This is a genomic window from Bradyrhizobium sp. USDA 4449, assembly GCF_054056275.1.
Map to the genome: position 1 here is coordinate 112,781 of NZ_JBSRYD010000001.1, position 55,652 is coordinate 168,432.

Below are 55,652 nucleotides of genomic sequence, written 5' to 3' on the forward strand. Positions count from 1 at the left end.
GCGCCAGCGGCGTCGTCTGCGCACGATATTTGGCGCTGCCGGGATCGCAGCGCTGGTTGCGGCGACGCTGGTGCCGGCGATGGGACGTTCATCGTCCGGCTATGTCGTCGGCGCAAAAACCTTTGCCGAGCAATATGTGCTCTCGGCCCTGCTCAGGGACCGCCTCCAGGCGGCGGGTCTTTCCGCCACCGCGCGATCGGGGCTCGGCTCCAGCGTGATCTTCGGGGCACTGAAGGCCGGCGATATCGATCTCTATGTCGACTATTCCGGCACGCTCTGGGCCAACCAGCTGCACCGCACCGACATCAAGCCGCGCGCGGAGCTGGTCGCAGATCTGAAGACGGCGCTCGCGAAAGACAACATCACGCTGCTCGGCGAGCTCGGTTTCGAGAATGCCTACGCGTTGGTGATGCCGAAAAAGCGCGCCGACGCGCTCGGCATCCATACCATTGCCGACCTCGCCGCGCACACCTCGACGATGTCGATCGCCGGCGACTACGAGTTCTTCTCGCGGCCCGAATGGGCGGCGCTACAGAAGGCCTACGGTCTTCAGTTCAGCGCACAGCGCCAGATGCAGCCGGACTTCATGTATGCGGCGGCCGCCAGCGGCGAGGTCGACGTGATCGCCGGCTACACCAGCGACGGCCTGATCGCGAAATACGATCTGGTGGCGCTCGATGATCCCAAGCAGGCGATCCCGCCCTATGACGCCATCCTGCTGCTGGCACCGAAGCGCGCCGGCGACGAGCGGCTCAAGGCGGCGCTGAGCCCGCTGCTCGGCAAGATCGACATCACCACCATGCGCGAGGCCAATTTGCGCGCCAGCGGCAACGACGCGAACTCGTCCCCCGATGCGGTGGCGAAGTGGCTGTGGGAGAAGGTCGGCCGACCGTAGATCGGATTGAGGGGGTGGCCGCAGGGGACTCCAGCCACCCCCTCCTGCCCATCTCTGGAGGATGAGACGGGCAAAGCATGATCAATTCACGCCCTCACCTCCTGCCGCTGGAACAGCACATAGCTGAACGCGAACAAAATGATGGTGCCGGCTATGAGGCCTACGGTCTGCGGCCATGCAATCATGATGCTCTCGCCGAAGGGCAGCGGCGCGCCCATCACGGCCCCACGGAGCTGATCGAGGAATACCGGCCCCAGCGTGCGGGTCGTCGGCGACAGCACAGCCAGCATCGCTTCCCCGAACAGGTCGTTCGGCGACAGCCGGAGCAGCTCCTGCATCCAGACCGCGGTGGCCGGATCGTTCAGGCCGAGCAGCGCGTAGCGCGGATCGACCGGCGCGATCGCTTGCGCCAGGGCTGGGGCCAACATCGGCCAGAGCACCGTCAGGAACAGCCAGATGCCCAGCGCGACCAGCGCCGCAGTGGCAGCCGACCGGAACACGGTGGACAGCAGCATCGCCAGCGACAACCATACGCCGGCGTAGAAGATCGCCACGATCAGGAACACCGCAGACCGCGCGATCTCCTCGCCTCCCGGCGGCACGCCGAGGAAGATCAGTCCGAGCCCGATCACCAGCAGCCACAAGGCGGCCAGACTGATCCCGATCGTGGCGAGTGCGGCCAGGAATTTACCCGTCAGCAGCGCGTCGCGATAGATCGGCTGTGCCAAGATACGCGACATCGTTCGCCTGTTGTGCTCGCTATTGACGGCGTCAAAACCGAGCCCGATCGCCATCAATGGAATGAGAAAGCCGAGGATCGCGACAAAGGACGGCAAGGGCGCCTGGTCGATCGTGAACAATCGCAGCAGGAGGAACGGATCTTCGGCCGTGTTCTGCCGGAGGCTGCTGATCGCTTCGTAGAGCGCGGCGAGCGCCGTGGAGAGGATCAGCAGTTCCAGCACCAGCATTCGGCTGCTGGCGACGTGATCGGAGAGCTCCTTGATGAAGACCGTCGACAATCCCCGAAACGGTGATCCTTCACGCCGCATGACGAACGTCTCCCGCGGACTGGTCCTGGAAATAGCGTGCGTAGATCGTTTCGAGGCTCGGTTCGTCGACCGACAATCGTCGCAACGCCCCGTCGCCCGCAACCACGGCGCGGGCCGCATCCGGACGCACGTCACGCTCGGCCGTCATGCGGTAACGGTCGGCAGCAAGGGTCTCTACCTGGGTCACGCCCGGGATCATCGCCAGCCGCCGGGCGATGCCCGGTCCCTCGGCCTCGACTTCCACGACGAAACCGGCTCCGAGCACCTTGACGGCGAGTTCCGGCACCGTCCCCATCAGCACGATGCGGCCGTTCCGGAATAGCGCAACGCGGTCACAGACGCGCTGGACCTGGTCGAGCATGTGAGATGACAGCAGCACGGTGACGCCCTCGGCTTTCAGCTCGCCGATCAATCCGAGGAATTCCTGCGTCGCTTGCGGATCAAGCCCGGACGTCGGCTCGTCGAGGATTGCGATCTCGGCGCGCTTCATGATGATCTCGGCCAGCCCCAGCCGCTGCCGCATGCCGCGCGAGTACGTTGCCACGCGTCTCTCGGCGACCTCGGCCAGACCAACGCGGGCAAGCGCGGCCTCAATCCGCGCTGCCCGCTCGGCGCGGGCAAGGCCCATGAGCTTTGCCGTGTAGGCCAGGTTTTCGACAGCGGTAAGCTGATCGTAGAAGCCGACGGCATCGGGCAGATAGCCGACCCGCTGCTTGACCTTCAGCGGCTCGCGCGCCGGATTGAAGCCGAGCACGCTGACCTCGCCCGACGATATCTCGGTGAGGCCCAGCATCATCAGGATGGTGGTGGTCTTGCCGGCGCCGTTCGGGCCGAGCAGGCCGAACACCTCACCGCGGGCGATGCCGAAGTCGATGGAATCGACGGCGACCGATTTTCCATAACGCCTGATGAGGCCACGTGCCCTGATGACGGGGTCGTGGGGCCGGCTGTCGGGTTCGGTTTGTAGCTCGCTCATCGCCGTCCGAACCTCGCAACTGCACCAAGCATCAACAACAGCGCGACGCCGATGACGCCGGCGCCGGCCACGCCCCACACCGTCGACGTGGCGACGGTGATGCGGAACTGGCTCGAGGCGCTTTCGCCACGCGTGGTGGCGCGGATGGTGGTCTGGTAGTCACCGGCCAGCGACTTGTCGCTGGGCGTAACCAGCGCCTGCACCTCACTGTCTTTCCCGGGCACGAGACGCTCGATCGTGGCCGGCTCGAACGTCACCTTCCATCCGTTCGGCGCAGTGCCCGCCAGCGCGATGTTCTCGGCCGGTGCCGTACCGGTGTTGGTCACGACGACCGGGATCGAGCTTTGCTTGCCCGCAACGGCGCGTGCGCTCAAGAGGCCGTCGCGGCCGGATATCTGCAGCTGCGGCTCGCCGACGACGTCGAGCGCGAGCTCGGTCGAGGCGGAAGCATCCTCCGCCTTGACGGTGACCTTCACCGGAAAATGGCCGGCATCCAGCGTGGTTGGCGGACGCACCTTCAGCTTGACGTCCTTGGACTGGCCGGCGTCGATCGGGATCGAGGACAGCTCCTGCGTGCCATAGGCTTCCGTGAACGAGGTCTCGAAATTGGCCGGCGCTTCGGCGGCGAAGCTGGCGACGAGATTTCGGCCCGAGTCGTTCTTGATCGAGAGCGTGTAGTCGAAATTGGATTTGGGGCTGCCACGCAGGGACGGCAGGTTCGCCTTCACGGTGAGCTTCGCCGGCAGTTCCTTGGCGAGCGACACGGCGATGGGAAGCTCTGCGCTGCTGCCCTGTCCCTCGGCCTTCACCGTGAGCGTATGCGTGCTAAGATCGCTGCCGGCAGGAACATCGAGCCTGAGCTGGAGCGCGACGCTGCCGTCCGGCGCCGGCATCGCTGCGCCGACGGGCTGGCCACCGCCAAGCAGCGTTGCAGTCCAGCCGCTTGGCACGTTCGCGACCGAAAGCTGGTAGCGCTGCGGCGACAGATCGTAGTTTTGCAGACGCAGGGAGATGTTGCTGGTGGTGCCGGGACGCACGGTGACCGCCGGATAGTCGGTCATGAGATAGAGGCCCTTGATGTCATGCGTCGGTTCGGCCGCATGGGCGACCGGGCTGAACAGCATGAGGGCAAATGCAAGACGCGCGACGTCAAGCGCTCGCATGGACGATACTCCTGCAAGGAAAGGGTGACCCAGAGATTGCAACACGCCGACTGAAAAGATCGTGGCGGCGGCGTTTCGGATGATGGGCGCAATCGTGACAAAGTTTGGGACGCGAGGCACCGCACCAATTACAAGTCGGTGATCTCAAGCCTTTTCAGCTCAGACTTTAGTTTTAAAACACGATCCCGCGTCAGAAGATTAATACATCGTAATGCGATATGTTGTCGTCGCTCCTGGACGACGCGAAGGCGGATGCTAGAGCCCGTGGATCATCCCGGCATCGATCAGCAGCCGGTTCAGCCGGCGCGCCTCGGCCCCGTCCTTGCAGCCGTAGAAGATGCCTTTGCAGCGGAGCATGATCCGTTTCTGCTCGGCGAAGGACGGGTCGAGCGGGATGCCAGCGGCTTCCTGGATGACCAGCGGCAGATAAGCACCGTCGATCGTCTCCATCACGGTGTCGCTTTTCACCGGCTCGAAATTGATGGCGTCGATCGCGTAATAGGTCGCGTAGAGGCGTGGATCGTAAGCGTCGAGCATCTTGCCGATCGCGCCTTCGTCGAGCCCGGGCTCGAGGATGCCGGGCGCGAACTCGGGCTGGTGATCGCCATAGCGAACGATCAGGAAGGGCTCGCCGGGAAACGTTTTCTTCAGGCCCGCGAGGAAGGCCTTGTATTGCTCGGCGCTCATGGCCTGACGGCGCAGATATTCGTCGATGGACGGCTCGTTGCCCGGTGCCCGCCAACCCGGCAGCAGATCGGGGCGGAAGCGCGTCTCCCATGGAAAATGATTGGCGCCAAGATAGACGAAGGCGAACAGCGGCTTGTTCGGCGTCCGCTCGCCCATCAGCCGCAGCGCCTTGTCGTAGAAGAAGCTGTCGGGCTCGACGTCCTTGGCACCGAGATCCTTTGCGTCGAAGACACGCTCGACGCCGGTTGTCATCTGAAAGCTGCGCGCGCCCATGAAGCCACCATAGGCAGGATAGAGCGACATGGTCTCGTAGCCGCAGCGGCGTAGGCTGAGCGGCAGGCCGCGCTCGACGCGGCCGGACGCAATGCGGGTGACGAAATAGGCGAAGCGGCCGAACGAACGCGAGGAGAGGCCGGCGAGCACGTTGTATTCGGTGAACCAGCTCGGGCCGCCATTGCTCTCGGCCAGGAAGGTGCGCGCCTTGCCGTCCCAGGATTTGAAATGGCTGCCGTAACCCGGCGGCGCCTTGATGCCATCAGCGGCGCGGATGTCGAAACTCGATTCATCATGGATCATGATGATGTTGGGCCGGCGACCGGCCGGATGGCAGGCGTCGACCAGAGGAATGTTGAGCCGCTCGTCGGTCGACGCAGCCGACTCCATAAAGCCGTACTGAACGAAATCGGAAACCGCGGTGACGCCCGAGCGGAAGAACTTCGAGAGATAGCCGTCGTCGTAATAGCCGCGCCAGGCTTCATCGGGATGATAGACGGAATAGAATACCAGTCCGGCGAGGCAGGCGAGCATGGATGCGAGCGCCGGCAGGCGGCGTATACGGAACGGATCGAGCCACCACAGCGCATACATCAGCGGCAGCGTGACGAAGCCGGCACCGATCACCGACCAGCGCAGGTTCGGGAAAATCGTGAACAGGAACGCGACCGTGTCGCGGTCGATCATCATCAGATCGATGAAGTTCACCGTCATCTGGACGACGTCGTGCTTGAGCCGCGACAGCAGCACCAGCACCACGACCATGGTCAGCGACAGCGCGCCCGACGGCGCCGGCCGGCGCAACAGCGTGATCCAGGAGAAGTTGAGGATGCCCCAGGCAAGCAGGAAGGAGAGACGCGAGCCGAAATCGGTCTCGGTCTCGTACATCAGCGCGAGCGCAGCGAAATGCGGCGCAGCCACCGCAAGCAGCCGCCAGAGGCCGAGCGCGGCAACGCTCGCCAGGACGTCAGTGGTGGCGGAAGGACCTGGATTGGGCGCGGACGCCATCGACGGCACGCTGAACTTTAAGTCCGGCGCGGTGATGCAGAGCCGCCTGGCCGGTCTCAATACGGCCCGGACGTCCGGCGCAGCCGGCTGCACCGTGTCATAAAACTGTAATGGAACGGGCACGGGCAGGCAACGCGATCCAGCATCCGACCTTCGCTTAGTGTTAGCGGGCGGCGAAGAGCCGCGCCCGGCTGCCCTCTAGGACTTCGCGATCCCGGCAATGAACAGGTCGATCACCCCTTCCGCCATCCGCTCGATCTCGCCCTCCCCCACGCCCCAGCGCGGAAAATGGCCGTCGAGATTCATGCGGGCGAACCCATAGATCAGGGCGCGACCGGCGATCAGGATGCGCTTGAGGTCGGTCGATCGCAGCAGGCCCTGCGCGGCCGCCTCAGCCAGCATCCGCTCGGTCAGCACGACGAGCTCGGCATTGTCCCGGGTCAGCTCGGCCGAGCTGCCATGGGCAAAATATCGGCCGGTGGAGATGATCTCGAAATGCGCCGGGTTGCGCATGGCCCATCGCACATAGGCGAGGCCAAAGGCGCGGAAACGCGCCAGCGGGCCGGCGGGGCGAGCATCAGCCAGCGTGGCCTCGATCTCGGCGCGAAAGCGCCGCTGCGCCTCCTCGGCCACCGCAGCCATCAAGGCATCGCGATTGGGAAAGTGCCGGAACGGTGCACCGGGCGACACCGCGGCCCGACGCGCGGCCTCGCGCACCGACACCTCGGCGCCTTCGGCCGCCAGTTGCAACGCAGCATCGATCAGCACACGGCGGAGGTCGCCGTGATGATAGGGCCGAGCTTCGGACGCCCGGTGGCGGGCGCGGGGTTTTGGGGTCTGACGGGCGGGCATAACGCCTTCTAGCATCACCCGAACGTGAGTATAAGCAGCGATTACATCATTGACGGGGGCTTGTCCGGGAATGTAATCACCGATTACATGCTGAAGGAGACGACCATGTCCCGACGTCAAAGCTGGTTCGAAGGCTGGCGGGTGCTCGCCGCGCTCGCGCTGACCTTGATCGCCTTGAGCGTCTGGATTGCCTCGATGCGTCGGTTCGAGGTCGACGGCGTTCGCATGGTGATCCGCTTCACGGCGCGGAGCTCGCTGCTGCTCTTTTGCCTCGCCTTCAGTGCCTCGGCGCTGGCGAGGCTCTGGCCCAACGCCTGGACGCGCTGGCAGCGCCGCAACCGCCGCTATCTCGGCTTGAGCTTTGCGGCCTCCCACGCCATTCATGCCGTCGCCATCGTCGTATTCGCGAAGATGGATCCGGCGGGTTTTGTGGCGGCGACCTCACCGGCCTCCTACGTCTTTGGCGGAATCGGCTATGCCGCGATCATCGCGATGAGCATGACTTCGTTCGACCGCACCGCCGCGATGATCGGACCGCGCACCTGGCGCACGCTGCACCTCGTGGGCGGTTACTATCTCTGGTTCCAGTTCATGGTGTCGTTCGGCAAGCGCGTGCCGGCGATGCCCGCTTACGCGGCGTTCCTCATTCCGCTGCTCGCGGTGATGACGTTGCGGATGATCGCAATGGCCGCCCACCCACGCGGACGGACGGCCGAAGCGGGTTGAACGTCGATCAGCCCTGCGGCAACAGGCCGAGCCGCTTGGCGAAAATGCGGTCGACCGTTCGGCCACGGGTCCGCGCCGAGCAGCGGCCCGAAGAATGTAGGGGGAGGCCGCGCCACGGCAATGGCACGCGTTTCTCAAGCCGCGCGCAACGATAGGCGCTGCAAGAAGGCGCATCCGGTGTCCGTTCTTAAGATGAAGGGGTGCGCGAACGTCGCGACAGGCGATTGACTGCGCGATGAGAGCGCGGATGAAGAGCCGAGTCCTAGACTCTGAGGACACAGTACTTTTGGCGATCGCCAATTTTGAAAAAAGCCTGAGAAACGACGCGAACCCAAGAATGTGGTTTAAGCGTCAGTTCTTGGTGCTCAATGAGCACTTCAACTTCACGAAGAATTTGAATGAAGCAGCAATGCTTCGCGCAAGATGAAAAGAGCGAGACCGCGATCAGCGATCTCGCCCAGATATAATCGCGAAGATTTAAGATTTGGTTCGGCGAGCGAAGCTTTGTGTTTTTCGCTCCCGCGTCCCGAACGTAGCGCGTCGCTGACGCTACGCCCAGAGATTGCCACTTAGTTCTTCGACTTGTCGACCAGCGCGCCCTTCTTGATCCAGGGCATCATGTCGCGAAGTTTCGCGCCGACTTCCTCGATCGGGTGTGCGGCGAGCTTGGCGCGGGTCGCCTTGAACGAGGTCTGGTTGACCTTGTTCTCGAGCATCCAGTCGCGGGCGAACTTGCCGCCCTGGATGTCGGCGAGAACGCGCTTCATCTCGGCCTTGGTTTCCGCGGTGACGATGCGCGGGCCGGTGACGTACTCGCCATACTCGGCGGTGTTGGAGATCGAGTAGTTCATGTTGGCGATGCCGCCTTCATAGATCAGGTCGACGATCAGCTTCACTTCGTGCAGGCACTCGAAATACGCCATTTCCGGCGCGTAGCCGGCTTCGACCAGGGTCTCGTAGCCGGCCTTGATCAGTTCGACCAGGCCGCCGCAGAGAACGACCTGCTCGCCGAACAGATCGGTCTCGCACTCTTCCTTGAAGGTGGTCTCGATGATGCCGGCGCGGCCACCGCCGACAGCGGAGGCGTAGGACAGGCCGAGGTCATGGGCATTGCCCGAGACATCCTTGGCGATCGCGATCAGGCAGGGCACGCCGCCGCCGCGCTGATATTCTGAACGCACGGTGTGGCCGGGGCCTTTCGGCGCGATCATCAGCACGTCGAGGTCGGGGCGCGGATCGAGCAGGTTGAAGTGGACGTTGAGGCCGTGCGCGAACACCAGCGCAGCGCCCTTCTTCATGTTGTCGTGCAGGTGGTCGCGGTAGATGTCGCCCTGGAGCTCGTCCGGGGTGAGCATCATGACGAGGTCGGCCCATTTGGCGGCTTCGGCGACTTCCATCACCTTGAAGCCTGCGGCTTCCGCCTTCTTCACCGAGCTCGAGTCCTTGCGCAGCGCGATCGCCACTTCCTTGACGCCGGAGTCCTTCAGGTTGAGCGCATGGGCGTGGCCCTGGCTGCCATAGCCGACGATGGCGACCTTCTTCCCCTTGATCAGGTTCAGGTCCGCGTCGCGATCGTAATAAACACGCATAGTCGTTTCCTCGTTGAGGGCCGGAAATCGGCCGATGGTCAGTGTCCGAAGGGTGAAATTTGCGGATTTCGGGGGCTGTCTAGAGCATTTCGGCCCCTGAGGGAAACCCGTTTCTGCATGGAAATCCGCGACATCATGCATCCATGAAAACGGGGTAGAGGGAGGCGAGCAGCAGGAGCGCCATAAGGATATTGAAGGCGCGGACCAGCCGCTCCGAGGTCAGCACCGGCCGTAGCGCGGTGCCGAAGCACGCCCAGACCACGGTCGAGACCGTGCCGACCAGGAGACTGATCAGGGTCTGGATCGCGATGTTGACTGGAAACCGGGCAATGGCCGCATAGGCGGTGATGGTGCCGATCACGATCACCCAGCCCTTGGCATTGATCCACTGGAACATGGCCGCGCCCCAGAAGGTCATCGGGCCGCGGCCGTCAACCTCGCCGGGCTTGGTCGGGCCGGAGAAGGCGATCACCGCAGCGAGGTAAATCAGGTAAGCGGCGCCGGCATATTTCAGGATGGTCTGCAGGACCGGGTAGGCCAGAAACACGGTGCCGAGCCCGAGCCCCACCGCGGCGATCATGAAGGCAAAGCCGAGGACGATGCCGACGATATGCGGAATGGTGCGCCGGAAGCCATAGGTCAGCCCGGAGGACAACAGCATGATGTTGTTCGGCCCGGGGGTGAAATACATCACCACCATGAAGGCGAGGAACGCATAGAAGAGCGAGTTGGCCATATTCACCTCACGCCGTCTTCAGGATTTGCGGACGCTTTTCGCCAGCACCATCAGCGCAATGCCGCCGATGACGGTCAGCATGCCGGCGAGACGCAACGGCCCGAACCGCTCGCCAAACACGATGCTGGACGCCGCAGAACCGACGAACGGCACGAGCAGTGCAAACGGCACGACCTGCGCAGCAGGATAGTCACGCAATAGCCGCCCCCACAGCCAATAGGCGATGCTGGTCGAGACCGCGCCGATCGCCAGCAGGCAGATGAGGCCGGTCAGCGACATGTGGATCAGCGACTGGAAAGTCGGCGCTGGTCCGTCGACCACGAGCGCGAGCACGGACAGCGGCATGGCGGTCGCCAGGCAAAGCCAGGCGAAAAGGTCGAACATCGGCACACCGCGGGCACCGCGCAGCAGGATGTTGCCGATCGCAAAACTGACCGGTGAGATCATCAGCACGGCGAAGGCGCTGACGCTGAAGTCATAACCAACGGTGCCGCAAATCATCAGAAGGCCGGCCGCGGCAATGGCGATGCCCAGCGTCTGCACCGGCGTCGGCCGCTCGCCGAACGCAATCGCGGCAAGACCGATCGTGAACAAGGCCTGGCTCTGCACGACGACCGAGGTCAAGCCGACCGGTACGCCGTGGGCGATGCCATGGGCTTGGCTCAGGAACTGGCCGAGGAACAGCGTAGAGCTGATCGCGATCAGGCGCGGCCAGGCGATCTTCGGCTTGGGAACGAACAGGCACGGCAGTGCGGCAATCGAGAAGCGCATCGCCGTCATCAGCTCCGGCGAAAACTCGTAGAGCGCGATCCGGCTCGCCACGAAGGCAAGCCCCCAGATGATCGCCACCGAGAGGGCGATGAGGATGTCAGCCGGCTTCATTGTTGTTTTCCGGTTCTGCCCTGTCGTGCAGCCCTGCTTGTTCTTCTCGTCTAGCCTTGCTCGCCGGCTTTCGGTTTGCGCAAGAGATATGTGCCGTGCATCGGTGCGTGGTAATCGGCCGAGACCAGCGTGAAGCCGACATCGGTCAGCATCCGCTCCATCACCCAGCCGAAAGTGGAATATTCGTCGCGCATATGCGTCACCACGCTGGCGCGCGAGAAATCGTGGTTCTTGATCTGGTAGTCGGCCCATTGCTCGACGTCACGCTCGATCGCGTCGGGCATCGAGGCATAAACGATGTCGCGCAGGTAGAAGCTCGCACCCGGCTTCAGCGCACGCAAGATCCGCGACATCGCCACGACCTTCCAGAAGTCGGGCAGATGATGCAGCGTGAACTCGCTGACGATCAAATCGTAGGATTCCGGGCGGTAGGCAAAGCTGAGCAGGCCGGCGGACTGCGTGCGCACGGGCGCCTTGCGGTCGCGCGCATAGATCTCGGCAAGCGCGAGCATCGCCGGTGAAATGTCGATCGCGTCGACCTCGGCCCCCATCAGCGCGGCTTCAGCGGCGAGCACGCCATTCCCGCAGCCGATATCGGCGACACGCCAGCCGCGCTGGACTCCCAACATTTTCAGTGCGGCGCGCGCCCGCAGATCGGCATCGTCGTGGGCGTCGTAGATCGACGCCACCGCGGGCTCGATGCCCATCCGGTTCCGCTCGTTATAGTACCAGTCGCGCGCCAGCATGATTCACATCCCTTCAGGCCCGCGACCGATCGCGGCGACGCCGGTGCGCGACACCTCGACAAGGCCGAGCGGGCGCATCAGGTCGATAAACTGGTTGATCTTGTCCGTATTGCCTGTGATTTCGAACACAAAGCTCTCAGTGGTGGCATCGATCACCCGCGCACGGAAGGCGTCCGCCAGCCGCAGCGCCTCGACGCGATGCTCGCCCTGTCCGCGCACCTTCACCATCGCTAGTTCGCGCTCGATCGAGCGGCGGGTCTGCGTCATGTCGACGACCTGGTAGACCGGGATCATGCGGTCGAGTTGATGCTTGATCTGCGCGATCACCATCGGCGTTCCGGTGGTGACGATGGTGATGCGCGACAGATGCTTCTGCGCTTCGGTCTCGGAGACCGTGAGGCTCTCGATGTTGTAGCCGCGCCCCGAGAACAGGCCGATGACGCGCGCGAGCACGCCCGGCTCGTTCTGCACGAGCACCGCAAGGGTGTGCGTCTCGTTCGGATCGTGGCGCTCTTCGATGAAATAGGCGGATGCCGGCTGGTTCATGATCGTCCCCTCAAAATCCTATCGTACTCACACCAGCGCCTTGCCGCCGGCGAACGCCTTTGCGGTCGCCTCGTCGTTGGCCTGCTCGGGCAGCAGCATCTCGTTGTGCGCCTTGCCGGAGGGGATCATGGGGAAGCAGTTTTCCAGGGCAGCGACACGGCAGTCGAACAGCACCGGACGCTTGACCGAGATCATCTCCTTGATCGCGCCATCGAGATCAGAGGGCCTGGAGACCTGGAGACCGACGCCGCCATAGGCTTCCGCGAGCTTGACGAAATCAGGCAGGGCCTCGGAGTAAGAATGCGACAGCCGGTTGCCGTGGAGCAATTGCTGCCACTGCCGCACCATGCCCATGTACTGGTTGTTCAGGATGAAGATCTTGATCGGCAGCTCGTACTGAACCGCCGTCGACATCTCCTGCATCGTCATCTGCACCGAGGCATCGCCCGCGATGTCGATGACGAGACTATCCGGATGCGCGACCTGCACGCCGATCGCAGCGGGCAGGCCGTAGCCCATGGTGCCGAGTCCGCCCGAGGTCATCCAGCGGTGCGGCTCCTCGAAGCCGTAGAACTGCGCCGCCCACATCTGGTGCTGCCCGACCTCGGTCGTGATGTAGGTGTCCTTGCCACGCGTGGCCTCGAACAGGCTCTGGATCGCGTGCTGCGGCAGGATGACGTCGTTGCTCTTCTTGTAATAGAGCGAGTTGCGGGCGCGCCACTGCGCGATCTGCTGCCACCAGCTCTTGATGTCGGGCTTCTTCGCCTCGGCCTTGAACACCTGGAGGATGTCGCCAAGGATGTTGCCGCAATCACCGATGATCGGCACATCGACACGGATGTTCTTGTTGATCGAGGACGGGTCGATGTCGATGTGGATCTTCTTCGAGTTCGGCGAGAACGCATCGACCCGGCCGGTGATGCGATCGTCGAAGCGCGCGCCGACGCACAGCATGACGTCGCAATCATGCATGGTCATGTTGGCTTCGTAGGTGCCGTGCATGCCGAGCATGCCGAGCCAGTTCTTGCCCGACGCAGGGTAGGCACCCAGGCCCATCAGGGTTGACGTGATCGGGAAACCGGTGACCTCGACCAGCTCGCGCAGCAGCTTGGTGGCTTCGGGACCGGAATTGATGACGCCGCCGCCGCTGTAGATCACCGGGCGCTTGGCGCCGGCCAGCAGCGCCACGGCCTTGCGTATCTGCGTCGCATCGCCCTTCACGCGCGGCGCGTAGGAGCGGTGCACATCGGACTTGCGCGGCGGATGGTAGGTGCCGGTGGCGAACTGCACGTCCTTGGGAACGTCGACCAGCACCGGGCCCGGACGGCCCGTGGTCGCCACATAGAACGCCTCGTGCAGCACCTTCGCGAGGTCGTTGACGTCGCGGACCAGCCAATTGTGCTTGGTGCAGGGACGTGTGATGCCGACGGTGTCGCATTCCTGGAAGGCGTCATTGCCGATCAGATGCGTCGGCACCTGGCCGGAGATGCAGACCAGAGGGATCGAATCCATCAGCGCATCGGTCAGCGGCGTCACCATATTGGTGGCGCCGGGGCCCGAGGTCACCAGCGCAACACCGGGCTTGCCGGTCGAGCGGGCATAGCCTTCCGCAGCATGCCCGGCGCCCTGCTCGTGACGGACCAGGATGTGCTGGACTTCGCTCTGCTGGAAGATCTCGTCATAGATCGGAAGCACCGCGCCGCCGGGATAGCCGAAAATGTCGGTCACGCCGTGATCGATGAGCGCGCGGACGATCATCGCGGCGCCCGTCATCTGGTTCGGATCGTGGCTCTTGTCGCTCATTGGCTTGCTCCGGATGCGCTGACGTCAGCGGCTTCGTTCGTGTCGGTTTCGGGAAATAAAAAAGGCCCCGAAGAGGGACCCTGCACACCGCCTGTCGTGTGGATGGCAGCTAGCCACCCCCGGCGGTGTGCCTGGGTACGACGGCAATAAGGAGTTTGGTAATAATGTTACGCATGGCGGCCGCTCAGCTTCGCAAAGGTTGCGCGAAACATAACGACCAAAGCCTCGATGTCAAGGCAAACCGGCCGCTTCCGCGCGATTTTGGCAGTGTAGCGGCGTTCCCAGGGTTCGGCGAGAGGTAAAATCGGGAACCCAAGGCACAAAAGTGTGTCACGGGCCGCCGGCCCCGCCGGCGGCGGCCGCCAGCCAGCCCCCCGCCTTCACCGGCTTCACCCACTCGAATTCCGGCAGCTGATGCCTGAACCAGGTGAATTGGCGCTTGGCGTAGTGGCGGGTGTCGGCCCGGCCCATCGCAGCGGCTTCCTCGAGGCCAAGCTCACCGCGCAGATATCGGAGCAGGGCCGGCACGCCGTGGGCCTTCATCGCCGGCAGCAGCGGGTCGAGCCCGCGGGCGCCCAACTGCTCGACCTCTTCAAGAGCACCGGCGCCCAGCATGGCGCCGAAGCGGGCGTCGATGCGGGCATAGAGCTCGTCGCGTTCGGGCGCGAGGAATACGGCGCGAAAGCTGTCCTTCGGCAACAGCGGCGGCTGGCCCTCGTGGTGCCAGTCGAGCAAGGAGCGGCCGGTTGCCTCGACCACTTCGAGCGCGCGCGCGATCCTGGCGCGATCGCGCAGATTCAATCGCTCGGCTGCGCGCGGATCGCGGCGCGCAAGTTCCGCGTGCAAGGCCTCGACGCCGTTCCGCTCCAGCCGCGCGCGCACGTTCTCGCGCACCTCGCCAGGGATCGGCGGAACGACCGAGAGCCCTGCGGTCAGTGCCTTGAAATAGAGCCCGGTGCCGCCAACGAAGATCGGCAGGCAGCCCTCCGCCCTTGCCCGTTCCAGAACAGTCGCGGCATCAGCCACCCAGGCGCCGGCCGAGAAATTCACGGCTGCATCGACATGGCCGTAAAGGCAATGCGGAACGCGCGCCTGCTCGTCCTCAGTGGGGCGCGCAGTGATGATGCGGAGGTCGCGATAGACCTGCATGGAATCGGCATTGATCACGACCCCGCCCACGTTCAGCGCAAGCTCCAGCGCCAGCGCCGACTTGCCGCTGGCGGTCGGGCCTGCGATAAGCACGGCCTTGCTCGAATGCCTCTCGCTCACGAAAACCTCAAATGTCGCTCGTCGCCACGCTGATCTGCAACCCCGCCAATCCCGCCCTCGACTCCACCATCGTCGACGGTGTCCGCGCCGTGCTGCCCAACGCCGTGCCGGCCCATTGGCTGTTCGACGGCGTTGCGGTCGACATTCCCTTCGGCGCCGACAGTAACCTCGAAGGCGATCGCCATGCCATCGAAGAACGGCTGCGCGAGCTTCGCGGCGATTTGCCCATCGACATCGTGGTGCAGCCTGTCGGCTTCCGGCGCAAGAAGCTTTTTCTCGCCGACATGGATTCCACCATGATCGGGCAGGAATGCATCGACGAGCTCGCCGATCTCGTCGGCATGAAGGCCCATGTCGCCGCCATCACCGAACGCGCAATGAAGGGAGAGATCGAGTTCGAGCCGGCGCTGCGCGAGCGCGTCGCGCTGCTGAAGGGTCTCCCCGCCGATGTCGTCGACCAGGTTCTGGCCAAGCGTATCACGCTGACCCCCGGCGGCCGCGAGCTGGTCGCCACCATGCGCGCCAACGGCGCCTATACCTGCCTCGTCTCCGGCGGCTTCACCTTGTTCACGAGCGCAGTCGCCGCCAAGATCGGCTTCCAGGAGAACCGCGCCAACGAGCTCGTCGTGCGCGACGGCAAGTTCACCGGCGAATTGAAGGAGCCGATCCTGGGTCGCGCGGCCAAGCTCGCGACGCTGGTTGATCTGATGGAATCGTTCGATCTCGACGACATCGACTCGGTCGTGGTCGGCGATGGCGCCAATGATCTGGCGATGATCCAGGCAGCGGGACTGGGCGTGGCGTATCATGCGAAGCCAGCCGTTGCAGCGGCAGCCGCGGCACGGATCGATCACGGCGATCTCACCGCGCTGCTCTATGCGCAGGGGTATCGGCGGGACGAGTTCGTGGAAAGCTGATGCCGAACCACCGGCATGCCCGGGCTTGTCCCGGGCATGCACGATTGGGGCTATCCACGCGACAAAGACGTGGATGGCCGGGACAAGGCCGGCCATGACGCGACGTTAAGACGAGAGTCCCTTACTGCACGCTCAGCGCCACGAAGCGCAGCTCGCCATCGCCGTTCGACACCAGCAGCAGCACGGACTTCTTGCCGTCCTTCTTGAGCTGGTCGACCCGCTTCTGGATGTCGTCGCCGCTCGCGACCGCTTCCTGTGCGACTTCGACGATGACGTCGCCGGCGGAGAGCCGCTTCTCGGCAGCGTCGGAATTGGCGTCGACATTGGTCACCACCACGCCCTTGACGCTGTCCTTGATCTTATAACGGGTCCGCAGGTCCTTGTTCAGCACGGCGAGATCGAGGCCGAGCGCCTTCTGCGTCACGGGCTTCTCGGGCGGCGGCTCGTCGGTCTTCACCGAGGCCTGCACCTTCTCCGGATCCTGCAGACGGCCGAGCGTAACCTTCTTGGTCTGCTCCTCGCCCTTGCGGATGACGACGACGTCGACCTCCTTGCCGACTGCGGTGTCGGCGACGACACGGGACAGATCCTTCGGATCCTTGACGTCCTTACCGTCGAACTTGACGACGACGTCACCCGGCTCGATGCCGGCAGGCTTGGCCGGGCCCTTGTCGTCCACACCGGCGACCAGCGCGCCGCGCGCCGGCTTGATGTTGAGACTCTCGGCGATCTCGTCGGTGACGGTCTGGATGCGCACACCGAGCCAGCCGCGCCGCAGTTCGCCGAACTGCCGGAGCTGGTCGACGACACCAGCGACCGTCTTCGACGGCACGGCGAAGCCGATGCCGATCGAGCCGCCGGAGGGCGAGATGATCAGCGTGTTGACGCCGATGACGTCGCCTTCGAGGTTGAACAGCGGGCCACCCGAATTGCCGCGATTGATCGCGGCGTCGGTCTGAATGTAGCTGTCATAGGGCCCCGAGGAGATGTCGCGGTTCTTGGCCGAGACGATGCCGGCCGTCACCGTGCCGCCGAGGCTGAAGGGGTTGCCGATCGCGACCACCCAGTCGCCCAAACGCAATTTGTCGGAGTCGCCAAACTTCACCGAGACGAGCGGCTTCGGCGGCTTGAACTTCAACACGGCGAGATCGGTCTTCTTGTCGACACCGACGAGCTCGGCCTTGATCTTGGTGCCGTCGTTGAGAATGACGTTGATCTCGTCGGCATCGGCGATGACGTGGTTGTTCGTCACGACCACACCCGACGTGTCGATGATGAAGCCTGACCCGAGCGAGTTGGTCTTGTGCGGCAGGCCGCCGCCGTTGTCGCCGCCCTTGCCGCCACCGCCGGGGCCTTTGCGGTTCTTGAAGAAGTCGTCGAAGAATTCCTCGAACGGCGAGCCGGGCGGGAGTTGCGGCATGGTGTTGCTGCCGCCCTTGGCCTCGACCGTCTGCGAGGTCGAGATATTCACGACCGCGTCGATCACCTTCTCGGCGACGTCGGCGATGCCCTCCGGCCCGCGCGCCTGCGCCGGCGAGCCGAACAGGCTGAAAGCACTGAACGCGAGCGCGGCCAGCCCAAATCGCGCATGTTGGCGCAAGCGGGTCGGGACAATGGTGGCAGCGGTCATGGTGGTCTCCAGAGAAAAGAATTCGACGTCAAGACTGCGCTCGAACGGGGGCACGGCGCAAGCACGAGCTTAGCGGGCCTCAAGAGCCGGATAATACGGCGAAAACCCGCCGTTCGCCTTCACTTTGACGTTGGCTCGGCGGCTACATCGGACGTCGCATCACCCAGATCAGGATGAGGCCGGCTACGGCCGAACCGATCCCGACCGCCCGCAGGATATTGTCCGGCGTTGCGATGGCGCTTTTCATGGCCTTGCGCATCCAGTTCGGACTTGCCGCGAACATCAAGCCTTCGAGCACAAACAGGATGCCTAAGCCGATGAGGAAGTCGGCGAACGCAATGGACCTCATCGGATTGGAACCTCCCGTTGTGACGTTATTGTCCGAGGAAGGGCGGCCAAACCTGCCGCCCTCGTCTAGCTTACGGTTTTGCCGGCGTTTCGGCCGCTGTCTTGCCGGACGGGTTACCAAAATACCGGAAGAAATCCGAGTCCGGCCGCAGCAAATAGCGGGTATCGCTGGACTTCAGCCCGCTTTCATAGGCTGTCATCGACCGGTAGAAGGCAAAGAAGTCAGCATCCTTGCCATAGGCTTCGGCAAAGAGACGGTTGCGCTCTGCGTCACCCACGCCGCGCGTCTGCTCGGCCTGGGAGTTCGCGTCGGCAATGATCACCGTCACATCGCGGTCGGCCTTGGAGCGGATTTCCTGCGCTTTCTGGCCGCCCTGCGCGCGGAATTCTGCGGCTTCGCGCTGCCGCTCGGACTTCATCCGGTCGTACACCGCCTGGCTGTTCTGCTCCGGCAGATCGGCGCGGCGAATACGGACGTCGACGACCTCGATGCCGTAACCGCCCGCCTCGCGGTCGAGCTGCTCGCGGATGCGTCCCATCAGCTTCTCGCGTTCATCACGCACCACGGTGATGAAACTGACTTCGCCCAGCACACGGCGCAGCGCCGCATTCAAGAGCGAGGTGAGCTGGAGGTTTGCGGCCTGGATCGAGCCGACACTCTGATAGAAACGCAACGCATCCTTGATGCGATAGCGCGCAAAGGCGTCGACCACGAGCCGCTTCTGATCGGAGGCAATGACCTCCTGCGAGGGGTTCTCCAGGTCGAGGATCCGCTTGTCGATGTTGATCACGGAGTTCCAGGGCGCCTTGAAGTGCAGCCCGGGGTCGGTGACGACGTCCACCGGCGCGCCGAATTGCAGCACGATGGTCTGCTCGGTCTGCTGCACGGTAAACAACGACATGTAGCCGACGATCACGACCAGGAGCGCCGCAAGCAGCGCGACGATGCCTGTAACGGGAGACCTCATCTTGCGCCTCCGCTCGGCAGCTGGCCTGCCGTCGTGGGCTTCTTGGTCGACAATTCGCTGAGCGGCAGATAAGGCACGACGCCCTGGCCCGAGGAGCCGCCGTCGTAGATCAGCTTGTCCGAGCCGCCGAGCACGCGCTCCATCGTCTCCAGATAGATCCGTTCACGCGTCACGTCCGGCGCCTTCTTGTATTCCTCGTACACTTTCAGGAAGCGCGCGCTCTGGCCCTTGGCCTCGGCGACCGCCTGCTCCTTGTAGCCCTCGGCCGCCTGCAGGATGCGCGCCGCGTTGCCGCGCGCTTCAGGCACGACCTTGTTGGCATAGGTCTGCGCTTCGTTTTGCAACTGCTCGAGATTGGCACGAGCCGCCTGCACGTCACGGAACGCATCGATCACCTGCGCCGGCGGATCGACCTTCTGCATCTGCACCTGGGTGATCTGGATGCCGGCGCCATAGCCGTCGAGCGTCTTCTGCATCAAATCCTGCACGGTGGTCTCGGTCTGCGTCCGCGCGCCGGTCAGGATCGGCTGGATGTCGGAGCGGCCGATCACCTCGCGCATCGCGCTCTCGGCGACCGCCTTCACGGTGCCCTCGGGGTTCTGGATGTTGAACAGGAAATTGCCGACGCCGTTGGGCTTGATGCGCCAGAGCACGGTGAAGTCGACGTCGACGATGTTCTCGTCGCCGGTCAGCATCAGACTCTCTTCCGGCACGTCACGGATCGACCGGCCGCGGCGGGCGGGATCGTCGATCAGCGTCATGCCGATGGAAATGGTGGATACGCGCAGCGCCTTCGGCAGCAACACGGTCTCGATCGGATAGGGCAAATGATAATTGAGGCCCGGATCGACGGTGCGGACGTGCTTGCCGAAACGCAGCACGACACCCTGCTCCTCCGACTGCACGCGGAAGAAGCCCGACAGCAGCCAGAGTGCGACGATGATGAGCAGGATCAGCGTGATGCCGATGCCCGAGAAATAGCCACCTGGCATGATCTGCTGGAGCCGGTCCTGGCCGCGCCGCAGAAGGTCCTCCAGATCCGGCGGCCTCGGCCCGACCGGTTGCGGGCCTGAGCCCCACGGTCCTTTCGGACCCGAGCCCCATGGGCCACCGCCCTGATTCTTCCACGGCATTCGACGCTCTCCTCGGCAGACCGGGACTAGAACTTGCCCGGCCGGCATTGTCCGGACCGGCTTTATAGGGGACCGAAAGGACCCTTACAACGCAAGCCTGACCGTCCCACGAGCTATGCTCGGGGGCGGAAAAGTCAATGTAAACATTGGCGAATGGAGTTAATGAGACGGCCGCCGACGATATGTCACATAGGAGAAGGCGGCACTATCCTGGGGACCGGCCGGGTGGCGGAGGCGCTCTGTTTCCTCCCACTGCGCCTTGTCGACGTCGAAATGCGTGTCGCCGTCCGGCCTCGCATGCACCTCTGTGATCTCGAGGCGGTCGGCACGATCGAGCCATTGCCGGAAGATTTCGGCACCGCCAATCACGGCGATTTCAGCGGCTGAACGCCGCAGGGCGTCACCAAGCGCAACTGAAGCAGCGGCCGCAGCCGACGTCACGACGATGGCGCCGGCGGCGCGATAGTCCGCATCGCGCGTGATCACGATGTTGGTGCGGTTCGCAAGCGGCCGACGCCCGGGCAAGGATTCGAAGGTCTTGCGGCCCATGATCACGGGTTTGCCGATGGTGAGCGCCTTGAAGCGCGCCATATCGGATTTCAACCGCCACGGCAGCGCGTTGCCGGCGCCGATGATGCCGTTCTCCGCAATCGCGACGACGAAGACGATCTCCATCAGAGGGCGCTCCCCGCAAGACGCGTGAGCGCTGAACCAGAGACGCGGCACAGCGTCCAGTCATCCAGCATCACGGCGCCAAGCGACCTGTAGAATGCGATCGACGGCCCATTCCAGTCGAGCACCGCCCATTGCAGGCGCGACCAGCCGTTGTCGATGCATTCCTTCGCGAGATAGATCAGCAGCGCCTTGCCGAGGCCCTTGGCGCGATGCGACGGCCGCACATACAAATCTTCGAGATAGATGCCGTGGCGGCCGCTGAAGGTGGAGAAATTCAGGAACCACACCGCAAAGCCGACCGGCTCGCCGTTCCAGCAGGCAATCGCACAAAACAGCCTGGGATCGCTGCCGAACAAGGCGGCCGCAATGTCAGCCTCGGTCGCCTCGAGTTCATGCGAGAGCTTTTCGTATTCGGCAAGCTCACGGACGAAATCAAGAACGAGCCCGGCTTCGCCAGGGCGCGCGCGGCGGATGCTGAGCGACATCGGCGCTAGACCGCGACTTCCGCCTTGATGTGCGGATGCGGGTCGTAGCCGACGAGTTCGAAATCCTCGTAACGGAAGGAGAAGATGTCCTTCACATCAGGATTGATCCGCATCACCGGCAGCGCGCGCGGCGCGCGGGTGAGCTGGAGCCGCGCCTGCTCCAGATGATTGGAGTAGAGATGGGTGTCGCCGAACGAATGCACGAAGTCGCCGGGCTTCAGGCCCGTGACCTGCGCAACCATCATGGTGAGCAGCGCATAGGAGGCGATGTTGAAGGGCACGCCGAGGAACACGTCGGCCGAACGCTGATAGAGCTGGCACGAGAGCTTGCCGTTGGCGACGTAGAACTGGAACAGGCAGTGACACGGCGGCAGCGCCATCTTGTCGACTTCGGCCGGATTCCAGGCCGAGACGATCAGGCGGCGCGAGTCCGGGTTGCGCTTGATCATGTCGACGACATTGGAGATCTGGTCGATGCTGCGTCCGTCCGGCGCGGGCCAGGAGCGCCATTGATGGCCGTAGACCGGGCCGAGATCGCCATTGGCGTCCGCCCACTCGTCCCAGATGGTGACGCCGTTGTCCTTGAGATACTTGATGTTGGTGTCGCCCTTCAGGAACCACAACAGCTCATGCACGATCGCCTTCAGCGGCAGCCGCTTGGTGGTGAGCATGGGGAAGCCGGCGGACAGATTGAAGCGCATCTGATGGCCGAACACCGACAACGTGCCGGTGCCGGTCCGGTCGGTCTTCTCGGCGCCGTCTGAAAGAATCCGCTCGAGCAGGTCCTGATACTGGTGCATGTGCCAATGAGCCTTTGGGGAGGCGGCGAACTTAACGGCCACCCCCGCGCTGTGACAGCGGCGATTCGCTGGTCGCGCCGATTATACCCCGAAAAGTGAGAGCTCCCGGCGCCAATGACAAGGGGCGGAACTCACCTCTCGCCCCTCGCCTATCGGCTTGATCTAGCTGGTTAAGTCGCTTGTTGCGACGCGCTCAATTCTCGGATTCGGTAAACACCTCGTCGCGCTTGGCACGCAGCATGGGCAGCAACGTCAGCACGAGCAGGAATGTCGCGATCGCGAGCAGCGCGGCGGAGAGCGGTCGGGTCAGGAACACGCTCCAGTCACCACGCGAGATCAGCAGCGCGCGGCGCAGGTTCTCTTCCATCAACGGTCCGAGCACCATGCCGAGCAGCAGCGGCGCCGGTTCGAAATCGTGCTTGATCAGCCAGTAGCCGACGAGACCGAAGACGCCTGCGAGGATGACGTCGACCGGCGCGTTGTTCACCGAGTAGATGCCGATCGCGCAGAAGATCACGATCGAGGGAAACATCAGCCGGTAGGGCACACGCAGCAGGCGGACCCAGATGCCGACCAGCGGCAGGTTGATGATGATCAGCATCAGGTTGCCGATCCACATCGAGGCGATCATGCCCCAGACCAGATCAGGCTGCTTCTGCATCACCTGCGGGCCCGGCACGATGCCATGAATTGTCATCGCGCCCACCATCAGCGCCATCACCGCGTTGGGCGGGATGCCGAGCGTCAGCAGCGGGATGAAGGAGGTCTGAGCGGCCGCGTTGTTGGCGCTTTCCGGCGCAGCCACGCCCTCGATCGCACCGCGGCCGAACCGCGATGGGTTCTTGGCAAGCTTCTTCTCGAGCGTGTAGGCGGCGAACGAGGCGATGACGGCGCCGCCGCCCGGAAGAATGCCGAGGATCGAGCCGAGCACGGTGCCGCGCAGGACCGCAGGCGTCGAGTCGATCAGGTCCTTCCTGGTCGGCATCAGGCCGGTGATCTTCTGCTGCACGAGATCGCGGTTCATCTCCGCGCCGGCGTCGAGGTTGCGGATGATCTCGGCAAAGCCGAACACGCCCATTGCCACCGTTGCGAAGCCAAGACCATCGGCGAGTTCTGGAATGTTGAAGGCCATGCGCGAGGCGCCGGTCTCGATGTCCGAGCCGACCATCGACAGCAGAAGGCCGAACACGATCATCGCGATCGCCTTCAGCACCGAGCCCTTGGCGAGCACGACGGCGAAGATCAGGCCAAGCACCATCAGCGAGAAATATTCAGCGGGACCGAACGCGAGCGCGAGCTTGGTCAGCGGCGCACCAAGCACGGCGATGAGCACGGTTGCGACGCAGCCGGCGAAGAACGAGCCGATCGCGGCGATCGCCAGCGCCGGACCGGCGCGGCCCTGCTTGGCCATCTGGTGCCCGTCGATCGCGGTGACCACCGATGTCGCCTCACCCGGGATGTTGACCAGGATCGAGGTGGTCGAGCCGCCATACTGGGCGCCGTAATAGATGCCGGCGAGCATGATCAGTGCACCGACCGGCGGCAGTCCGAAGGTGATCGGCAGCAGCATCGCGACGGTCGCAATGGTGCCGATGCCCGGCAGCACACCGACCAGCGTGCCCACGAGCGCGCCGATCAGGCACATCAGGAGATTGATCGGAGAGAATGCGACGACAAACCCGTGAGCGAGGTTGGCGAAGAGATCCATAACACCCTCACTGGGCCAGGAAACGCGGGAACATCGGCATCGGCAGGCCGAGCACGTAGGGGAAGAGAAGCGCGCAGCCGAGTGTCAGGCAGGCGCCGACGATGATGGTCTCGATCCAGCGCGTCTCATGCGTGCCCATCGCCGCAATCAGGAAGCTCACGAACGCCGCCACCACGACGCCAAGCGGACGGATCGCGAGGGCGAAGAAGACGATCGAGGCCATCACGAACAGCGGCCCACGCCAGGAATAATGCGCCATCGCAGGTCCATCGGACAACAGCCCCGTCAACGCGATGCCGGCACCAAGCGCGACGAGAAGCCCACCGAACATCCGGGGCGCCGTGCCGGCGCCAAAGGAGAAGCCTCGCATCCCCTGCAAATCGCTGGAGGCCCACAACGCGAACAGCGCGAGCGCCATCAGGACGATCCCGCCCACATAATCCTGTGCCGACCGGATCGTCATGAACAGCGTGAGGATCGCCACCGCGAACAGCGGATAGGAGTAGATCAGAGCCAACAGCACATCCGATGACGCCTTTTTGGCGTCGCCGCCGGCCGCGCCGAGCAACGCAGCCGGGGCGCCAGCGACCAGCGCCCCCGCATGTGCAGCCACGACTTGTAGCGGACCGCGGCCGGCACCCCAGCCGAAGATCGTCCCGAACGACCAGATCAGTTCAAAAATCTGCGGCGCTATGGCCAGCACACAGAATCCGATGGCCACAGATGTGCTTCTTGTGGCTGTTGCCGAGTGGCCCATTGCATCGGCCATGCATGTCTCCTCCGCGACCCGCAAGTCACGAGCACTGTTGTTCTAATCGGCTGGAAATGGATCCCGGCCCCCGGTTCATTGCCTAGCGATTTTCATCACACAATACCAGCAAAACCCAACATGCCTCCCGCGAGCAGAAGCCATAGCGGATTGACGCGCGAGACGGAGGCGATCAATGCAACCGTCGCAGTCAGAAGCGCTGCGGCAATGGTGCGATCAGTCGACTGCGTGAGGATCAGGGCACTCGCTGCCATCAATCCGATCGACAGCGGAACCAGAGCAGCCTGGATCAGCGCGGGCCAGCGCGACTGGCTCGGCCGGTTGAGGAGCCGGCTGACATGGTAGGCAAGCAGCGCCGTCGGCAGGCACATCGCCAGCGTCGCCGCCAGCGCGCCGGGAATGCCGGCAACGGCATAGCCGATCAACGTGACGATAAGGACGTTCGGACCTGGCGAGAGTTGCGCAATCGCATAGGCATCGGCGAACTGCTTGTCGGTCATCCAGTGATGCACCTCGACCGCGATGCGGTGCATCTCGGGCACCGCCGCCGCAGCACCGCCGACCGCGAACAGCGACATGAGTCCAAAGGTGGAGATCAGCGCCCAGATCGGGTTCTCGCTGCTCATGCTGCTACCTTCCGTCGCATCAAATAGGTGGCGCCGATGCTGAGCGGGACCGCGACCAGCAGCACCCCCTGCAGCGGCCAGTGAAGAACGCCGATGGCCGTGAACACGCCGAGCATCAGGACGAGCACGACCACGTCCATCCGCTTGAGCAGCGGCGTCATCATCCGGAAGACCAGGGCGATCAAGAGGCCAACCGCCGCACAGGAAATGCCTGCGAGAATACGACGCAGCACCTCCACATCGCCGAACCGGGCATAGATGATCGCGAGCACGGTCATGATCAGCGTCGGCGGCAGCAACAGCCCCGTGAAGGCTGCAACGCCGCCGGCGATGCCGCGCAGCCGCGACCCGAACACCATCGATAGATTGACGATGTTGGGCCCGGGCAGGAAATGGCAGAGCGCAAACGTCTCGTTGAACTCCTCCGCGGTCATCCAGCGGTGCTGGTCGACGATGGCATGCCGGGCAAACACCAGGACGCCGCCGAAACCGGCTAGCGACATCCGGGCAAAGGCCAGGAACAGTGCCGCCAGGCCCGGCTGCGCGGCCTGGGTGGTGAGACGGTCCGGCTCTTGGGCGGCCGGCGCTGAATCCGTGGACATGTCAGGAGCTTAGAACGCCTCCCGCAGGGCGGCCAAGAGCAGTCCTGGGATCATCCCGGACCTATCCAAAGGGAACCGCGTCCTCTTCGCTCGAAACCCCTGTTTTTTGAAACCTTTGCCCCCTATATTGGGGGAGCCGGTTCGCCGGCTATGGAAATAAACGGTCGTCGCAATAAACCATTCGGACCCGGGGGCGGTACCCGGCGCCTCCACCAAAGCTCATTGGGCTCCGGCCCGTCCGGTGTGAGCTTCGGCGGGGGCGAAATAGGATCGACGAGGGCGTAAAGGGCGTGCTTTTTCCCGGTATTGTTCCGCCGTTATCGGGCTACTGCAATAGTTGCCAACGACAACTTTGCTCCGGTTGCTCAGGCTGCGTAACGCAGTTTGAAAGACCATCTTAAAGTCCTAACGGGTTAAGCTCCGTTAGGCGGGGTTCGGAGGCACCTGGCAACAGAAGCCTCCACTTACCTCTGATTTCCTTCGCGGCGGGGACTCCTGCCGGCCCGTCAGGCGCGGTACTATTGCCTGGCGAGTCGGGCCTGCAGAGCCCGCCTCCAGGAATGCAACAGGACCACCATGGCGACCGATCATATACGATACGATGTGCTGACACGCGACGCGCTGCGCGGCGTGCTGCGCAAGGTGCTGACTGATGCCGCGGCCCATGGACTGCCGGGCGAGCATCATTTCTTCATCACCTTCGTGTCGAAGGCCGACGGCGTGAAGATCTCGCCGCGGCTGCTGGCGCAATATCCCGAAGAGATGACGATCATCCTCCAGCACCAGTTCTGGGACCTGACCGTGCTCGAGGACCGCTTCGAGGTCGGTCTGTCCTTTGGCGGAATCCCGGAGCGGCTCGTGGTGCCGTTCAGCGCCATCAAGAGCTTCCTTGACCCGTCGGTGAAGTTTGGCGCCGAGTTCGATGTTTCCGATGTCGGCGCGATCGCGGACGAGACTTTGCCGACCGCTCCTGCCCCGTCCGCCGTCACGGTGCCTGCGCCTGCCGCTGAGCCGACGGCGACCTCCGAAGAGCCGTCGCCGCCGAACCAGGGCGGCGCCGAAGTCGTGCGGCTCGATCGTTTCCGCAAGAAATGATCTAGGTTGGCCGCGAGGCCATCGCGCCCGGCCAAACTCCCTATATAGATGAGCATATCAAGAGGCCGCGCGGCGTTTCGGGCGGCAGAATGGATGTGCTCATGGCCAAAGCTGCGAAGACTGCCCGCCCTGTGACCCGCATCGAGACCGACAGTTTTGGTCCGATCGAGGTCCCCGCCGATCGCTATTGGGGGGCGCAGACCGAACGCTCGCGCCAGAATTTCCGCATCGGCATCGATCGCATGCCGATCGCGCTCGTGCATGCGCTCGGCATCGTCAAGCTGGCGGCGGCACAGTCCAATCTCGAGCTCGGCCTGCTCGACAGGCGCCGCGCCAACGCCATCATCCGCGCCGCGCACGAGGTGATCGACGGCAAGCTCGACGATCACTTCCCACTGGTCGTGTGGCAGACCGGATCGGGCACCCAGAGCAACATGAACCTCAACGAGGTCATCGCCAACCGGGCCAACCAACTGCTCGGGGGCGAGCTCGGCACCAAGAAGCCGGTGCATCCCAACGACCACGTCAACATGAGCCAGTCGTCGAACGACTCCTTCCCGACCGCGATGCACATCGCGGCCGCAAGCCGCATCAATGCCGATCTCGTCCCCGCGCTCGGCGAGTTGCACCGCGCGCTGCGCAAGAAGGAGAAGGAGTTCGCGAAGATCGTGAAGATCGGCCGCACCCACACCCAGGATGCGACGCCGCTGACGCTGGGCCAGGAATTTTCAGGCTATGCCGCGCAAGTCGAAAGCGGCATCGCGCGGCTGAAGGTCGCGGTGAAGGATCTCTACCCTCTGGCGCAGGGCGGCACCGCCGTCGGCACTGGCCTCAACTCCAAGCCGCGCTTCGCAAAGCTGTTCGCCAAGCACGTTGCAAAGATAACCAGACTGCCCTTCACCAGTGCCGCCAACAAATTCGAGGCGCTGGCCTCGAACGATGCCTATGTGCTGGCGCACGGCGCCATCAATTCCGTCGCCACGGGCCTGTTCAAGATCGCCAATGACATCCGCCTGCTCGGATCGGGCCCGCGCTCGGGCCTCGGCGAATTGATCCTGCCGGAGAACGAGCCGGGCTCGTCGATCATGCCGGGCAAGGTCAATCCGACGCAATGCGAGGCGATGACCATGGTGTGCTGCCAGGTGTTCGGCAATCACACCGCGATCACGGTCGCCGGCAGCCAGGGCCATTTCGAGCTCAACGTCTACAAGCCCGTGCTCGCCTACAACATGCTGCACTCGATCCGCCTGATGGCCGACGCTGCGCGCTCCTTCACCGAACATTGCGTCAGCGGCATCCGCGCCGATGAAAACCACATCAAGGAGCTGATGGAGCGTTCGTTGATGCTGGTGACCGCACTGGCGCCGAAGATCGGCTACGACAACGCCGCCAAGGTGGCAAAGACTGCGCATGCCAACGGCACCACGCTGAAGGAGGAGGCGCTGCGGCTTGGCTTCGTCTCGGCGGACGAATTCGACCGTCTGGTGCAGCCGGAGAAGATGACGCGTCCGGGATGAATTCCGAATTCCGATAGTCATCCGTAATGATACGGAGCCTCAAGGCTCATAATTATGAGGCTTAAGGCACAGGATTTGATTACCGTCAATGCGGCGACGGAGGCCCGTGCTACGCAAAGCGCCCTGTGCCCTTGACGGGGCGAAATTCATCGTTTGATGGCCGCGAGGCCGATTGACGAGGACCAGCGAATGACGATCAAGTCCTGTGGGGCGCAACGCGGCGCCCTGTTTCTGGAAGTTTCATCCTGCCCGAGGAGGATCGGATGATGGAGACGCGGCATGGGGAACGTCATCAACCTGAATCGTTTCAGGAAGCGCGCCGAGCGGGAAGCGTCGGCGAAGCAGGCGGACGCCAACCGAACGAAGTTCGGCCGCACGAAGGCCGAGCGTTCGTCGGAGGCGAAGCAGGCGGACCAGGCGAAGGCGCATTTGGACCGGCATCGGATCGATCGCGAGGAGCAGCCATGAAGTCGCCCGTCGTGAAACGTTCGATCGTGGTCGCCGGCCACAAGACCAGCGTCAGCCTGGAAGAGGCGTTCTGGAACGGCATGAAGGAGATCTCGGGTCTGCGCAACATGACGCTGTCCGAGCTCGTCGGTGAAATCGACGGCGCCCGCCAGCAGGGCAATCTGTCCTCGGCGATCCGCCTGTTCGTGCTCGACTATTTCAAGAGCCGCGCGATGGCCGCGATCCAGCAGGAAAAGGTCCCGGCCCAGTAGCCCTGGGGCGCTTTGCCCACGCCTCCGTGATCTGCACTTTAAAATCGCTCTAAGGTGCAGTTTCCACGGGCGCGCGCGCTTGACCTCGATGCCCTGCGTTGAAAATACAGGGCATGACCGACATCCACGATACGCGCCGCGAGATGCCGCTGGGCCTGGCCCAGCGCGGCTATACCGGCGTCATTCAGCACCTCTCCGCCAAGGATGCGGGTTCGGCGCTCACGGACATCGAGCTCGAGAGCCGGCTGATCGAACTCGGTTTCGTCGAGGGCGCCCGGGTCGAGGTCCTGCATGAGGGGCTGGTCGGGCGCGACCCGATCGCCGTGCGGGTCGACAACATCACCATCGCGGTGCGCCGCCGCGAAGCCATGGCCATCATCGTCGCCTGAGATCGCGGCCGGATATTTGTTTCCATGGAATTACCCCTTCTGCATCTCGCCCTGGTGGGCACGCCAAACAGCGGCAAGACCTCGCTGTTCAATGCCCTGACCGGCAGCCGGCAGAAGGTCGCCAACTATCCCGGCGTCACCGTCGAGCGCAAGGAAGGCTTCTTCGTCACCCCGCAGGGACGCCAGGTCTCCGTCGTCGACCTGCCCGGCACCTATTCGCTGCGCGGCCGCAGCCCGGACGAGGAGATCACCCGCGACTTCGTGCTCGGCAAGGCCTCTGGCGAGACCCTGCCCGACCTCGTGCTGTGCGTGGCCGATAGCACCAATCTGCGCCTGACCTTCCGCCTGCTGCTCGAGCTCAAGCGCACCGGGCGGCCGATGATCCTCGTGCTGAACATGTTCGACATCGCAAGCCGCCGCGGCATCTCGGTCGACGTCGACAGGCTCGCCAAGGAGCTCGGCGTGCCCGTCGTCACCTCGATCGCGGTGCGCAAGGGCGGCACCGCCGACCTGCTGGCGCTGACCGACGAGATCTCGGCCAAGCTCGCCGCCGAGCCGGCCGAAAACACCTGGCGGGCGCTCAGCGTCGCCGAATTGCGCGCCACCCAGCGCGAGGCCGATCGGATCATCTCCGATTGCGTCAGCCTGCCTGCTCGCCCCGACACCTGGACCGCGCGGATCGATGCAATCGTGCTGCATCCGGTCGGCGGGCTCATCGTACTTGCGGCGATCCTGTTCGTGATGTTCCAGGCGGTGTTCGCCTGGGCGCAGCCGCTGATGGAGTTGCTGCAGTCCGGCTTCGATACGCTCGGCGAGTTGGTGCATGCCAGCCTGCCCGCGGGCCTGTTGCAGAGCTTCCTCCAGAACGGCGTGATCTCGGGCGTCGGCAGCGTCATCGTGTTCCTGCCGCAGATCATCATCATCTTCCTGTTCATCCTGCTGCTGGAAGATTTCGGCTACATGGCGCGCGCCGCGTTCCTGATGGACCGCATCATGGGCGGCGCAGGGCTGCACGGCCGCGCGTTCATTCCGCTGCTGTCGAGCTTTGCCTGCGCCATTCCCGGCATCATGGCCACGCGCGTGATCGACGACAAGCGCGACCGGCTGACCACGATCCTGATCGCGCCCCTGATGACCTGCTCGGCGCGCATCCCCGTCTACACGCTGATCATCTCCGCCTTCATTCCGGCCAAGGACGTCTGGGGCTTCGTCAACCTGCAGGGCCTCGTGATGTTCGGCCTCTATGCCACCGGCATCATCAGCGCGTTGGCGGTCTCGTTCCTCATCAAATTCTTCATGCTGCGCGACTACGCGCCGGCGCCGTTCATGCTTGAGCTGCCGGACTACAAGATGCCGCGGCCGAAATCGATCGCGATCGGCGTCTACACGCGCGCCAAGATGTTCCTGCACCGCGCCGGCACCACGATCTTCTCGATGATGGTGCTGATCTGGTTCCTGGCCTCGTTCCCGCAGCCGCCGGCGGGTGCGACGGAACCCGCGATCGACTTCAGCCTGGCCGCCATGATCGGCAAGGCGATCGAGCCGCTGCTTCACCCGGTCGGATTCAACTGGCAGATCGCGGTCGCGCTGATCCCGGGCATGGCGGCGCGCGAGGTCGCGGTCGCGGCGCTCGGCACCGTCTATGCGATCGAAGGCGGCAAGGAAGCGGCCGAGCAGATCGGCCAGGTGCTGGCGACGAAATGGTCGCTCGCGACCGCGCTGTCGATGCTCGCCTGGTACATCTTTGCCCCGCAATGCGCCTCGACACTTGCCGTGATCCGGCGCGAGACCGGAAGCTGGACCTGGATGGCGGCGACCTTCGCCTACATGCTGGTGCTGGCCTATGCGGCGAGCCTTCTGACCTACAACGTCGCGGTCGCGTTAGGGGCGGGCTAGCCTCTCTCAAAGCAAAATTGCGAAAACAACCCCATGCACAGTAGACGGGGGTTGAACAGCCCAAAAATTCGGAAAATCGGTTGACCCGTCGGGCAAAACAGGAGCACGATGGCATCATGGAACGCTCAGCAGGTTCGCCCTCGCCGCCGACGTGCGGCCCACCCGAAGACTTCGACCTTTGAATTCGGTCAATGGTCCACCTCATCGGCCTGTCACGTTTTCTCGTCATCCTGCCTAGGGAGAGTGGACGTACCAAGCTGATTGGACTGTTCGTGACTGTCGCCGTGTTCACGGCAGCGGCGGGAGCTGGCTATCGCCGGGCCTGTGGATACTACCCCTATCCACCCTGCGATTGAGGCGCGCGCGAGGCTCGCCGGAATCGACGAGCCTCGCCGTTCAAGCCTCATCGCCAGTTAGAGAAGGTCCGATCTGCTTTGCGGAGTTGCCCCCCATACGTTCGGCACAGCCCGCAGATTGATACATCGTGAACCGCGCCGGGTTTGCCGGAGGCCATTTAGGTTAAAGTTATGCCGCCATGGCGGGTTGTTCCAGCATGGCGTAGGAGCGTTGCTCGGCTTCGACCGGTGGGATGTTTCCGACGGGCTCCAGGAGCCTGCGGTTGTTAAACCAATCGACCCATTCGAGGGTGGCGAACCTCGAAGCTGCGCCATGGCCCTCACCGATGGATCACCTCGGCCTTGTAGAGGCCGTTGATGGTTTCGGCGAGAGCGTTGTCATAGGAATCTCCGACACTGCCGATAGAAGGCTCGACAGCAGCTTCAGCCGGACACTCGGTGTACTTAATGGATACGTATTATGGTGCACGAGTCCGCCGCGATGGACCAGCCGCCGATCGTGCAGGGCCTGCTCCAACGCATCGAGCACGAAGCCCGCGTGCGCCGTGCGCGAGGCCTTCAGCCCACGATCGTGTGGGCATGAGCGTCGATGACAAAGGCGACAAACGAAGCCGGTCAAGGTCGCGACATAAGTGAAGTCGGTACTCACTGAAGCACACCACGCTCTTCATCGAATGAGAAATCCGACTTTCGCCTAGCTTCATTTCTTGATCTCACTTCAGATTGTGTTTGTTACTTGACTCTCTTAAAACGTGATGCAATTTTTAGTTGCATCAGGCGACGTGCGGTGGCGACAAGGACAGATGAATGTCTGCGGATGTTGGTGTGGCAAGGCGGCCGTGTCTATATTTTACGCGTTTAACTGTTAGTGAAGAAGGTACCTACTTCCCCGCCGATGCCCACGCGCGAGCGCAACTGATAAGCGAAAGCCGAGACATTCCTGCAGTCGCAGAGCTGTTGGACGGTTATCGCGACATCCTGGATGTGGATCTGTTTAGCGAATTAAATAGCTTTACGTCGCCGCGAGCGGACAAGCGGGCGTTCGAGACCGGCATTTATGCCGCGGCGGCTTATTGCTTCGAGCGGAGTTGCGGGGTCAGCCCGACGTGTCTTGCATTCTATTCGTCGGGAGTGGCGCCGGCGCTGCTCTTTTCCGGCGTCGTGTCCCCGTCGACCTATCTGCGTGAGCTACTGCCGTTTCACGACAGGAATCGCGAGTGCTACGCGGCTTCGGCGTGCAAAGTGCGCCTCGCCCAGGTGCGGCTGGAAGGAGACTGCGATGAGGATATCGAGACATTTATCGCCGAGACGATCCGCAAACATGCCTTTGAAAGACGCGTGTATCTCAAGGATCGGCGCGGTCCTCATACGACCCTTATCGGCGGAGAAGAAAGGCCGGTTCTGCTCGTACGCGACGCTGTCTGCGAACAATTTCCCAGTGTTCTGGGGCGAGGCGCGGTTCTTCGCTTGAATGAGGCATCAGCGCATCTGCCCTTCTACGATACCGGGCCTCTCGTCCAAATGCTCCAAGGTATGCGGCTCTCGCCGCCTCGTTTTACGCTCATCGGCGTCGCGGGCGAGCGAGTCCCGGCCGGCTGCGGCGACCAAGAGGTTCTTCGTAATCTGGTGATCGAGGCCGCCTTGGGTCTGCTCGACACCGGGCGCGCGCTGCGGGTTGCTGCTGAGGCTGCCGACCAGCTGGTCATCATCGGATCCCGGCGAGGAGCCTATCTGCTCGAGCGGCCCAACATCGACGCATTTGGTTCGTTCAGCTTTGCGTTCGCGGAAGCGGCGCCCGACGCCGCACCGGCTCAATCTCGCAAGCGCTCGACCGCTCTTGAATCAGACTAAAGGGAACAAAATGCTTGTCTCAAGCGGAATTGGGTCGCCCAAGATCAGATCGATCGTGTTCGATCTCGGAGGGGTACTGGTCGATTGGGATCCCCGATATGTGTATCAGCAGCTCATTGCGGATCCCGAAGAACGCGAGTGGTTCTTGCGGGAATGTTGCTCAAGAGATTGGATACTTGAGCAGGATCTGGGTCGTCCATGGGTCGAGGGCAACGAGATCCTCATCGCTCGGTATCCAGAGCACCGGCATCTCATTGAGGCCTTCCGCGAGCGATGGCTCGACATGCTGCGCGGACCGATTGCCGAAACCGTCTCGCTCCTCGGGCGTCTGCACCAGCGGAACGTACCGCTTTATGCCCTTAGCAACTGGTCGGCCGACACGTTCGAACTTTCGAGAGATCGACTACCGTTCCTCAGGATGTTTTCCGGCGTGCTGATATCGGGGGAGGTTGGCATACGAAAGCCGGATCGCCGATTTTTTCACATTCTCGGTGAGCGTTACTGTGTCGAACCGAACACCTCCGTCTTTATTGATGACACCAAAGAGAACGTGGACGCTGCCGCCGCGCTCGGGTTTGATGCGATTCATTGCATCTCGCCAGCGGCGCTTCAACACGAACTCGAACGGCGTGGTTTGCTCGACACGTTCCACGACGATCCGCAGCAATGACCGATCGCCGTTCGATGCAGCCAATCTCCGGCGCTGTACCAACCTGGTGGGAGGGCCAACCCGGCCCATGAAGAAACCAGCGCCCGGATGCACTGCGGTCTGTACCCCTGCTCTCTTCTACTCACTTTCTCTTCTGCCCACCGCTCAACCCCAGAGGCGACTACCCATGCATATGGACAAGATCTTCTCTCTTTCTTCTATGCTGAATGGACCTGGCGTGGTGTTTGAAAACGAAAACCCGCCTTGGCTTTCGGACTTCATCCTCAAGTCCGGAAATCTCGATACCCTCGCCGAATTCGAACCGCGTCTTTCGGATCCCGGCTACGCGGCGACCACGACCTTCAGCGATCTTGAAGGCAACAGCTTGCTGTTCCTAATGAATCTCATACCGAGGAAGAATCACCGAAACCGCTATCCGAACGGTCTCCAACAGTCCTACGGCGATCATAACAGGCTCATGATGCTCGGCATCGATAAGTTGGCCGCGGGCGACTGGAACTGGCTTCTGTCGCGCTCGATGTTCTTCAAGGAAACCTTCGTGTGCGAACTTCGCGACTATGTGAACAGCATCCAGAAGAAGTTGATCGCGGACGAGCGCTTGCGAAAGCTCGTTATGCTTTCGGCATCGTTTCACGATTACGGAAAGCTGTACCGGCGCCGATATGGGTTGGATTCGTACGATGCGGCGTTTCTCGTGCAGCCGATTCTCGACAGAATTTGCGCGACGCCTGAAGAGAGGGCGGCGACTGTGTTCTGCATTCGCAATCACGACATTGTCGAGCATGTTGGCAATGGCGCCGTACCGCTGCAGGCCGTTCTCGCTTCCTATCGCGAACTTTCGCCGGAATATCAGGAGGTGTGCTGGCCCGCTCTGTCGATGATCCAGGTGGCCGGCGCGGCGAGCCTCGGAAACGGCCGGCTCACTGAAATGAAACTAAGCCTCGGAAAGCTTCTTCTAACGGGTGAATTTGCGGCGCAGTCGACGGATCATGTCATCCGACTCAACAGATTGATCTTCCCAGGCATGGCCCCTGACGATGCAAAACTGCTCACTTTGTCCCGCTCGCAGTTGGCCAACCATGGGCTCGAGCAGCCGGAGTTCGTCGAGTTTTGCAATCGCGTGACGATCCGAAACTGGAATGTTCTCGGCGTCGCCCGCGCTGACATCGAGGACAGTCGTATCCGCAAGTCGTTCGACGCTATCAAGCAACTATTCCAGATATGGAAAGGCCGGAAGAGTTACACGGATATGATCCTGCTCAATGCCAATATCACTACGGATGCGGTCAAGACGGGCGTGACGCTGTCCGGTGATCACTTCCTTACCGTTGGAGACAGTGGGTCGCAGTCTCGGCAGGTGGCCTGAGCGCATTGCTATCGCAACCGCCGCAAATTGCGAGAGAGGCGTTGCGTTCGCTGCAAATGCAACCACCGCGCGGGATCGCGGGCTCCGGGTGCACGCCGAAAGGCGTGCACCCCGCGATTTCGCTCACAACCCGACGCCGCCAGGGAGGCGCGCGCGTGCTGATCAATTCCGTGTGCCAGGCTAGGCGTTCTCAAGTTCGTCACAGACGAGCGAGCATACTCGAACAGAGCTCTACCCAGCTTGGCAACGGTCGCGTCCGCGCGTATTTCGAGGACGGCGACTATGCCTATATCGCGAGCCGCTTCCGGCGAATTGCAGGGACGCCGGGGTCGCGGTGTGGGCCTGGTGCTTGATGCCCAACCACGTGCACCTCATCCTGGTACCATCCGACCCCGACGGGCTGCGCCGCGCGCTCGCGCGTGCACCGCAGCTATGCCGGGACCATTAAGGCGCGACGCAAGCGCACCGGACATTTCTGGCAAGGGCATTTCGGCGCTGTCGCGATGGACGAGCACAGATCCGGCACAGCCCGCTTTCTGTGGATGCTTGTCTTCGTGCCGGTGGTGATCGGGGTCGCGCACATCAAGCCCGACGCGCGTACGCTGCTGTGCGTGCTCGCCATGATTGCAATCGTGCCGCTCGCAAGCCTGCTCAGCCACACAATGGAGGCCGTGGCCGAGAAGACCGGCGATGCAGTCGGCGGGTTATTGAATGCCATGCTCGGCAATCTCACAGAGCTGATCATCGCGATCACGGCGTTGCGGGCCGGTCAATTCATGCTGGTCAAAGCTTCGATCGCCGGTGTGATCGTGACCAACGCGCTCTTCATGCTCGGCGCATTGCTGCTTCCCAGTCCGGACGTTGGCTCGATGCGGCGCCGAGTAAGCGTGGAGCCTGTGCCCCTTTGGCCCGCGACGGTGCCGTTGAGAGCGATCCGGATTGCCGGTCGCTCAATCTGCTCGAAGGACTTCGGAAAATCAGTGGATCCGTCGGGCAAAACAGGGGCATGATGGCATCATTAATCTGCGCGCGGTCGCCGCGACGGGCTTGGCCGGCGCTTGATCTACATCAACATCACCGCCCCCTGCGAGAACAGGTTGTAGCCAGCGCGGATGAAGTCGCGCTCGTCGCCTTCGTTCGCGGATGTAGAGGGAAGAATCATCATGCGTATTTCGATCAAGTCCATGACCGTTTCCGGAATCGCCGCCAGCGGACTGCTGGGACTTGCAGGCGTCACGTTCAACCCGGCGCCAGCTGCCGCAATCGTGTATTGCACGTATGTTGGCTATCCCGCCGGTTGCGTTGCGAGAGCCGGCGTCGTGCTGCGGCCCCGACCGGTCGCGCGTGCCGCGGTCCGTCACAATGTTGGCGGCAACGCCAATGGCGGCGTCAATCGCATCGGGGCGCGACGCTGAGGACTGGTTTGCGGGTTCGCCGCTTTTTGTCGGCAACGGGCAAGGCTGGGGTCTCTCCGTCGTGCTGGACCGGAGCTGCACGCAGCTTCTGACAAGAATGGCGCAACGTCGTCGCAGTCTGGGCCCATCATGGGGGGCGCGGAGCGACCAAGATGCCGCTACTGGCGTATTTCTGGAAGGTGGGCGCGGCGCTGCTCGCGCTCCTGTTCGTTGCGGACTTTTGTCTGGACGAGGCGCCCGTCTGGAAGACGAGTGTGGACGGGCCGGCCATACGCATTCACTCGGATCGCAAATGGCCGGAGCGCGTTGTCCTCGATACCAGCGCACCGACAACCGTCGCTGCGACGCCTGATATCATGCACATGGAGAAATCGCCTCTGGCCGACCGGATGGAGCCACCGGTCGTCAGGACGGAGCCTCCGGCCTTTCTCAATGCACTTGCCATGGCGCGAACGGATCAACAGCCAGGCGAAACCGTCGATCGGAAACGAGCGCGCAAGACGCGACACGTCGCAATGCGATCAAGGCGGCAGCCACCGCAAACGGCTTTGGCAACGCGGCAGGCGCAATACGCGTGGTTCGGCTACAGATACTGGTGACCGGCGCAACGGCATGAGCGCCACGCCAGATCGCTGTCCCCTTCACGCGAGCTCGGGGGGTTCGCTTCATCGACAACAACCAGCGGTCACATTGTCCTTCTGAACAGGCAAGAGCTGGCCGAATTTGACCGTCCGAACTGAGTTGCCGAGGCGCACGTTCGTATCGCCCATGAAAAAGGCCCCGGCCGATGCCGGGGCCTGAGTTCACGGGGAGGACGCAAGCTCAATAGCGAGCCGTGACGGGCGCACCGTAACCGCCGAAGCGATAGTTCACACGCAGCGTGATCATGTCGACATCCTGGCTGACACCGCTGCCGAGCAGCGTGACGCCGCCGGGTGTGACCACGCCGGCGAAGCTGGTATTGTCACGCCCCATCCAGAGATGGTCATATTCGACACCGAAGGACCAGTTCGGCGCAAAGCCATATTCCCAGCCGACACCCGCGGTGCCGCCCCAGCGCGTGTGACCTGCCGAGGCGAGGCCGACGCCCGTGACGTTGTTGAAGATGTCGAAGCGATTGCGTGTCACCGCGGCGCCGCCCTTCACGTAGAACAACGATGCGTTCCAGGCCCAGCCGAGCTGCGCGGTGAAAAGGCCGATGCCATCCGTCTTGCCCGTGGTCGAGACCAGCGGGTCGATCAGGCTGACGCGTGTGTTCTTGATATCGGCCCAATCGCCCTGCGCTTCCAGGCCGAGCACGAACTGATTGGTCTGCCAGCGGTACCCAATCTGTCCGCCGACAAGTCCACCCGAGCGATCGGCGCAACCGCTGGCAAGAGTCCCCGCAGGAGTCAGGAAATCGACGCATCCACGGCTCTGCCCCCAGCCCCCGTTGGCGCCGATGTAGAACCCGCTCCAGTTATAAATCGCCACCATGGGTGCTGGCGGCGGCGCCGCCTTCACAGCCATGTCGGCCGCCATGACCGGAGTGGCCATGCTCAGCGCCGCAAAACCGATTGCGGCCATCGAGAACCTTTTCATCATGATATCCCCTTTGCTCAGATCTCTTTCGGTCGAAAAAGCGCGCCGCTATGTCGGCTGAGGGCGCGTAAGTCCTGCGAACATCTTGAAAGTCTATGCGCGGGGGCCGTTTCGGCCCGTATCAAAATGGCAACACCCAAACGCGATCGCTGTGCACGTCAACGTGCTTATCCGGTATCATGCTGGTGAGGCGCGGAAGCGCCCTCCTGATCTTCGGCGAGCCACGCATGAATGCCGGCGGCTGGAATGAGCCGCCTCGGAACGTGGGGATTGATCGTACCCGCAAAGACCGCAAGCCCTTCGTCGAGCTTGGCGCGCGCGAACAGCTTCGCTTCATTCTCCGTTGCAAACGTCTTGGTCTCGCGCGGACTCCGCAGCCTGGATAGAAGACCGCGCTTTCGCACTTCCGAAGTGACGTACCAACTCGCAACCATCGCATCCACCAGCAAACGCCCCATTGCGCTTCTGCGGCAGCGGGTGATCGCGTCGGTTGATCCAGATCAAGTTGCGTTGACAACCTGACGCGCTGCGACCGTCATCGGGCCGCGATCATTCCGCCCTGATCGATAGCCCGGATGGGAGCGCAGCGAGAATCGACGATTTTTTCCCGCGCGGACCCATCTGCCCGGATCGCGCTATCGTCACATTCTGCTACTTCGGAAAATACGATATAGCGTCGGACAAAACAGGGGCAGGATGGGGTCACCGCAGTCTCGCCGGTCGGCACGTGGCTGGTCTCGCGCGGCGGCCAGGACGATTCCTGGATCTACGCGTACGCGCGCAATATCGGCACTCAGCTACCTTACAGGAGATGGGGCCGTGGGGATTTCCGCCGGGCCGCCAAGGCCAATTACGCCACGGTCACCGGCCAGCTCTGGACGCCGGCTGCTCCGGCCAGGGAGCGGCGTCCCGTCACGCGCGCAGGGGTCGCCCTGCACAACACGAAAGACGACTGCTGGGCCATCATCGCAGGAAAGGTCTACGACATCTCCGCCTGGGTTCCCCGTCACCCGGGTGGGCCGGTATCGCCCGGACGTACGCCGGCAAGGAGGCCACCGCCGAGTTCGGCGACTACCACAGCGCCGAAGCTGTCGCGCACATGGCCCATTTCTGCATCGGCGAGCTCGTCGGGGCTCCCGGCCGCCTAGCCGCGAACGGACGCGCTGACAAGCAGATCGGAGCACCGCCCGGGAACTCGGTCGCTGCTGAAGAGTTCCTGTTGCAGGCCTACTTGTCCCAGCCATGCCCCGGAGATTCGGGCAGCCGGGCTTCCAGAGACGCGCAGGGGGTTCAATGACTGGTTCATCCGAGGGCGCTTCAGGCAGCGAGCCCAGCGATCAGCCAAGAATTTCGACCGGCAGCGACGGATTGGATGACATCCTGGGAGGGGGCTTCGATGCCAACCGCATGTATCTCTATGAGGGCAGGCCAGGCACCGGCAAGACCACGATCGCGCTGCAATTCCTGCTGAAGGGCGCGCGTCGCGGAGAACGGGTGCTTTATATCACGCTGTCGGAAACCAGGCGCGAGCTGGACCTCGTCGCGCGCCGCCATGGCTGGTCGCTGGACGGCGTCGATATCTTCGAGCTGGTCCCGCCGGAAACGACGCTCGACCCCGAGCGCGAGCTCACCGTGTTCCATCCCGCCGAGATGGAGCTGAGCGAAACGACGGGCCTGATTTTCAGGGAGGTCGAACGGATCAATCCGACGCGCGTGGTGCTCGACAGCCTGTCCGAGTTGCGTCTGCTTGCCCAGAACCCGCTCCGTTACCGGCGGCAGGTGCTGGCCCTCAAACATTTCTTCACCAACCGAAATTGCACCGTCATCCTGCTGGACGATCTCTCGTCGTCCCAGGACGATCTGCAACTGCATTCAATCGCTCACGGCGTCGTCATGCTCGAACAGCTCGCCATCGATTACGGCGCGGAACGGCGGCGGCTTCGCGTGATCAAGATGCGCGGCATCCGATTTCGCGGCGGCTTCCACGATTTCACCATTGAAAAGGGAGGCCTGCAGATATTCCCCCGTCTCGTCGCGGCCGAGCACCACAAGCCGTTCTTCGGTGACTTCACGCCGAGCGGCAGCGCCGAGCTGGATCAGCTGCTGGGAGGCGGCCTCGAGCGCGGCACCAACGCGCTGCTCATCGGGGCTGCCGGCGTGGGCAAGTCCTCCGTCGCACTGACCTACGCGATCGCAGCGGCCGAACGTGGCGAGCGCGCCGCATTCTTCGCCTTCGACGAGGGGCGCGGGACCGTCGAAGCGCGTGCCCGCACACTCGGGCTGCCGCTGGAAAAGCACGTCGAGTCCGGTCTGATCCGGTTTCAACAGATCGACCCGGCCGAGCTGTCACCGGGTGAGTTCGCCGCGCTCGTGCGGGAGAGCGTCGAACTCGACAATGCCCGCGTCATCGTCATCGACAGCCTGAACGGTTACCTGAATGCGATGCCGGACGAGCGATTTCTCATCCTGCAAATGCACGAGCTCCTGACCTATCTGGCGCAGCAGGGCGTGCTGACCATCCTGGTTCTTGCCCAACACGGGCTGGTGGGCGCCATCGATTCGCCGCTCGACCTCAGCTATTTGAGTGACGCAGTGATCATGCTGCGCTACTTCGAGGTGGGTGGAACCGTGCGTCGCGCTCTGTCCGTGGTGAAGAAGCGCAGCGGCAATCACGAGCACACCATCCGCGAATTTCGTCTCGGCCCCACCGGCATCAAGGTCGGTCCGCCGCTCAGGGACTTCAGCGGTATCTTCTCCGGCAATCCACAATATACGGGGACAGCAATGCCCGAGGAATCGGCCGAATGAGCGCCGACCGGGATCAACAGGTTCTCATCTACGCTCCGATCGGTCGCGACGGACCAGCTTCCGCCGAACTTCTTCGCAGCGCGAACCTTGCGGCCATCAACTGCCGGAGCCTGTCCGAGCTCGTCAACGAGATGACAGCCGGTGTGGGCGCCGTCTTCCTCGCCGAGGAAGGTTTGTTCGGGCAAGACACGACGGCGCTGGCGCAATGGATTGCGAACCAGCCGCCGTGGTCCGACCTTCCCTTCGTCATCCTCACCAGTCATCGCGAACAACCTGCCGTCGTCGCATGGCGCCGCGATATCGTCGCGCTGCTCCGCAACGTCTCGCTGCTTGAACGACCGGTGCAGCCGATGACGCTGACCAGCGCCATTCAGTCGGCGATGCGCGCCCGCGAGCGCCAATACGAAATCCGGACACTCCTCGAGGCGCGCGAGCAGACGGCACAGCAGCTCGAGAGGCTCGTCGTCGAACGCACACGTGCCTTGGCTGATGCCAACGAGCAACTGCGTTTGGAAATGAACGAGCGCGCCCGCGTCGAGGAGACGCTTCGCCAGGCCCAGAAGATCGAAGCCATCGGCCGGCTGACCGGTGGCGTGGCGCATGACTTCAACAATCTGCTGATGGTCATATCCGGTGGCCTCGACATGCTCGACCGTCAGGTGGATCCTGCCCGCCGTCGTCGCCTGATGGACGGGATGGTCCAGGCCGCACAGCGCGGGGCCAGCCTGACCCGGCAATTGCTCGCGTTCTCTCGCCGGCAGACGCTGCGGCCCGAGCCCGTCGACGTCGCCTCGCAAATGGGCGGCATGCGCGAACTGCTCGATCGAAGCCTGAGAGGCGACGTCCACGTCGAGTTCGACTTTCCCGAGACCCTCTGGCCGGTGGAGGTCGACCCCGGCGAGCTTGAACTGGTGATCCTCAATCTCGCCGTCAACGCTCGCGATGCCATGCCGAATGGCGGCACGATTGTCGTCCGCGGCGAGAACCTGCCCGATCTGAAGGACGAGCAGATCGCCGGAGACTACGTGCGCCTCTCCGTCGTCGATACCGGCGTCGGCATGGGGCCCGAGATCCTGTCCCGCGTCTTCGAACCGTTCTTCACGACCAAGGAGGTCGGAAAGGGTTCGGGACTCGGGCTCGCGCAAGTCCACGGCTTTGCGACGCAGTCACGAGGGACGGTCCGCATTCGATCGGAAGTTGGCAAGGGCACCCGCATCGAGCTCTATCTGCCGCGCTCCCACAACGTTCCCTCCAGGGAGCGGCACCTCATCGATTTCAACATGGTGCGGCCGACGCGAAGCACCCAGGGCCAAATCCTTCTGGTCGAGGACGACGACGAGGTCGCCGCTCTGGTGAGCGAGATGCTCGGGCAACTCGGCTACGAGGTGACGCGGGCCGCGAGCGGCGCGGCCGCGCTCGGCGCCCTGGCCGATGGCCGCGCAGTCGATCTCGTCTTCTCCGATATCATGATGCCCGGCGGCATGAACGGGATCGAGCTGGCGCGCGAGATCAGGAAACGCCGTGGCGACATGCCCGTGCTGCTGACCAGCGGATACTCGGAAGCCGCTGCTCGCGATGCCGAACTTGACGGTATTCAAATTTTGCCGAAACCGTACCACATCGACGAACTCGCGGCGGCGCTCAGCGCGGTGAGATCGGAACCGGAGCGCGAGACGGAGCCGAAGCGATCGAACGGCGGCTGACGTCTCGCGATCTCCTGTCACGAAACAGGGTCGCCGACCGCCTTGCACCGTTCTTCCTTCGCAGCACGCTCATTTTCAATCCGCAAGAAAAGCAGCAAGGGATCGCGACATGATGACCAAGGCCTTTCTTCTCGTCGAAGACGAGGCGCTGATCCGGATGATGCTCGCCGACATGATCGAGGAGCTCGGCCATCGCGTGGCGGCCGAAGCGGGAACGATCGACGAGGCGATGTCGCTGGCAAGCTGCTCCACATTCGATGCCGCCATCCTCGACATCAATGTCGACGGATCACACATCACGCCCGTCGCGGACATGCTGGCGACGCGACGAATTCCCTTCCTGTTCGCAAGCGGCTACGGCTCCGGCGGCGTCCCTGACACGTTCGCCGACAGGCCGGTGCTGCGCAAGCCCTTCCAGATCGAGGAGCTGGAGCGCATCGTCAAATCGCTGTGCTGAGCGGCGCCGACGACACCCAAAGGTTGGGCCGAATTGTCATCGCGCCTTAGCTTCTTGTTTGAGCATGATCTCCGCGCAAACCATGTTCCGGTTCGCGCAGGGTGCAAAACGCGTTCCGGCTTTCTGACGGTCGAGCGCGTGGAACCTGAACAGCCATTCAAGAAAGTTTCTTGCCAGTTCCTGCAACAGCCGGCGGCGGCAGAAGTTGACCCGTCGACGAAGCAGAAGGAGGAGGAACAGATGAAGAAGCTGACTTACGCTCTCGCGGCGGTCGCGACACTTGCAATCGGTGCCCCCACCATCGCCAACGCGGCTGGCTTCGGCGTCTATGTCGGCGGTGACCGCGATGATTACGGCCCGCGCGCACGCATCTACGAGCATGACCGCGGCTGGCATCATGGCTGGTACCACCACGATCGCGATTACGACCGCGGCGTCGTGATCCGCCGCCACCACTGGGACGACGATTAACCCGTGCCACCGCTGTGAACAAGGAGGCCTCGCTTCGGCGAGGCCTTTTTGTGTCCGAACGGAGCATTGTCCGAGCGGACCAGCAGAACTTGGCCGCTCGGATTTGAATGGCTTTCGCGGCATCGGCTGTTTATGGTCCCGTCATGTCCCGCTTCGCGTGCCTCTTCGTTGCTGTCATTCTGTCGCTGCTGCCGGCCACCGCACCGGCCGCGCAAATCCACAAAAAGCAAGCCTGGCATGGCTATGGCTTCCTGCCGGGCTATCGCCAGCCGCTGAGCAACAGCCAGCCGATCTACATGCAGAAGAACGGCTTCAGACGTTACGCGCGCGAAAACCAGCGTCCCTGGTATATCGATCGCGTGCCGGCCTACTACCGCTACATGGACGGCGAATGGCACTATTTCGGCCGGCCCGGCTTCGGTGGCTCCCGCTACAATGGCGGCAGCTTCGGTCCGTGCTGGACGCGGACGCCGATCGGCGCGATCTGGAATTGCGGCTGATCGTCCTTCACCTCTCCCGACCGGGAGAGATGAAACGGACACCTTGATCAAAAAACAGCACGGGAGTGTGCTCCCTATTAGCGGAAATAACCCAGTACGAGATCGATGTCCGAGCTGCCCGGCACCGTGCCGTTCAGCTCGGCATCGATGACGCGGCGGCAGGCTTCGATCGCGGCGTGGTCGCCGAGATCATTGGCGGCCTCCAGCACGAGCCATGCGGCGTCGACCGTGGCCTTCTCCGGAGCCGAGCCGCCGGCGCCAACGAGGCTCTTGTTAAGGCTCTTGTTCTTGCGAACTGCGGTACCGAATTGAGGCAACATTACAAATACTCCCTCGATGTCCCGTTCAGTGAACCTGCTGGAGCTCGGGCTGACGACCCGTCGCGGGATCGGCACCGGCGCTGTTCTTGCGCGACTGGTAGAACTTCAGAATGCTGCGCGAGGTCTCGATCTTGAGCCGGCCGAAATCGCGCTCGTTGTCGTGGAGCTCGCGCGCCGTGATCAGGTGATCCTTGGCGCCGAGGAACAGAAGAGACATCGTCGTGTCCCAGGAAAAGTCGAGCGCCTTGCACAGCACCAGGATCATCTCGCGGTTGCGATCCATCAGCGCCCGCTCGATCACGTCGACCGGCAGCGACGACAGCAGCGACAGGCCGATCTGCACCTCGTCGAAACGATGCTGACGCGCATAGTTCGAGATCGAGACCTGATTGAGGTTGCCCTGCCGGTACTGCGTCGTCACCACGCGCTTGGCGACGAAGTAGCTGCGCGAGGACGGACCGAACTTGGACTGCAGATCGCCGGTGACCTCGGTCACCGAGGTCTGGATCTGCGACATCATCTCGGGACGCTCGGTCTCGAGCCGGCGGCGGACGTCTTCCGACGCCTTGGAGATGAGCTGCTGGAAGATGTGGCGCGGCACGTCCTTGCGCAGACCGAGCTGCTCGGCGAGGATCGAGTCGCCTTCGGCGCGGCGGACCATGTGCAGCAGGCCCGAACCCGAGAAGCGCGCGCCCTCGTTCCTGGCCACGGCGGTGACAACCTCCTGGTTACCACGCTTGACGAGCACATCGGTCACGGCCTCGCCGATCGCCTCGCGCTGGGAGATCGCGAGCAGATGCGCCTGGCCCTTTGTCATGGCGCTCTCGACCAGCACCTTCTCGTCGATGCGGTTGGAGCCGCGCAGCACCGGCCCTGCGACCTCGATCTCGTCATCGAGGGCAAGCTTCTCGATGACGTTGAGAGGGGCGTGATCGCAACCCGCCATCAATTCGGAGAGCTGCGCCCGCGCGGCGACCTCGATCTCGTCGGCGAGCCGGCCGATGACTTCGCCGAACATGCTGATGTCGTCATCGACATAGCGGCCGGTGATCAAAAGGTCGGTCGCATGCCACAGCGCCTTGGCCCTGCTTTCGTCGGTACCACGCGCGATCGCGTCGTCCAGATCTTGTAGAAGCGTCGTCGCCCCGTTCATGTCGATAACCCCAGTTCCTCGCGCGCCATCCTGCGTTTGCGGGCAGGACTCCGGATTGCTCTGGAACCAACCTAGAGATCAAACGCGAGAATCCAGTAAAATCGTCGCAGCAGTTTGCCGACGAAAATTCGTTCAAATGCGGGGAAATGGGCTTACCGGCGCGTCAGGTGCCACCTGTCCCACGCCGGAGGTGGGCACCGAACGGCTCGCACCTTCGTCCTACGGATTCGACGGCGTCAGGACCAGCGGCGGCTTCGGCCTGGGTCTTGCGGGCGGCAGGCCCGGGGCGGGCCGCACGTCGATCGGCGGCGGCAGCGGCGCCACCTGCTGGCTTGCCAGCGGCGGGCTCGGCGCGGCGGGCGCGGCAAGCGGCGCCCTTGGGGTCGGTGCGGCCTTGGGCTCAACCCTCAGCTTCGGCGCAGGGCGGCGCGGATCGCGTCCCGGCAACGGCACCTCGGTCAGCGCCGGAGGCGGCTCCGGTTCGGGCGAGACCAGTGTCGGCAGCGCGGCGGTCGCAGGCGGCGGCTCGCCGCGCTCGATCGCATCCAGCCGCCGCGTCTCGCGATCGATCGTACGCACCGCAAGCCATGACGACAGCGGCGTGAGATCGACGGTGCGGCTGAGCTTGTCGGGCGGACCTGCCGCGAACAGCTGGATCTCCGGTGGCGCGCCGGAAAGGCCGGTCATGATCGGCGTCAGGCTGGCGCGGATATCGGCCTGATCGGCCGGAATGTCGTAACCGCCGGAGACGATGGCGCGGGCGTTCTTGGCTTCGAGCGGGGTCGCACCGACGCGCAGGCGGCCGTCGCGGATCGTGAACGGAATCTGTGCGGAGGCGACCGCTATGGGCGCCGCCGACAATGCGGGCTCGACCAGCTGACGCAACCTGGCGTCGTCGCTCACCTGCCCACCATCGCTGGCGCGGATGGCGATCTCGAAGGCGCGCGGATTGAGGCCGCTGATTTCGGCCGAGTCCAGTGTCACCGTGCCGTTGCCGGCGAGCGCGCCTGTCAGCGCCGAGACGCTGCGGCCCTGGCTCGTCAGCGTCATCTGCACCGAGGCGCGTCCCTTGGGCAGCGCGAGATCGCGGTAGCGCAGCGAGGTCGCATCGACATTGGTGAGATCGAGATGCGCGTTCAGCGCCAGACCGTTGGCGCCGTTGCGCGCATCGAGGCTTGCCGTCATCTCGCCGCCACCGAGGCCGCCCTTGAGCGCATCGAGCGCGAGCGACTGGCCGTCGCCCCTGATCGTGCCGCTGAACGGGCGCAGCTCGATGCCGCCGGGCAGGCTGCCACGCAAGGCTTGAAACGCGATACGGCCGCGCCAGCCAGTGACGAGACCGGCGCTGAGCGCCTCGCCGCTGTCACGTCCGGCCGCGCCGATCGCCAGTGCCAGCGCCGGCGCCAGATCGAGCGTGTCGAGCCCGACCTCGCCGTCGACGGTTTTCTCCTGATCGAGCGTCATGACGAGATGGCCGCGCAGATGCGAACCCGCAGCGGTGCTGTCGAGATCGTCAAAGGTCAGCCGATTGCCTGACAGCGCGAGGCGGGAGGACAGGTTTACGGACCGCGCCGATTTGTCGGCCGGACTGGTCCCGAACAGCGGCGCCAGATTGGCGTTGCGCACGTGCAGATTGACATTGGCCTTCGGCTCCGACGCCGACAATTCGAGATTCCCTTGCACATCCGCGTCCAGCCCGCCGCCACTGAGCTTTGCGTTCAGTTGCATCGGCCCGCGCCATGCGCCGCTCAGCTTGCCCGCGAGCTGCGAAGCGCCCTCGCCCGCAGCGGCGATGCGATCGAGACCGAGCAGCCCCGTCAGCGCGGCGGCCTGGGGTGCCGAGACTTTCGTCTCCAGCGTAAAGTCGCCGTTGCGCAATTTCTCGATGTCGATGCCGTTCACCGCCGCCACAGGCGCTTGCGCGGTGAGCGTGGCAATGGCCTTGAGCTGCGGCGCATCCAGGTCGAAGACGGCGCGCGCGTCGCTGCGATCAGCATGTTCGGCGCTCTTGTCGAGGCTGAGGTCGAGCTTCAACCGCGTCGCGCCAGGCAACGCCGGGATGGCATCGAAGCGGGCGCGCACGGCGGGCGCGATCGGCTCGAGCAGCGCCGTGAGGTCGCGCAGCGAGTTGGCCGACGATGTCAGTGCGAGCCTGCCGGTGGCCTTGGTCCGATCAAAGCTGCCGCTCGCCTCCGTGGTGACGCCGCTCGCCTGGCCGAACCGCAATTGCTCCAGCGACAACGACGTCGGACCGTAGCCGAGCCTGGCTGCGAACGGCCGCAACTCCTGCCCCGCCGAGATCGCACGGCCGATGTCGAGCGAGAGTTTTGCTTCCTCCGGCCATTCGCCTTGAGGGCCGGCGAGCGCGCGCACGAAGCTCGCGGCGGCATCGAGGTCGAGACGGTCGGCCTTGAGATCGGCATCGATCCGCGAGCCCTTGCTGGCGCCCGTTTGGACGAACGCAATGCGGCCCTCGACCGCACCGCCTTCGATGTCGGCCTTCAACTTGTCGATGGCGAGATGGTTGGCGGCGATTGTCACGTCGCCGGCGAGGCGTAACGGCCGCGTGCTGCGCCGGAGAATGTCGTTGCGGCCCTGGAGCCAGGCCACGAGCGTATCGGGATCGGAGGACTCGACGCTGAGGCGGCCGCTAAAGCTGTCGGCGCCGGGCGTCGCGCCATTGAGCGACAGCTGCGTCATGCCGGGCGCGCGCAGCTCGAGCCGCTGGAAGGTCCAGGATCGGCCATCGGTCTGCAGCTCGGTCGTGATGTTCTGGAGCGGGCGGCCGCCCAGCATGATCTGGTCGGCGTTGAACTCGATCTGCGCCGGGATCGGCGCCTGCGGGATCGCCGCAAGCCCTGCGCGCAGCGCCGGCAAAATGCGCAGCGGATCGGCGTCGTCTCTGCCCGCGAGCTTGTCGGCATCGACCTGCCGCGCGGACAGGACCGCACGCAGGAGCGGGGACGCGCCAAACCTGAGATCGCCGACGCCGCCGATCTTCAGCGCGCTATCCTCGGGGCCAAAGCTCGCGTCGATCTGGTCGAATTTGGCGCCTGCCGGATCGGCTTTGAGTTTTGCGGTGAGCTTCCACGGCACCGGTCCCGTCTCGCCTGCCTTCTTCGTCGGCGGCACGGCCAGCGTCAATGCGCCGTCGAATTTCGGCTGGCGGTTGTCGAAGGCAAGCACGCCTTCGAGATCGGCCGAAACGGCGCGCTCGCCGGGATCGATATTGAGGTGCAGACGCGTGGCGCTGCCATCGGGGCTCGGGCCGGAGGACACGCGGAACGGATAGCGTACCCCTCTGGCGGTGAAATTACCGTCGCCCCGCACCGAGCCCGCGAGCGAGCGCACGTCGCCGGAGAAGACGATGTCGTTGAGCTCCAGGGTCGAGCGGCTGGCCGCGTCGTGAAGCGCGATGCGGCCGGTGAGGTTCAGCCGCTCGATGGCGAGCGAAGCCAGATTGAAGGTGCCGCTCGCCGTGGACGGCAAATCGACCTTGCCTCGGGCATCGAGGCCGAGGTCCAACGCCATGCCGCCAATCGAAAGCTCGGTGGCGCGCCATTCGCCGCGCATCAGGGAGCTCAGGCTGAACTCGACGTCGAGCTTGTCGGCACGCAGACGGCCGAGATCGTTGTTGCCGCCGAAGGTGACCGAGCGCAGCCGCAGCGTCGGCGCCGGCAAGAGCCGCGCGTCCAGCTCGCCCCCGACGCGCACCGGCACCCCGATGATACGGGTCGCCTCTGCCTCGAACTGGGGCCTGAACTGGTTCCAGTCGATGAAATAGGGTCCGATCAGCGCAGCCAGAAGCGCTAAAATAAAGGCAATCGCCAATCCGAGCAGCGTCGTCTGCACGGGTCTCCCCTCGGCCAAGCCGGCACCCGGGTCAAACCCAAGCCTTCAATCAAGCTTCAGGCGCGCCGGAACTGCCCCTATATAAAGAGAAGTGTGGCGAAGTCACAGCGGCTGTCGCGCGCGGAGGTTAATGCACCCGGCCATCACCAGCTGGCCGGCAGACGCTTCAGGCCCCGCAGCACGAAGGTCGGCCGCCATTCCGGGTTCTCGACGTCGTCGATGCGCAAATCCGGCAACCGTCGCAACAGGGTCGCGATGGCGATCTCGGCCTCGATGCGCGCCAATTGGGCCCCCAGGCAGAAATGGATGCCGCCGCCGAACGACAGCGGCCGGACGTTTGGCCTGGTGATGTCGAGGCGATCGGGGCGATCGGGATAAACAGCCGGGTCGCGGTTGGCCGAGCCGAGCAGGCAGAGCACGGTCTCGCCCTTGGGGATCCTCTTGCCACCGAGATCGTCGATATCCTCCAGCGTAACGCGGCCGGTCATCTGCACCGAGGAATCATAGCGCAGGAACTCCTCGATCGCGCTGGTCATGAGCTCGGGCCTCGCCTTCAGCAGTGCGAGCTGGTCCGGATTGCGATGGAGCGCCAGCAGACCGTTGCCGATCAGGTTGACAGTGGTCTCGTGGCCGGCACCGAACAGCAGGATGATGTTGGCCGTCAGCTCTTCGTTGGTGAGCTTGTTGCCGTCTTCCTCGGCCTGCACGAGCCGGGTCGTGAGATCGTCCCCCGGATTGCGGCGGCGCAGCTCGAACAGCTGCTGAAAATACATCTGCGCCATCATGTTGCCGGCGTTGCCCTTCGCGATCTCCTCCGGCGTGAGCGGAACCGGATCGAGCAACCGCCCGCCATCGCGCGAGCTCTTGTAGAAGGCCTCGCGGTGATCCTCGGGAATGCCGAGCATCTCGCAGATGATCGTGACGGGCAGGCGGAACGCAAAATCCTCGATCAGGTCCATATGGCCGCGCTCGATCACCGCATCGATGGCCTGATCGACGATCTCCTGGATGCGCGGACGCATGTCCTCGACCCGGCGCGCGGTGAAGGCCTTCACCACGAGGCCGCGCAGGCGGGTGTGATCGGGCGGATCGGACTGCAGCATCCAGTGGCTCATGCTGCGGAAGACCGGCTCTTCCATGATCTCGGGGCTATAGCGGCGCTTGGAGCGCTCGACGAAATCCTTGCCGAAGCGCTTGTCGCGCATCACGAGGCTCACGTCGGCATGACGGCTGGCCACGAATTGGCCGAACGGCGTCGCATGGACCGGATCGATCGTGCGCAGCCGGTCGTAATGCGGATAGGGATCGCGGATGAAGTCCGGCGACAAAGGATTGAACAGCGGATCGCCGCCTGCGGGTTGCACTTGCTCGTTCATGGTGACCTCACATCGGTTGCCGCATGACACGATACGCAGCCCGAGCCCGGAGCCCGGCGTAACCATCCCCAAGATGACTTGATCAGATCATCAACTCGATACATTGTTGTATCGAGTTGCATTCTGCCCTAAACTGGCCCGATGTCAAGGGTGAGAACCAGGCCGACCAGGGACGACACGCGCGACAAGTTGTTCGAGGCGGCCGCGCACGTGTTCGAGCAAGACGGCATCGGCGGCGCCAGCATCGAAGCGATCGCGGCCGCTGCGGGTTTTACCCGCGGCGCATTCTATTCGAATTTCAAGAGCAAGGACGAGCTGATCATTGCGATGCTCGAAGACCATGTCGAGCAGTCGATCCGCCGCAACATGGACATCCTCGCCCAGCACGACAATCTCGACGACTTCATCGCCGCGCTGAAGTCGATGGACCGCAGCAAGCAGGACCCGCTCGGCCGCTCGCCCCTCCTCCACATGGAGATGATCCTGTTCGTTGCGCGCGCCGAGAAGCGCCGGCCGGAACTGGCAAAACGCCTGCGCGCCCGGCGCAAGCTGATCGCCGACATCGTCGAGGCGACCGTGAAGGACAACGGCATGGGCGACACGCTGAACCCGCCCTGGATGGCCTCGGTGGTGCTGGCGCTGGAAGACGGCTTCCGCCTGCACCGGCTGATCGATCCGGACACGACCCCGGCCGACAGCTTTCTGCGCGCGATCACGGATCTGCGGCGCAGGACGGGATTGGCGTCGGACTAAGCCTTTCGCATGCGCTAAACGGTCGCAGTCCGGGGAACGCGCACGCGGTCGGCAAACGCAAAGCAGTGGAACGCGCCGATCTCTTCAGCCGTCGCGATCAGCTACAAGGCTGTGGACGGCAGTCGCCCAGCACGCAAGATAAACGCTCGTTTATCTTCATGACTCTTTGTCTCTCCCGAAGGCGCGCTTGCAACTTTTGCCCGTCGTTGATGTTGGCCCGACATCACAACACCAACGAGGAGGAACGCACATGAAGAAGACCGCGCTGGTTCTCGCAACCGTCGGGATACTCGGCGTGAGCGCCGTAGCGGCACCAAGGCCCGCGGAGGCCCGCTGGCATGGTGGCTTCGGCCCAGCGCTGGCCGGTGGATTGATCGCCGGCGCCATATTCGGCGGCCTGGCATCGTCCGCTTACGCGTATGGTCCGGGCTACGGCTACTATGGCCCGGGTTACGGGTACTACGGCGGCTACGCGCCTGCGTATTACGGCGGCTACGACCCTTATCCGTGGGGCGGCTACACAACGACCTACTACAGCACCGGGTATGCGCCGGCCTATTACGGCTACCACTATCGCCGCATCGTGCGTCCGGCTTACGCTTACTACGGCGGCCCGTTCCCACGGCGGCACTTCTTTCACCATCGTTGGTACCATCACTGGTGATGTGAAGCGCCACGACAGGCTCGGCACGGAACGCTGAGCCCCCGACGTCAAATATCGGGTCGATGCCAAAGGCCGACTCCTTGGGCTTCGACCGGGAGAGATGCGCGCGGCCGCGACAGGGCCGGCGCAACTGCAAGCGACAAACTCAGGGAGATCGAGATGAACATTGGAAAGAATAAGTTCCTGCTGAGCACAGCAGTGCTGCTCGCCGGCGTCAGCCTGGCGTCTGTGCAGGGCTCGGCGCAGGGTATGCGCGAAGGTGCCGGCGGCGGAATGAGTGCTGGCGGCGGAACCTCCAGCGGTGGTGGCGCGGAACATTCCAGCGGTGCGATGTCGCATGGCGCGGGCGGTGCTTCCCACAGCGAAGGCATGGCGCAGGGCCGCGCCGGCGGCCGGGCCGAGGGCTCCTCCGCCATGCAGGATAGCAGGCGCGCCGCTGACAAGAGCGACAAGCAGACCGTGGGCCAGGCCCCCGATCGCGACAATATGCGCCAGTCTCAATCAGAGCATGAAAAGCAAGGCAAGGACCAGACCGTCGGCCAGTCGCATGGCGATCGCGACCACGCGCGTCAGTCCAAATCCGAGAACGACAAGAGCGAACAGAAGAACCAGACCGTCGGGCAGAGCCGCGGCGACCGTATGCATCAGTCGCAAGGCGCAGAGCAGAACAAGAGCGCGACAACGGGCGCCAACACCAAGGACAACCTCCGGGACAAGAGTGCGCAGGACAAGGCTGCGCAAGACAAGAGCGCTCAGGACAAGACCGCACAAGAGAAGAATGCCACCGGCAGGAATGCGCAGGCTCCGAACTCCACCACGACCGGCGCGAACACCAGGAGCGAGGCGCAGAACAAGAACGCGCAGGATCAGAGCAAGACGACCACCGGCGCGAACACGGGCAACAACAACGCCCAGGGTCAGAGCGCGCAGGGCACGACGACCGGCGCCAACACGCAAGGACAGGCAAACGCCCAGGCGCAGACTCAGAACGGGACGACCCAGAGCATGTCCGGCCGCGTGCAGCTGAACGCGCAGCAGGAGACACGGCTGCAACAGTCGGTCCTGAATTCCCGCAATGTGGAGCGCGTGCGGGTCAACGACAACGCGATCAACTTCCGCGTCGATGCCGGCGCGGTCGTGCCGCGGGACATCTCGGTCATCTCTGTTGCGGATTATCCCGCGCTGATCGACGTCTATCCTGACTACCGCGACGACAGCTTCTTCGTCGTCGATGACGAGATCGTCGTCACCGACCGGAGCCGCCGGATCGTCGACGTCATCCCCGCCGGTCCGCGGACGCATTATGCCCGCCGCGGCAGCTCGAGCGGCAACAGCAGCGTCGCTGCGCTCGATCTCAGCCCCGACGAGATCCGAATCGTCCAGCGCGTCCTGATCCAGCGCGGCATGCTGTCCGGCGAAGCGGACGGCGTCCTCGGGCCGGAAACGCGCCGCGCGCTGATCTCTTTCCAGCGGCAGGAGGGCTTCCAGGCCTCCGGCTCGATCGACAGCCGCACCGTCGCTGCGCTTGGCGTATCCAATCAGATCAGCGCCACGCAGGGTCAGTCGACGACGGTCGGCCAGGGCGGGAATAGCCAGTCGACGCCGCCGCAGAACACGACCGGACAAGGCACCGGTCAGAGCAACGCGCCGGCGCAGCAGAACCAGACCACGGGTCAGGCTCCGCAGAACCAGCCGTCCACATCTGACCAGGCGCAGCAGAACCAGCCCGCGAATTCGGGCCAGGCCAGCACAAAACCGCCATCAGGCCAGACCACCGGCCAGGCCCCAGCGCCGAGCAACAACCAGTCGACCGGTCAGCCCAGCACCAACCAGAGCACGCAGACTGGACAGACCAACCAGAACAATGCCCCGCCGCCATCGACGTCTGGGCAGCCGGCCAAGAAGTAATCCGGCCGGTCACGTCTCAAGCCCCGCCTCCGGCGGGGCTTTTGGCTGCCCTCAGCGCGATGCCGTGCTCAGGTTCTCGCCGAAGAACTTCCAGGTCTTGCCGTCGAACTTCGCCAGCTTGAAGGTGTCGAACGTGGAATAGTCCGTTGGCGTCACCGAGACCGTGATGCCGGGCAGGAGAAGCGGCAGCGAGGCCTTGCTGATGTTGGTGGCCTGCTTCAAGACGTTTTCGCGTGTCAGCACGTCGCCGCAATTCTTCAGGATGAGCGCCGTGAACTGCGCGGAGGTGTAACCGACCTGGTTGCTGCCATCGATCGGATTTCCGTCCGGATACCACTGCTTCATGAACGCCAGATAGTCCTGCACGCCCTGATCAGAGTCCCATGCGGGGTCGCCCACGACCTTGAATGCCAGCGCCGTGATCAGGCCGGTGGACGCTTCCAACCCGGCTGGCTCGAGCACGCCGCCGATCGAGCTTGCAACCGACACGATGAAATGCGTCGGCTTCCAGGCGAGATCGGTCACCTTGCGGATCGCCTGCGCACCGAATTTCGGCGTGGCGATCGTCATCAGGACGTCGGCACCGGCGCTCTTCAGAGTGACGACCTGGGAATCGATCGTGGGATCGGTCACCTCATAACTGAGCTCCTTGATGATGAGACCAGCCTTGTCGCCGAGGCCCTCCTTGAAACCCTTCAGGTAATCCTTGCCGAAATCGTCATTCTGATAGATCACGCCGATCTTCGCGTCGGGAAGCTCCTTGAGGATGTACTTGGCGTAGATCTTGGCTTCCTGCGCGTAAGGCGGATAGAACGGCGTCGTCCAGGGAAAGCTCTTCGCATCGTTCCACTTCGAGGCGCCGGTCGAGATCAGCAGGTGCGGAATGCGCTTGCCGTTCAGATATTTCTGGATGGCGGAATTTGTCGGCGTGCCCAGCGAACCGATGTCGGCCAGGATCTCGTCCTGCTCGA

General features: G+C 63.7%; 54 protein-coding genes, 1 other RNA gene and 2 pseudogenes (2 of these 57 running past the window's edge). 25 read left to right on the forward strand and 32 right to left on the reverse strand.

Annotation, left to right across the window (positions count from 1 at the left end; translation table 11 throughout):
• Positions 1-895, forward strand: the 3' portion of a protein-coding gene (locus tag ACVIIW_RS00550; protein ID WP_456698953.1) for an ABC transporter permease/substrate-binding protein. Its footprint begins 665 nt before the window's first position; 895 of the gene's 1,560 nt are visible here — the last part of the coding sequence; its start codon lies off the left edge, out of view; it ends in the stop codon at positions 893-895.
• Between the two features lie 86 nt (positions 896-981).
• Here the strand turns inward: ACVIIW_RS00550 and ACVIIW_RS00555 are convergent, their stop codons facing one another.
• From ACVIIW_RS00555 to ACVIIW_RS00575, 5 genes are all read right to left on the reverse strand, one after another.
• Positions 982-1,944 carry an ABC transporter permease gene (locus ACVIIW_RS00555; RefSeq protein WP_456698954.1) on the reverse strand — a complete coding sequence of 321 codons (963 nt, stop codon included), beginning with the start codon at positions 1,942-1,944 and terminating at the stop codon, positions 982-984.
• A complete protein-coding gene (locus ACVIIW_RS00560; protein ID WP_456698955.1) occupies positions 1,934-2,920 on the reverse strand; it encodes an ABC transporter ATP-binding protein in 987 nt (328 codons plus the stop codon). The genes ACVIIW_RS00555 and ACVIIW_RS00560 overlap by 11 nt, the downstream gene beginning before the upstream one ends.
• The gene (locus ACVIIW_RS00565; RefSeq protein WP_456698956.1) at positions 2,917-4,083 is read right to left on the reverse strand and encodes a COG1470 family protein; all 1,167 of its coding nucleotides are present in this window, start codon (positions 4,081-4,083) and stop codon (positions 2,917-2,919) included. Before ACVIIW_RS00565 ends, ACVIIW_RS00560 begins: the two co-directional genes overlap by 4 nt.
• A gap of 255 nt (positions 4,084-4,338) precedes the next feature.
• On the reverse strand, positions 4,339-6,051 hold the full coding sequence (locus ACVIIW_RS00570) for a sulfatase-like hydrolase/transferase (RefSeq protein ID WP_456705050.1): 1,713 nt from the start codon (positions 6,049-6,051) through the stop codon (positions 4,339-4,341).
• 198 nt (positions 6,052-6,249) lie between these two features.
• The gene (locus ACVIIW_RS00575; RefSeq protein ID WP_456698957.1) at positions 6,250-6,819 is read right to left on the reverse strand and encodes a TetR/AcrR family transcriptional regulator; all 570 of its coding nucleotides are present in this window, start codon (positions 6,817-6,819) and stop codon (positions 6,250-6,252) included.
• Positions 6,820-7,008: 189 nt separating this feature from the next.
• Between ACVIIW_RS00575 and ACVIIW_RS00580 the strand changes: the two genes are divergently transcribed.
• Positions 7,009-7,629, forward strand: a complete 621-nt coding sequence (locus tag ACVIIW_RS00580; protein WP_456698958.1) for a hypothetical protein — start codon at positions 7,009-7,011, stop codon at positions 7,627-7,629.
• A gap of 569 nt (positions 7,630-8,198) precedes the next feature.
• Here the strand turns inward: ACVIIW_RS00580 and ilvC are convergent.
• The 7 genes from ilvC to miaA all read right to left on the reverse strand — a co-directional run bounded on the left by ilvC (position 8,199) and on the right by miaA (position 15,200).
• The gene (ilvC, locus tag ACVIIW_RS00585) at positions 8,199-9,218 is read right to left on the reverse strand and encodes a ketol-acid reductoisomerase (RefSeq protein WP_456698959.1); all 1,020 of its coding nucleotides are present in this window, start codon (positions 9,216-9,218) and stop codon (positions 8,199-8,201) included.
• Between the two features lie 133 nt (positions 9,219-9,351).
• Positions 9,352-9,954 (reverse strand): LysE family translocator, encoded by a 603-nt coding sequence (locus ACVIIW_RS00590; protein WP_456698960.1) that lies wholly within the window; start codon positions 9,952-9,954, stop codon positions 9,352-9,354.
• A gap of 18 nt (positions 9,955-9,972) precedes the next feature.
• Complete coding sequence (locus ACVIIW_RS00595) at positions 9,973-10,836, reverse strand: EamA family transporter (RefSeq protein WP_456698961.1); 864 nt, start codon at positions 10,834-10,836, stop codon at positions 9,973-9,975.
• A gap of 50 nt (positions 10,837-10,886) precedes the next feature.
• Positions 10,887-11,582, reverse strand: coding sequence for a class I SAM-dependent methyltransferase (locus ACVIIW_RS00600; RefSeq protein ID WP_456698962.1), 696 nt, complete (start codon positions 11,580-11,582; stop codon positions 10,887-10,889).
• A gap of 3 nt (positions 11,583-11,585) precedes the next feature.
• Positions 11,586-12,128: an acetolactate synthase small subunit gene (gene ilvN / locus ACVIIW_RS00605; protein ID WP_298885075.1), complete on the reverse strand. Its 543-nt coding sequence runs from the start codon at positions 12,126-12,128 to the stop codon at positions 11,586-11,588.
• Between the two features lie 27 nt (positions 12,129-12,155).
• A complete protein-coding gene (locus ACVIIW_RS00610) occupies positions 12,156-13,931 on the reverse strand; it encodes an acetolactate synthase 3 large subunit (RefSeq protein ID WP_456698963.1) in 1,776 nt (591 codons plus the stop codon).
• Between the two features lie 330 nt (positions 13,932-14,261).
• Positions 14,262-15,200, reverse strand: a complete 939-nt coding sequence (miaA, locus tag ACVIIW_RS00615) for a tRNA (adenosine(37)-N6)-dimethylallyltransferase MiaA (RefSeq protein ID WP_456698964.1) — start codon at positions 15,198-15,200, stop codon at positions 14,262-14,264.
• A gap of 11 nt (positions 15,201-15,211) precedes the next feature.
• Here miaA and serB point away from each other — a divergent pair, with 11 nt between their 5' ends.
• Positions 15,212-16,117, forward strand: coding sequence for a phosphoserine phosphatase SerB (gene serB, locus ACVIIW_RS00620; protein ID WP_456698965.1), 906 nt, complete (start codon positions 15,212-15,214; stop codon positions 16,115-16,117).
• Between the two features lie 121 nt (positions 16,118-16,238).
• Here serB and ACVIIW_RS00625 read toward each other — a convergent pair whose 3' ends face one another.
• The 11 genes from ACVIIW_RS00625 to ACVIIW_RS00675 all read right to left on the reverse strand — a co-directional run bounded on the left by ACVIIW_RS00625 (position 16,239) and on the right by ACVIIW_RS00675 (position 25,861).
• Positions 16,239-17,747 carry a Do family serine endopeptidase gene (locus tag ACVIIW_RS00625; protein WP_456698966.1) on the reverse strand — a complete coding sequence of 503 codons (1,509 nt, stop codon included), beginning with the start codon at positions 17,745-17,747 and terminating at the stop codon, positions 16,239-16,241.
• A 142-nt stretch (positions 17,748-17,889) separates the two neighbouring features.
• Entirely contained in the window at positions 17,890-18,096 is a 207-nt protein-coding gene (locus ACVIIW_RS00630) for a DUF2065 domain-containing protein (RefSeq protein WP_456698967.1), read from the reverse strand.
• 70 nt (positions 18,097-18,166) lie between these two features.
• Positions 18,167-19,063, reverse strand: coding sequence for a protease modulator HflC (hflC, locus tag ACVIIW_RS00635; RefSeq protein WP_092228362.1), 897 nt, complete (start codon positions 19,061-19,063; stop codon positions 18,167-18,169).
• The gene (gene hflK / locus ACVIIW_RS00640; RefSeq protein WP_456698968.1) at positions 19,060-20,196 is read right to left on the reverse strand and encodes an FtsH protease activity modulator HflK; all 1,137 of its coding nucleotides are present in this window, start codon (positions 20,194-20,196) and stop codon (positions 19,060-19,062) included. Before hflK ends, hflC begins: the two co-directional genes overlap by 4 nt.
• Before the next feature lie 159 nt (positions 20,197-20,355).
• Positions 20,356-20,871 carry a dihydrofolate reductase gene (locus tag ACVIIW_RS00645; protein WP_456698969.1) on the reverse strand — a complete coding sequence of 172 codons (516 nt, stop codon included), beginning with the start codon at positions 20,869-20,871 and terminating at the stop codon, positions 20,356-20,358.
• Complete coding sequence (locus ACVIIW_RS00650; protein ID WP_456698970.1) at positions 20,871-21,356, reverse strand: N-acetyltransferase family protein; 486 nt, start codon at positions 21,354-21,356, stop codon at positions 20,871-20,873. The genes ACVIIW_RS00645 and ACVIIW_RS00650 overlap by 1 nt, the downstream gene beginning before the upstream one ends.
• 5 nt (positions 21,357-21,361) lie before the next feature.
• The gene (locus tag ACVIIW_RS00655; protein ID WP_456698971.1) at positions 21,362-22,156 is read right to left on the reverse strand and encodes a thymidylate synthase; all 795 of its coding nucleotides are present in this window, start codon (positions 22,154-22,156) and stop codon (positions 21,362-21,364) included.
• A gap of 193 nt (positions 22,157-22,349) precedes the next feature.
• Positions 22,350-23,864: a tripartite tricarboxylate transporter permease gene (locus ACVIIW_RS00660; protein WP_456698972.1), complete on the reverse strand. Its 1,515-nt coding sequence runs from the start codon at positions 23,862-23,864 to the stop codon at positions 22,350-22,352.
• 7 nt (positions 23,865-23,871) lie between these two features.
• Positions 23,872-24,633 carry a tripartite tricarboxylate transporter TctB family protein gene (locus ACVIIW_RS00665; RefSeq protein ID WP_456698973.1) on the reverse strand — a complete coding sequence of 254 codons (762 nt, stop codon included), beginning with the start codon at positions 24,631-24,633 and terminating at the stop codon, positions 23,872-23,874.
• A gap of 95 nt (positions 24,634-24,728) precedes the next feature.
• Complete coding sequence (locus ACVIIW_RS00670; RefSeq protein WP_456698974.1) at positions 24,729-25,259, reverse strand: chromate transporter; 531 nt, start codon at positions 25,257-25,259, stop codon at positions 24,729-24,731.
• Entirely contained in the window at positions 25,256-25,861 is a 606-nt protein-coding gene (locus ACVIIW_RS00675) for a chromate transporter (protein ID WP_456698975.1), read from the reverse strand. The genes ACVIIW_RS00670 and ACVIIW_RS00675 overlap by 4 nt, the downstream gene beginning before the upstream one ends.
• Before the next feature lie 96 nt (positions 25,862-25,957).
• Between ACVIIW_RS00675 and ssrA the strand changes: the two genes are divergently transcribed.
• The 7 genes from ssrA to feoB all read left to right on the forward strand — a co-directional run bounded on the left by ssrA (position 25,958) and on the right by feoB (position 31,477).
• Positions 25,958-26,326: a transfer-messenger RNA gene (gene ssrA, locus ACVIIW_RS00680) on the forward strand.
• A gap of 111 nt (positions 26,327-26,437) precedes the next feature.
• On the forward strand, positions 26,438-26,956 hold the full coding sequence (locus ACVIIW_RS00685) for an SspB family protein (RefSeq protein ID WP_456698976.1): 519 nt from the start codon (positions 26,438-26,440) through the stop codon (positions 26,954-26,956).
• Positions 26,957-27,045: 89 nt separating this feature from the next.
• Positions 27,046-28,473 (forward strand): class II fumarate hydratase, encoded by a 1,428-nt coding sequence (gene fumC / locus ACVIIW_RS00690; protein ID WP_456698977.1) that lies wholly within the window; start codon positions 27,046-27,048, stop codon positions 28,471-28,473.
• Positions 28,474-28,752: 279 nt separating this feature from the next.
• Positions 28,753-28,941, forward strand: coding sequence for a DUF4169 family protein (locus ACVIIW_RS00695; RefSeq protein ID WP_456698978.1), 189 nt, complete (start codon positions 28,753-28,755; stop codon positions 28,939-28,941).
• Entirely contained in the window at positions 28,938-29,192 is a 255-nt protein-coding gene (locus ACVIIW_RS00700) for a ribbon-helix-helix domain-containing protein (RefSeq protein ID WP_092228351.1), read from the forward strand. The genes ACVIIW_RS00695 and ACVIIW_RS00700 overlap by 4 nt, the downstream gene beginning before the upstream one ends.
• A 113-nt stretch (positions 29,193-29,305) precedes the next feature.
• Positions 29,306-29,581 (forward strand): FeoA family protein, encoded by a 276-nt coding sequence (locus ACVIIW_RS00705; RefSeq protein ID WP_092228350.1) that lies wholly within the window; start codon positions 29,306-29,308, stop codon positions 29,579-29,581.
• 24 nt (positions 29,582-29,605) lie between these two features.
• A complete protein-coding gene (gene feoB, locus ACVIIW_RS00710; RefSeq protein WP_456698979.1) occupies positions 29,606-31,477 on the forward strand; it encodes a ferrous iron transporter B in 1,872 nt (623 codons plus the stop codon).
• A gap of 525 nt (positions 31,478-32,002) precedes the next feature.
• On the opposite strand, the pseudogene ACVIIW_RS00715 reads toward feoB, so the two are convergent.
• Positions 32,003-32,476: pseudogene (locus tag ACVIIW_RS00715) on the reverse strand (IS3 family transposase); the annotation flags it as partial.
• 164 nt (positions 32,477-32,640) lie between these two features.
• Here ACVIIW_RS00715 and ACVIIW_RS00720 point away from each other — a divergent pair.
• The 4 genes and pseudogenes from ACVIIW_RS00720 to ACVIIW_RS00735 form a co-directional block, all read left to right on the forward strand.
• Positions 32,641-33,684: a hypothetical protein gene (locus tag ACVIIW_RS00720; protein WP_456698980.1), complete on the forward strand. Its 1,044-nt coding sequence runs from the start codon at positions 32,641-32,643 to the stop codon at positions 33,682-33,684.
• A 55-nt stretch (positions 33,685-33,739) separates the two neighbouring features.
• Positions 33,740-34,354 carry an HAD family hydrolase gene (locus ACVIIW_RS00725; RefSeq protein ID WP_456698981.1) on the forward strand — a complete coding sequence of 205 codons (615 nt, stop codon included), beginning with the start codon at positions 33,740-33,742 and terminating at the stop codon, positions 34,352-34,354.
• A 166-nt stretch (positions 34,355-34,520) separates the two neighbouring features.
• Positions 34,521-35,720, forward strand: coding sequence for a hypothetical protein (locus ACVIIW_RS00730; protein WP_456698982.1), 1,200 nt, complete (start codon positions 34,521-34,523; stop codon positions 35,718-35,720).
• 517 nt (positions 35,721-36,237) lie between these two features.
• Positions 36,238-36,568 (forward strand): annotated as a pseudogene (locus ACVIIW_RS00735) (calcium/proton exchanger); the annotation flags it as partial.
• A gap of 215 nt (positions 36,569-36,783) precedes the next feature.
• Here ACVIIW_RS00735 and ACVIIW_RS00740 read toward each other — a convergent pair.
• Positions 36,784-36,906 carry a hypothetical protein gene (locus tag ACVIIW_RS00740; protein ID WP_456698983.1) on the reverse strand — a complete coding sequence of 41 codons (123 nt, stop codon included), beginning with the start codon at positions 36,904-36,906 and terminating at the stop codon, positions 36,784-36,786.
• Here ACVIIW_RS00740 and ACVIIW_RS00745 point away from each other — a divergent pair.
• Positions 36,905-37,135, forward strand: a complete 231-nt coding sequence (locus ACVIIW_RS00745) for a hypothetical protein (RefSeq protein WP_456698984.1) — start codon at positions 36,905-36,907, stop codon at positions 37,133-37,135. The two genes, ACVIIW_RS00740 and ACVIIW_RS00745, sit on opposite strands and share 2 nt — an antisense overlap.
• Before the next feature lie 179 nt (positions 37,136-37,314).
• Positions 37,315-37,734 (forward strand): hypothetical protein, encoded by a 420-nt coding sequence (locus tag ACVIIW_RS00750; RefSeq protein ID WP_456698985.1) that lies wholly within the window; start codon positions 37,315-37,317, stop codon positions 37,732-37,734.
• A gap of 223 nt (positions 37,735-37,957) precedes the next feature.
• On the opposite strand, the gene ACVIIW_RS00755 is transcribed toward ACVIIW_RS00750, so the two are convergent.
• A complete protein-coding gene (locus ACVIIW_RS00755) occupies positions 37,958-38,716 on the reverse strand; it encodes an outer membrane protein (RefSeq protein WP_456698986.1) in 759 nt (252 codons plus the stop codon).
• Between the two features lie 167 nt (positions 38,717-38,883).
• Complete coding sequence (locus ACVIIW_RS00760) at positions 38,884-39,150, reverse strand: hypothetical protein (protein ID WP_456705051.1); 267 nt, start codon at positions 39,148-39,150, stop codon at positions 38,884-38,886.
• Between the two features lie 531 nt (positions 39,151-39,681).
• Here ACVIIW_RS00760 and ACVIIW_RS00765 point away from each other — a divergent pair.
• From ACVIIW_RS00765 to ACVIIW_RS00790, 6 genes are all read left to right on the forward strand, one after another.
• A complete protein-coding gene (locus ACVIIW_RS00765) occupies positions 39,682-39,864 on the forward strand; it encodes a hypothetical protein (RefSeq protein ID WP_456705052.1) in 183 nt (60 codons plus the stop codon).
• Between the two features lie 145 nt (positions 39,865-40,009).
• Positions 40,010-41,524 (forward strand): ATPase domain-containing protein, encoded by a 1,515-nt coding sequence (locus ACVIIW_RS00770; protein ID WP_456698987.1) that lies wholly within the window; start codon positions 40,010-40,012, stop codon positions 41,522-41,524.
• Positions 41,521-43,227 carry a response regulator gene (locus ACVIIW_RS00775; RefSeq protein WP_456698988.1) on the forward strand — a complete coding sequence of 569 codons (1,707 nt, stop codon included), beginning with the start codon at positions 41,521-41,523 and terminating at the stop codon, positions 43,225-43,227. The genes ACVIIW_RS00770 and ACVIIW_RS00775 overlap by 4 nt, the downstream gene beginning before the upstream one ends.
• 109 nt (positions 43,228-43,336) lie before the next feature.
• Positions 43,337-43,684: a response regulator gene (locus ACVIIW_RS00780; protein WP_456698989.1), complete on the forward strand. Its 348-nt coding sequence runs from the start codon at positions 43,337-43,339 to the stop codon at positions 43,682-43,684.
• A gap of 240 nt (positions 43,685-43,924) precedes the next feature.
• Positions 43,925-44,155, forward strand: coding sequence for a hypothetical protein (locus tag ACVIIW_RS00785; protein ID WP_456698990.1), 231 nt, complete (start codon positions 43,925-43,927; stop codon positions 44,153-44,155).
• Between the two features lie 143 nt (positions 44,156-44,298).
• The gene (locus tag ACVIIW_RS00790) at positions 44,299-44,655 is read left to right on the forward strand and encodes a hypothetical protein (protein ID WP_456698991.1); all 357 of its coding nucleotides are present in this window, start codon (positions 44,299-44,301) and stop codon (positions 44,653-44,655) included.
• A 77-nt stretch (positions 44,656-44,732) separates the two neighbouring features.
• Here the strand turns inward: ACVIIW_RS00790 and ACVIIW_RS00795 are convergent, their stop codons facing one another.
• The 4 genes from ACVIIW_RS00795 to ACVIIW_RS00810 all read right to left on the reverse strand — a co-directional run bounded on the left by ACVIIW_RS00795 (position 44,733) and on the right by ACVIIW_RS00810 (position 51,356).
• Positions 44,733-44,975, reverse strand: a complete 243-nt coding sequence (locus ACVIIW_RS00795; RefSeq protein ID WP_456698992.1) for a hypothetical protein — start codon at positions 44,973-44,975, stop codon at positions 44,733-44,735.
• 25 nt (positions 44,976-45,000) lie between these two features.
• Positions 45,001-46,128: a DUF2336 domain-containing protein gene (locus ACVIIW_RS00800; RefSeq protein ID WP_456698993.1), complete on the reverse strand. Its 1,128-nt coding sequence runs from the start codon at positions 46,126-46,128 to the stop codon at positions 45,001-45,003.
• Between the two features lie 219 nt (positions 46,129-46,347).
• A complete protein-coding gene (locus ACVIIW_RS00805) occupies positions 46,348-49,980 on the reverse strand; it encodes an AsmA family protein (protein WP_456698994.1) in 3,633 nt (1,210 codons plus the stop codon).
• A 143-nt stretch (positions 49,981-50,123) separates the two neighbouring features.
• Positions 50,124-51,356: a cytochrome P450 gene (locus ACVIIW_RS00810; RefSeq protein ID WP_456698995.1), complete on the reverse strand. Its 1,233-nt coding sequence runs from the start codon at positions 51,354-51,356 to the stop codon at positions 50,124-50,126.
• A 141-nt stretch (positions 51,357-51,497) separates the two neighbouring features.
• Here ACVIIW_RS00810 and ACVIIW_RS00815 point away from each other — a divergent pair, with 141 nt between their 5' ends.
• The 3 genes from ACVIIW_RS00815 to ACVIIW_RS00825 all read left to right on the forward strand — a co-directional run bounded on the left by ACVIIW_RS00815 (position 51,498) and on the right by ACVIIW_RS00825 (position 54,681).
• Positions 51,498-52,109, forward strand: coding sequence for a TetR/AcrR family transcriptional regulator (locus ACVIIW_RS00815; protein ID WP_456698996.1), 612 nt, complete (start codon positions 51,498-51,500; stop codon positions 52,107-52,109).
• Positions 52,110-52,359: 250 nt separating this feature from the next.
• Entirely contained in the window at positions 52,360-52,773 is a 414-nt protein-coding gene (locus tag ACVIIW_RS00820) for a hypothetical protein (protein WP_456698997.1), read from the forward strand.
• A gap of 159 nt (positions 52,774-52,932) precedes the next feature.
• Positions 52,933-54,681 carry a peptidoglycan-binding protein gene (locus ACVIIW_RS00825; protein ID WP_456698998.1) on the forward strand — a complete coding sequence of 583 codons (1,749 nt, stop codon included), beginning with the start codon at positions 52,933-52,935 and terminating at the stop codon, positions 54,679-54,681.
• Positions 54,682-54,732: 51 nt separating this feature from the next.
• Here the strand turns inward: ACVIIW_RS00825 and ACVIIW_RS00830 are convergent, their stop codons facing one another.
• A protein-coding gene (locus ACVIIW_RS00830; RefSeq protein ID WP_456698999.1) for an ABC transporter substrate-binding protein crosses the window boundary here: on the reverse strand, positions 54,733-55,652 show its 3' portion. It continues 295 nt past the right edge of the window; the window shows 920 of its 1,215 coding nt (coding positions 296-1,215); the start codon falls outside the window, past its right edge; the stop codon is at positions 54,733-54,735.

Excerpts from the sequence above, each read along its gene's own strand:
- ACVIIW_RS00555 (WP_456698954.1), bottom strand. The coding sequence starts at position 1,944 with ATGCGGCGTGAAGGATCACCGTTTCGGGGATTGTCGACGGTCTTCATC.
- ACVIIW_RS00560 (WP_456698955.1), bottom strand. The coding sequence starts at position 2,920 with ATGAGCGAGCTACAAACCGAACCCGACAGCCGGCCCCACGACCCCGTC.
- ACVIIW_RS00565 (WP_456698956.1), bottom strand. The coding sequence starts at position 4,083 with ATGCGAGCGCTTGACGTCGCGCGTCTTGCATTTGCCCTCATGCTGTTC.
- ACVIIW_RS00570 (WP_456705050.1), bottom strand. The coding sequence starts at position 6,051 with ATGGCGTCCGCGCCCAATCCAGGTCCTTCCGCCACCACTGACGTCCTG.
- ACVIIW_RS00580 (WP_456698958.1), top strand. The coding sequence starts at position 7,009 with ATGTCCCGACGTCAAAGCTGGTTCGAAGGCTGGCGGGTGCTCGCCGCG.
- ilvC (WP_456698959.1), bottom strand. The coding sequence starts at position 9,218 with ATGCGTGTTTATTACGATCGCGACGCGGACCTGAACCTGATCAAGGGG.
- ACVIIW_RS00590 (WP_456698960.1), bottom strand. The coding sequence starts at position 9,954 with ATGGCCAACTCGCTCTTCTATGCGTTCCTCGCCTTCATGGTGGTGATG.
- ACVIIW_RS00595 (WP_456698961.1), bottom strand. The coding sequence starts at position 10,836 with ATGAAGCCGGCTGACATCCTCATCGCCCTCTCGGTGGCGATCATCTGG.
- ACVIIW_RS00600 (WP_456698962.1), bottom strand. The coding sequence starts at position 11,582 with ATGCTGGCGCGCGACTGGTACTATAACGAGCGGAACCGGATGGGCATC.
- ilvN (WP_298885075.1), bottom strand. The coding sequence starts at position 12,128 with ATGAACCAGCCGGCATCCGCCTATTTCATCGAAGAGCGCCACGATCCG.
- ACVIIW_RS00610 (WP_456698963.1), bottom strand. The coding sequence starts at position 13,931 with ATGAGCGACAAGAGCCACGATCCGAACCAGATGACGGGCGCCGCGATG.
- serB (WP_456698965.1), top strand. The coding sequence starts at position 15,212 with ATGTCGCTCGTCGCCACGCTGATCTGCAACCCCGCCAATCCCGCCCTC.
- ACVIIW_RS00625 (WP_456698966.1), bottom strand. The coding sequence starts at position 17,747 with ATGACCGCTGCCACCATTGTCCCGACCCGCTTGCGCCAACATGCGCGA.
- ACVIIW_RS00630 (WP_456698967.1), bottom strand. The coding sequence starts at position 18,096 with ATGAGGTCCATTGCGTTCGCCGACTTCCTCATCGGCTTAGGCATCCTG.
- hflC (WP_092228362.1), bottom strand. The coding sequence starts at position 19,063 with ATGAGGTCTCCCGTTACAGGCATCGTCGCGCTGCTTGCGGCGCTCCTG.
- hflK (WP_456698968.1), bottom strand. The coding sequence starts at position 20,196 with ATGCCGTGGAAGAATCAGGGCGGTGGCCCATGGGGCTCGGGTCCGAAA.
- ACVIIW_RS00645 (WP_456698969.1), bottom strand. The coding sequence starts at position 20,871 with ATGGAGATCGTCTTCGTCGTCGCGATTGCGGAGAACGGCATCATCGGC.
- ACVIIW_RS00650 (WP_456698970.1), bottom strand. The coding sequence starts at position 21,356 with ATGTCGCTCAGCATCCGCCGCGCGCGCCCTGGCGAAGCCGGGCTCGTT.
- ACVIIW_RS00655 (WP_456698971.1), bottom strand. The coding sequence starts at position 22,156 with ATGCACCAGTATCAGGACCTGCTCGAGCGGATTCTTTCAGACGGCGCC.
- ACVIIW_RS00660 (WP_456698972.1), bottom strand. The coding sequence starts at position 23,864 with ATGGATCTCTTCGCCAACCTCGCTCACGGGTTTGTCGTCGCATTCTCT.
- ACVIIW_RS00665 (WP_456698973.1), bottom strand. The coding sequence starts at position 24,633 with ATGGCCGATGCAATGGGCCACTCGGCAACAGCCACAAGAAGCACATCT.
- ACVIIW_RS00670 (WP_456698974.1), bottom strand. The coding sequence starts at position 25,259 with ATGAGCAGCGAGAACCCGATCTGGGCGCTGATCTCCACCTTTGGACTC.
- ACVIIW_RS00675 (WP_456698975.1), bottom strand. The coding sequence starts at position 25,861 with ATGTCCACGGATTCAGCGCCGGCCGCCCAAGAGCCGGACCGTCTCACC.
- ACVIIW_RS00685 (WP_456698976.1), top strand. The coding sequence starts at position 26,438 with ATGGCGACCGATCATATACGATACGATGTGCTGACACGCGACGCGCTG.
- fumC (WP_456698977.1), top strand. The coding sequence starts at position 27,046 with ATGGATGTGCTCATGGCCAAAGCTGCGAAGACTGCCCGCCCTGTGACC.
- ACVIIW_RS00695 (WP_456698978.1), top strand. The coding sequence starts at position 28,753 with ATGGGGAACGTCATCAACCTGAATCGTTTCAGGAAGCGCGCCGAGCGG.
- ACVIIW_RS00700 (WP_092228351.1), top strand. The coding sequence starts at position 28,938 with ATGAAGTCGCCCGTCGTGAAACGTTCGATCGTGGTCGCCGGCCACAAG.
- ACVIIW_RS00705 (WP_092228350.1), top strand. The coding sequence starts at position 29,306 with ATGACCGACATCCACGATACGCGCCGCGAGATGCCGCTGGGCCTGGCC.
- feoB (WP_456698979.1), top strand. The coding sequence starts at position 29,606 with ATGGAATTACCCCTTCTGCATCTCGCCCTGGTGGGCACGCCAAACAGC.
- ACVIIW_RS00720 (WP_456698980.1), top strand. The coding sequence starts at position 32,641 with ATGTCTGCGGATGTTGGTGTGGCAAGGCGGCCGTGTCTATATTTTACG.
- ACVIIW_RS00730 (WP_456698982.1), top strand. The coding sequence starts at position 34,521 with ATGCATATGGACAAGATCTTCTCTCTTTCTTCTATGCTGAATGGACCT.
- ACVIIW_RS00745 (WP_456698984.1), top strand. The coding sequence starts at position 36,905 with ATGACCGTTTCCGGAATCGCCGCCAGCGGACTGCTGGGACTTGCAGGC.
- ACVIIW_RS00740 (WP_456698983.1), bottom strand. The coding sequence starts at position 36,906 with ATGGACTTGATCGAAATACGCATGATGATTCTTCCCTCTACATCCGCG.
- ACVIIW_RS00755 (WP_456698986.1), bottom strand. The coding sequence starts at position 38,716 with ATGAAAAGGTTCTCGATGGCCGCAATCGGTTTTGCGGCGCTGAGCATG.
- ACVIIW_RS00760 (WP_456705051.1), bottom strand. The coding sequence starts at position 39,150 with ATGGTTGCGAGTTGGTACGTCACTTCGGAAGTGCGAAAGCGCGGTCTT.
- ACVIIW_RS00770 (WP_456698987.1), top strand. The coding sequence starts at position 40,010 with ATGACTGGTTCATCCGAGGGCGCTTCAGGCAGCGAGCCCAGCGATCAG.
- ACVIIW_RS00775 (WP_456698988.1), top strand. The coding sequence starts at position 41,521 with ATGAGCGCCGACCGGGATCAACAGGTTCTCATCTACGCTCCGATCGGT.
- ACVIIW_RS00780 (WP_456698989.1), top strand. The coding sequence starts at position 43,337 with ATGATGACCAAGGCCTTTCTTCTCGTCGAAGACGAGGCGCTGATCCGG.
- ACVIIW_RS00785 (WP_456698990.1), top strand. The coding sequence starts at position 43,925 with ATGAAGAAGCTGACTTACGCTCTCGCGGCGGTCGCGACACTTGCAATC.
- ACVIIW_RS00790 (WP_456698991.1), top strand. The coding sequence starts at position 44,299 with ATGTCCCGCTTCGCGTGCCTCTTCGTTGCTGTCATTCTGTCGCTGCTG.
- ACVIIW_RS00795 (WP_456698992.1), bottom strand. The coding sequence starts at position 44,975 with ATGTTGCCTCAATTCGGTACCGCAGTTCGCAAGAACAAGAGCCTTAAC.
- ACVIIW_RS00800 (WP_456698993.1), bottom strand. The coding sequence starts at position 46,128 with ATGAACGGGGCGACGACGCTTCTACAAGATCTGGACGACGCGATCGCG.
- ACVIIW_RS00810 (WP_456698995.1), bottom strand. The coding sequence starts at position 51,356 with ATGAACGAGCAAGTGCAACCCGCAGGCGGCGATCCGCTGTTCAATCCT.
- ACVIIW_RS00815 (WP_456698996.1), top strand. The coding sequence starts at position 51,498 with ATGTCAAGGGTGAGAACCAGGCCGACCAGGGACGACACGCGCGACAAG.
- ACVIIW_RS00820 (WP_456698997.1), top strand. The coding sequence starts at position 52,360 with ATGAAGAAGACCGCGCTGGTTCTCGCAACCGTCGGGATACTCGGCGTG.
- ACVIIW_RS00825 (WP_456698998.1), top strand. The coding sequence starts at position 52,933 with ATGAACATTGGAAAGAATAAGTTCCTGCTGAGCACAGCAGTGCTGCTC.